Annotated in this window: 61 protein-coding genes and 1 pseudogene (2 of these 62 cut by a window edge); 39 read left to right on the top strand and 23 right to left on the bottom strand. The window is 38.1% G+C overall.

All coding sequences use genetic code 11. The annotated features are described in order from the left end of the window. Positions 1 to 88 carry the 5' end (the start) of a hypothetical protein gene (locus tag A8B79_RS00735; protein ID WP_066216695.1) on the bottom strand. 629 nt of this gene lie to the left of the window's left edge, so the window shows 88 of its 717 coding nt (coding positions 1-88); it begins with the start codon at positions 86 to 88; its stop codon lies off the left edge, out of view. Next, a complete protein-coding gene (locus tag A8B79_RS00730; RefSeq protein WP_066216692.1) occupies positions 72 to 722 on the bottom strand; it encodes a hypothetical protein in 651 nt (216 codons plus the stop codon). Before A8B79_RS00730 ends, A8B79_RS00735 begins: the two co-directional genes overlap by 17 nt. A 166-nt stretch (positions 723 to 888) precedes the next feature. Here A8B79_RS00730 and A8B79_RS00725 point away from each other — a divergent pair, with 166 nt between their 5' ends. From A8B79_RS00725 to A8B79_RS00700, 6 genes are all read left to right on the top strand, one after another. Further along, positions 889 to 1989 (top strand): fatty acid desaturase family protein, encoded by a 1101-nt coding sequence (locus tag A8B79_RS00725; RefSeq protein WP_066216688.1) that lies wholly within the window; start codon positions 889 to 891, stop codon positions 1987 to 1989. A gap of 134 nt (positions 1990 to 2123) precedes the next feature. Then, positions 2124 to 2507: a BlaI/MecI/CopY family transcriptional regulator gene (locus tag A8B79_RS00720; protein ID WP_066216686.1), complete on the top strand. Its 384-nt coding sequence runs from the start codon at positions 2124 to 2126 to the stop codon at positions 2505 to 2507. Next, positions 2504 to 4321, top strand: coding sequence for a M56 family metallopeptidase (locus A8B79_RS00715; protein ID WP_066216683.1), 1818 nt, complete (start codon positions 2504 to 2506; stop codon positions 4319 to 4321). Before A8B79_RS00720 ends, A8B79_RS00715 begins: the two co-directional genes overlap by 4 nt. Before the next feature lie 107 nt (positions 4322 to 4428). After that, the gene (locus A8B79_RS00710) at positions 4429 to 4608 is read left to right on the top strand and encodes a PspC domain-containing protein (RefSeq protein WP_066216677.1); all 180 of its coding nucleotides are present in this window, start codon (positions 4429 to 4431) and stop codon (positions 4606 to 4608) included. Positions 4609 to 4718: 110 nt separating this feature from the next. Then, positions 4719 to 5573: a hypothetical protein gene (locus A8B79_RS00705; protein WP_066216675.1), complete on the top strand. Its 855-nt coding sequence runs from the start codon at positions 4719 to 4721 to the stop codon at positions 5571 to 5573. A gap of 122 nt (positions 5574 to 5695) precedes the next feature. Next, positions 5696 to 6091, top strand: a complete 396-nt coding sequence (locus tag A8B79_RS00700; protein ID WP_066216673.1) for a hypothetical protein — start codon at positions 5696 to 5698, stop codon at positions 6089 to 6091. Positions 6092 to 6095: 4 nt separating this feature from the next. Here A8B79_RS00700 and A8B79_RS00695 read toward each other — a convergent pair whose 3' ends face one another. Genes A8B79_RS00695 through A8B79_RS00680 form a run of 4 tightly spaced genes read right to left on the bottom strand, consistent with a single transcriptional unit; the run spans position 6096 to position 12341 of the window. After that, positions 6096 to 6950 carry an SDR family oxidoreductase gene (locus A8B79_RS00695; RefSeq protein WP_066216670.1) on the bottom strand — a complete coding sequence of 285 codons (855 nt, stop codon included), beginning with the start codon at positions 6948 to 6950 and terminating at the stop codon, positions 6096 to 6098. A 24-nt stretch (positions 6951 to 6974) separates the two neighbouring features. Further along, positions 6975 to 8162: a thiolase family protein gene (locus tag A8B79_RS00690; protein WP_066216665.1), complete on the bottom strand. Its 1188-nt coding sequence runs from the start codon at positions 8160 to 8162 to the stop codon at positions 6975 to 6977. A 30-nt stretch (positions 8163 to 8192) separates the two neighbouring features. Beyond that, the gene (locus tag A8B79_RS00685) at positions 8193 to 10550 is read right to left on the bottom strand and encodes a 3-hydroxyacyl-CoA dehydrogenase/enoyl-CoA hydratase family protein (protein WP_066216663.1); all 2358 of its coding nucleotides are present in this window, start codon (positions 10548 to 10550) and stop codon (positions 8193 to 8195) included. Positions 10551 to 10553: 3 nt separating this feature from the next. Then, the gene (locus tag A8B79_RS00680; RefSeq protein WP_066216661.1) at positions 10554 to 12341 is read right to left on the bottom strand and encodes an AMP-dependent synthetase/ligase; all 1788 of its coding nucleotides are present in this window, start codon (positions 12339 to 12341) and stop codon (positions 10554 to 10556) included. A 113-nt stretch (positions 12342 to 12454) separates the two neighbouring features. Between A8B79_RS00680 and A8B79_RS00675 the strand changes: the two genes are divergently transcribed. Continuing rightward, on the top strand, positions 12455 to 12886 hold the full coding sequence (locus A8B79_RS00675) for a PaaI family thioesterase (protein WP_082894017.1): 432 nt from the start codon (positions 12455 to 12457) through the stop codon (positions 12884 to 12886). A 102-nt stretch (positions 12887 to 12988) separates the two neighbouring features. Here A8B79_RS00675 and A8B79_RS00670 read toward each other — a convergent pair whose 3' ends face one another. The 7 genes from A8B79_RS00670 to A8B79_RS00640 all read right to left on the bottom strand — a co-directional run bounded on the left by A8B79_RS00670 (position 12989) and on the right by A8B79_RS00640 (position 20656). After that, positions 12989 to 14641 carry a class I adenylate-forming enzyme family protein gene (locus tag A8B79_RS00670; RefSeq protein WP_066216660.1) on the bottom strand — a complete coding sequence of 551 codons (1653 nt, stop codon included), beginning with the start codon at positions 14639 to 14641 and terminating at the stop codon, positions 12989 to 12991. Positions 14642 to 14654: 13 nt separating this feature from the next. After that, complete coding sequence (locus A8B79_RS00665; RefSeq protein ID WP_066216657.1) at positions 14655 to 16007, bottom strand: M24 family metallopeptidase; 1353 nt, start codon at positions 16005 to 16007, stop codon at positions 14655 to 14657. 390 nt (positions 16008 to 16397) lie between these two features. Next, a complete protein-coding gene (gene lepB / locus A8B79_RS00660) occupies positions 16398 to 17531 on the bottom strand; it encodes a signal peptidase I (protein WP_066216654.1) in 1134 nt (377 codons plus the stop codon). Positions 17532 to 17540: 9 nt separating this feature from the next. Further along, positions 17541 to 18140, bottom strand: coding sequence for a hypothetical protein (locus A8B79_RS00655; RefSeq protein WP_066216651.1), 600 nt, complete (start codon positions 18138 to 18140; stop codon positions 17541 to 17543). After that, positions 18141 to 19943, bottom strand: coding sequence for a translation elongation factor 4 (gene lepA, locus A8B79_RS00650; RefSeq protein ID WP_066216647.1), 1803 nt, complete (start codon positions 19941 to 19943; stop codon positions 18141 to 18143). Between the two features lie 84 nt (positions 19944 to 20027). After that, on the bottom strand, positions 20028 to 20342 hold the full coding sequence (locus tag A8B79_RS00645) for a GIY-YIG nuclease family protein (RefSeq protein WP_076782503.1): 315 nt from the start codon (positions 20340 to 20342) through the stop codon (positions 20028 to 20030). A 68-nt stretch (positions 20343 to 20410) separates the two neighbouring features. After that, positions 20411 to 20656, bottom strand: coding sequence for a hypothetical protein (locus A8B79_RS00640; protein WP_066216642.1), 246 nt, complete (start codon positions 20654 to 20656; stop codon positions 20411 to 20413). 308 nt (positions 20657 to 20964) lie between these two features. On the opposite strand from A8B79_RS00640, the gene hisG reads away from it, so the two are divergent. The 3 genes from hisG (at position 20965) to hisC (ending at position 24376) form a co-directional block, all read left to right on the top strand. Continuing rightward, positions 20965 to 21846 carry an ATP phosphoribosyltransferase gene (gene hisG / locus A8B79_RS00635; RefSeq protein ID WP_066216639.1) on the top strand — a complete coding sequence of 294 codons (882 nt, stop codon included), beginning with the start codon at positions 20965 to 20967 and terminating at the stop codon, positions 21844 to 21846. A gap of 43 nt (positions 21847 to 21889) precedes the next feature. Beyond that, positions 21890 to 23188, top strand: a complete 1299-nt coding sequence (gene hisD, locus A8B79_RS00630) for a histidinol dehydrogenase (protein ID WP_066216636.1) — start codon at positions 21890 to 21892, stop codon at positions 23186 to 23188. 126 nt (positions 23189 to 23314) lie between these two features. Then, complete coding sequence (hisC, locus tag A8B79_RS00625; RefSeq protein WP_066216634.1) at positions 23315 to 24376, top strand: histidinol-phosphate transaminase; 1062 nt, start codon at positions 23315 to 23317, stop codon at positions 24374 to 24376. Here the strand turns inward: hisC and A8B79_RS00620 are convergent. Then, positions 24357 to 24764: a DoxX family protein gene (locus A8B79_RS00620; protein ID WP_066216631.1), complete on the bottom strand. Its 408-nt coding sequence runs from the start codon at positions 24762 to 24764 to the stop codon at positions 24357 to 24359. The genes hisC and A8B79_RS00620 overlap by 20 nt on opposite strands. 79 nt (positions 24765 to 24843) lie before the next feature. On the opposite strand from A8B79_RS00620, the gene hisB reads away from it, so the two are divergent. The 3 genes from hisB to hisA are packed head-to-tail and all read left to right on the top strand — an operon-like array spanning position 24844 to position 27071. Then, positions 24844 to 25731, top strand: a complete 888-nt coding sequence (gene hisB, locus A8B79_RS00615) for an imidazoleglycerol-phosphate dehydratase HisB (protein ID WP_066216626.1) — start codon at positions 24844 to 24846, stop codon at positions 25729 to 25731. A 3-nt stretch (positions 25732 to 25734) separates the two neighbouring features. Further along, complete coding sequence (gene hisH, locus A8B79_RS00610) at positions 25735 to 26337, top strand: imidazole glycerol phosphate synthase subunit HisH (RefSeq protein WP_066216625.1); 603 nt, start codon at positions 25735 to 25737, stop codon at positions 26335 to 26337. A 17-nt stretch (positions 26338 to 26354) separates the two neighbouring features. Beyond that, the gene (gene hisA, locus A8B79_RS00605) at positions 26355 to 27071 is read left to right on the top strand and encodes a 1-(5-phosphoribosyl)-5-[(5-phosphoribosylamino)methylideneamino]imidazole-4-carboxamide isomerase (RefSeq protein WP_066216622.1); all 717 of its coding nucleotides are present in this window, start codon (positions 26355 to 26357) and stop codon (positions 27069 to 27071) included. A 35-nt stretch (positions 27072 to 27106) separates the two neighbouring features. Here hisA and A8B79_RS00600 read toward each other — a convergent pair whose 3' ends face one another. The 4 genes from A8B79_RS00600 to A8B79_RS00585 all read right to left on the bottom strand — a co-directional run bounded on the left by A8B79_RS00600 (position 27107) and on the right by A8B79_RS00585 (position 29862). Continuing rightward, positions 27107 to 27682, bottom strand: a complete 576-nt coding sequence (locus tag A8B79_RS00600) for a hypothetical protein (RefSeq protein WP_153038308.1) — start codon at positions 27680 to 27682, stop codon at positions 27107 to 27109. Positions 27683 to 27831: 149 nt separating this feature from the next. Continuing rightward, positions 27832 to 29097 (bottom strand): UDP-N-acetylglucosamine 1-carboxyvinyltransferase, encoded by a 1266-nt coding sequence (gene murA, locus A8B79_RS00595; protein ID WP_066216615.1) that lies wholly within the window; start codon positions 29095 to 29097, stop codon positions 27832 to 27834. Beyond that, entirely contained in the window at positions 29090 to 29596 is a 507-nt protein-coding gene (locus A8B79_RS00590) for a biotin/lipoyl-containing protein (RefSeq protein WP_066216612.1), read from the bottom strand. Before A8B79_RS00590 ends, murA begins: the two co-directional genes overlap by 8 nt. Beyond that, complete coding sequence (locus A8B79_RS00585; RefSeq protein ID WP_066216610.1) at positions 29593 to 29862, bottom strand: hypothetical protein; 270 nt, start codon at positions 29860 to 29862, stop codon at positions 29593 to 29595. The genes A8B79_RS00590 and A8B79_RS00585 overlap by 4 nt, the downstream gene beginning before the upstream one ends. 138 nt (positions 29863 to 30000) lie before the next feature. On the opposite strand from A8B79_RS00585, the gene A8B79_RS00580 reads away from it, so the two are divergent. From A8B79_RS00580 to A8B79_RS16320, 4 genes are all read left to right on the top strand, one after another. Continuing rightward, complete coding sequence (locus A8B79_RS00580) at positions 30001 to 31062, top strand: pyridoxal-phosphate dependent enzyme (protein ID WP_066216606.1); 1062 nt, start codon at positions 30001 to 30003, stop codon at positions 31060 to 31062. Positions 31063 to 31154: 92 nt separating this feature from the next. Then, complete coding sequence (locus A8B79_RS00575; RefSeq protein ID WP_066216603.1) at positions 31155 to 32237, top strand: DUF1611 domain-containing protein; 1083 nt, start codon at positions 31155 to 31157, stop codon at positions 32235 to 32237. After that, positions 32237 to 33289 (top strand): mandelate racemase/muconate lactonizing enzyme family protein, encoded by a 1053-nt coding sequence (locus tag A8B79_RS00570; RefSeq protein WP_066216601.1) that lies wholly within the window; start codon positions 32237 to 32239, stop codon positions 33287 to 33289. The genes A8B79_RS00575 and A8B79_RS00570 overlap by 1 nt, the downstream gene beginning before the upstream one ends. 118 nt (positions 33290 to 33407) lie before the next feature. After that, on the top strand, positions 33408 to 33533 hold the full coding sequence (locus tag A8B79_RS16320) for a hypothetical protein (protein ID WP_153038307.1): 126 nt from the start codon (positions 33408 to 33410) through the stop codon (positions 33531 to 33533). A gap of 13 nt (positions 33534 to 33546) precedes the next feature. Here A8B79_RS16320 and A8B79_RS00565 read toward each other — a convergent pair whose 3' ends face one another. Beyond that, entirely contained in the window at positions 33547 to 34566 is a 1020-nt protein-coding gene (locus A8B79_RS00565; RefSeq protein ID WP_066216598.1) for a threonine aldolase family protein, read from the bottom strand. Between the two features lie 37 nt (positions 34567 to 34603). Between A8B79_RS00565 and A8B79_RS00560 the strand changes: the two genes are divergently transcribed. From A8B79_RS00560 to chrA, 3 genes are read left to right on the top strand one after another with little or no spacing between them, the layout of a single operon-like run. Further along, positions 34604 to 35617 (top strand): carbon-nitrogen hydrolase family protein, encoded by a 1014-nt coding sequence (locus A8B79_RS00560; protein ID WP_066216868.1) that lies wholly within the window; start codon positions 34604 to 34606, stop codon positions 35615 to 35617. Next, positions 35607 to 36764, top strand: a complete 1158-nt coding sequence (locus A8B79_RS00555) for a lycopene cyclase family protein (RefSeq protein ID WP_066216595.1) — start codon at positions 35607 to 35609, stop codon at positions 36762 to 36764. Before A8B79_RS00560 ends, A8B79_RS00555 begins: the two co-directional genes overlap by 11 nt. A 50-nt stretch (positions 36765 to 36814) precedes the next feature. Beyond that, positions 36815 to 37948 carry a chromate efflux transporter gene (chrA, locus tag A8B79_RS00550; RefSeq protein ID WP_066216592.1) on the top strand — a complete coding sequence of 378 codons (1134 nt, stop codon included), beginning with the start codon at positions 36815 to 36817 and terminating at the stop codon, positions 37946 to 37948. A 451-nt stretch (positions 37949 to 38399) separates the two neighbouring features. Here the strand turns inward: chrA and A8B79_RS00545 are convergent, their stop codons facing one another. Continuing rightward, a complete protein-coding gene (locus A8B79_RS00545; RefSeq protein ID WP_066216588.1) occupies positions 38400 to 39578 on the bottom strand; it encodes a porin in 1179 nt (392 codons plus the stop codon). Between the two features lie 165 nt (positions 39579 to 39743). Between A8B79_RS00545 and A8B79_RS00540 the strand changes: the two genes are divergently transcribed. The 3 genes from A8B79_RS00540 to A8B79_RS00530 all read left to right on the top strand — a co-directional run bounded on the left by A8B79_RS00540 (position 39744) and on the right by A8B79_RS00530 (position 42574). Next, positions 39744 to 41453, top strand: a complete 1710-nt coding sequence (locus tag A8B79_RS00540) for a Na/Pi cotransporter family protein (protein ID WP_066216586.1) — start codon at positions 39744 to 39746, stop codon at positions 41451 to 41453. Between the two features lie 282 nt (positions 41454 to 41735). Continuing rightward, complete coding sequence (locus tag A8B79_RS00535) at positions 41736 to 42143, top strand: hypothetical protein (protein ID WP_153038306.1); 408 nt, start codon at positions 41736 to 41738, stop codon at positions 42141 to 42143. Between the two features lie 41 nt (positions 42144 to 42184). Continuing rightward, complete coding sequence (locus A8B79_RS00530; protein ID WP_066216580.1) at positions 42185 to 42574, top strand: hypothetical protein; 390 nt, start codon at positions 42185 to 42187, stop codon at positions 42572 to 42574. Here A8B79_RS00530 and A8B79_RS00525 read toward each other — a convergent pair. From A8B79_RS00525 to A8B79_RS00515, 3 genes are all read right to left on the bottom strand, one after another. After that, positions 42567 to 43268 carry an RsmE family RNA methyltransferase gene (locus A8B79_RS00525; RefSeq protein WP_066216577.1) on the bottom strand — a complete coding sequence of 234 codons (702 nt, stop codon included), beginning with the start codon at positions 43266 to 43268 and terminating at the stop codon, positions 42567 to 42569. The genes A8B79_RS00530 and A8B79_RS00525 overlap by 8 nt on opposite strands. Positions 43269 to 44342: 1074 nt before the next feature. Then, entirely contained in the window at positions 44343 to 44561 is a 219-nt protein-coding gene (locus A8B79_RS00520; RefSeq protein WP_066216574.1) for a hypothetical protein, read from the bottom strand. Then, the gene (locus A8B79_RS00515; protein WP_066216571.1) at positions 44558 to 45763 is read right to left on the bottom strand and encodes a 2'-deoxycytidine 5'-triphosphate deaminase; all 1206 of its coding nucleotides are present in this window, start codon (positions 45761 to 45763) and stop codon (positions 44558 to 44560) included. The genes A8B79_RS00520 and A8B79_RS00515 overlap by 4 nt, the downstream gene beginning before the upstream one ends. A 273-nt stretch (positions 45764 to 46036) precedes the next feature. Between A8B79_RS00515 and A8B79_RS15985 the strand changes: the two genes are divergently transcribed. From A8B79_RS15985 to A8B79_RS00440, 16 genes and pseudogenes are all read left to right on the top strand, one after another. Further along, positions 46037 to 46492: a hypothetical protein gene (locus A8B79_RS15985; protein ID WP_153038305.1), complete on the top strand. Its 456-nt coding sequence runs from the start codon at positions 46037 to 46039 to the stop codon at positions 46490 to 46492. A gap of 172 nt (positions 46493 to 46664) precedes the next feature. Next, on the top strand, positions 46665 to 47060 hold the full coding sequence (locus tag A8B79_RS00505) for a toxin-antitoxin system YwqK family antitoxin (RefSeq protein WP_066216568.1): 396 nt from the start codon (positions 46665 to 46667) through the stop codon (positions 47058 to 47060). A 65-nt stretch (positions 47061 to 47125) separates the two neighbouring features. Further along, positions 47126 to 47560, top strand: a complete 435-nt coding sequence (locus A8B79_RS00500; protein ID WP_066216565.1) for a cupin domain-containing protein — start codon at positions 47126 to 47128, stop codon at positions 47558 to 47560. Between the two features lie 144 nt (positions 47561 to 47704). Next, the gene (locus A8B79_RS00495; protein ID WP_066216561.1) at positions 47705 to 48655 is read left to right on the top strand and encodes an SDR family NAD(P)-dependent oxidoreductase; all 951 of its coding nucleotides are present in this window, start codon (positions 47705 to 47707) and stop codon (positions 48653 to 48655) included. A gap of 9 nt (positions 48656 to 48664) precedes the next feature. Continuing rightward, entirely contained in the window at positions 48665 to 49576 is a 912-nt protein-coding gene (locus A8B79_RS00490; RefSeq protein WP_066216559.1) for a helix-turn-helix domain-containing protein, read from the top strand. A gap of 4 nt (positions 49577 to 49580) precedes the next feature. After that, positions 49581 to 50102: a hypothetical protein gene (locus A8B79_RS00485; RefSeq protein ID WP_066216556.1), complete on the top strand. Its 522-nt coding sequence runs from the start codon at positions 49581 to 49583 to the stop codon at positions 50100 to 50102. 37 nt (positions 50103 to 50139) lie between these two features. Continuing rightward, positions 50140 to 50388 carry a hypothetical protein gene (locus A8B79_RS00480; RefSeq protein WP_066216553.1) on the top strand — a complete coding sequence of 83 codons (249 nt, stop codon included), beginning with the start codon at positions 50140 to 50142 and terminating at the stop codon, positions 50386 to 50388. Between the two features lie 48 nt (positions 50389 to 50436). Beyond that, positions 50437 to 50564: pseudogene (locus tag A8B79_RS16365) on the top strand (IS200/IS605 family transposase); the annotation flags it as partial. 175 nt (positions 50565 to 50739) lie between these two features. Further along, on the top strand, positions 50740 to 51300 hold the full coding sequence (locus A8B79_RS00475; protein WP_066216550.1) for an HXXEE domain-containing protein: 561 nt from the start codon (positions 50740 to 50742) through the stop codon (positions 51298 to 51300). Then, positions 51290 to 51493 (top strand): hypothetical protein, encoded by a 204-nt coding sequence (locus A8B79_RS00470; RefSeq protein ID WP_066216547.1) that lies wholly within the window; start codon positions 51290 to 51292, stop codon positions 51491 to 51493. The genes A8B79_RS00475 and A8B79_RS00470 overlap by 11 nt, the downstream gene beginning before the upstream one ends. A 12-nt stretch (positions 51494 to 51505) precedes the next feature. Continuing rightward, positions 51506 to 51883, top strand: a complete 378-nt coding sequence (locus A8B79_RS00465; protein ID WP_066216540.1) for a DNA-binding protein — start codon at positions 51506 to 51508, stop codon at positions 51881 to 51883. A 201-nt stretch (positions 51884 to 52084) separates the two neighbouring features. After that, positions 52085 to 52951 (top strand): tetratricopeptide repeat protein, encoded by an 867-nt coding sequence (locus A8B79_RS00460; RefSeq protein ID WP_066216537.1) that lies wholly within the window; start codon positions 52085 to 52087, stop codon positions 52949 to 52951. 5 nt (positions 52952 to 52956) lie between these two features. Continuing rightward, positions 52957 to 53664 (top strand): ribonuclease H-like domain-containing protein, encoded by a 708-nt coding sequence (locus A8B79_RS00455; RefSeq protein ID WP_066216532.1) that lies wholly within the window; start codon positions 52957 to 52959, stop codon positions 53662 to 53664. Between the two features lie 9 nt (positions 53665 to 53673). Next, the gene (locus A8B79_RS00450; protein ID WP_066216529.1) at positions 53674 to 55224 is read left to right on the top strand and encodes a hypothetical protein; all 1551 of its coding nucleotides are present in this window, start codon (positions 53674 to 53676) and stop codon (positions 55222 to 55224) included. A 103-nt stretch (positions 55225 to 55327) separates the two neighbouring features. Then, on the top strand, positions 55328 to 56905 hold the full coding sequence (locus tag A8B79_RS00445) for a hypothetical protein (protein ID WP_066216526.1): 1578 nt from the start codon (positions 55328 to 55330) through the stop codon (positions 56903 to 56905). Positions 56906 to 57166: 261 nt separating this feature from the next. Further along, on the top strand, positions 57167 to 57671 hold the beginning of the coding sequence (locus A8B79_RS00440; RefSeq protein ID WP_066216523.1) for an ammonium transporter. Its footprint extends 830 nt past the window's final position; the window shows 505 of its 1335 coding nt (coding positions 1-505); its start codon is at positions 57167 to 57169; the stop codon falls past the right edge of the window.

The raw sequence follows: 57671 nt of genomic DNA, 5'->3' as shown, positions 1-57671 counted from the left end.
CAGTAATAGTAATTAATGCATAGGAAATTATAATGCCTATTAACACGGATGATAACCAGGGTAGCCATTTATTAGTTTTGTCTTTCATGGGTAACTCCCTCCTTTGTTAATGTCGTTTTTGTTTGAAGAAGCCCAACAGAACCATTCCAATTTTCAAAATCATCATCCCAACTTTGAGAAAGAGGTGCTGTTGAAAATATCGCAAAGCTATCAGATCCGGGATCTGTGTAATAAACAAAGTTCAATTCCTTTTCCAGTTCAGCTGTTTTTACCTGAAATCTCTGATCATCTTTAAGTCGCTCACCAAAAAAATCAGTAGCAACTTCAATAACCGATACATCATCTCCTTTTTCATTTGATAACAGATACGCCCTGTAAACCTCTAAAAGCTCTGCTCTGATCTCTGTTTCTATAATTGAGCTGTCAATGGTAATTCGAATTTCTCTAAGCAATTCTCTTTGAGTATCTGCTCTGTAATAATCAAAGGTGAAGATGGCTAAAGAATTAACAATTAATAGAGCTAAAAAAATAAGTGTTACCTTTCCTGAATCAGTGTTTATAAAGTTCTTCTTACCATATCTGTACAGAACTATCAGGTATATAACTGATCCAAAAAGTGACAGAAATAATCCCGCCCAAATATACCCCATCAAGGATGGAATCAGGAAAAGAAGTCCTGTAAAAAAAACTCCTCCAATTAATATTTTGTATTCTCTTTTCATATTTCAAAGTTAAGTTCCTCGTAAATATATAATTTTTATATAATTTTGAAGTGAAAATTCTTTCTGCTCTTCTTTTCATATTTATTCCTAAAAATGAATTAAATTACATGGCACTTGATGGGAATTAAAATGTTTTCAAAATTACTTCGTAAATAAAATCTACGTAATGGCTGATAAGGTAACTTTTAACAATAAAATTGATCGGGAATTCAGTAAAACAGTAAAGGCAAGGGTAAATAGATACTTTGAAGAGAAGAATCTCTCTAAGAACGCTAATACTTCTATGGTTATTAAAACCATAATAATTTTAGGTATTTACTTCGGATCTTACGCTCTTATTATTTCCGGCGGGTTTTCTCTTCCATTGATGTGGTTTTTCTGTATTACAATGGGTATTGGAATGGCCGGAATTGGGTTCTCAGTATCTCATGATGCTCTCCATGGTGCTTATTCTTCTAACAATACAATTAATTATCTGATTGGTCTCTCTTTCGATTTTGTTGGTGCAAACGGGTACATCTGGAAGATCACACATAATATTATTCATCACACCTATACCAATATACATGGACATGATGAAGATCTTGAAGTAGCAGAATTCATTCGATTATCACCACATTCTGAACATAAGCCCGTACATCGTTTTCAACAATATTTAGCATTTCCTGCCTACAGTTTTGCAACCATTTTTTGGGTATTCGTTAAAGATTACTGGTATTTCTTTAAACCGGAATTGGGACCTTATGAAAACAAAAATCATCCGGTAAAAGAATGGGTTACTTTAATTTTAACCAAACTGGTGTATTATGGTTATGCTATTGTGCTTCCATTATTGATCCTTGATATTACCTGGTGGCAATTGCTTATCGGATTTTTATCTGTCCATCTAACAGCCGGATTGATCCTTGGAATTATCTTTCAATTGGCTCACGTAGTTGAAGAAACAACGCATCCTATTCCTGATGAACAAAACATGATCGATAACCACTGGGCGATTCATGAAATGTTCACTACGAATAACTTTGCTCGTAAGAATAAAGTGTTGTCTTGGTATATAGGAGGACTGAATTATCAAATTGAACACCATCTTTTCCCAAAAGTATGCAGTATTCACTATCCAAAAATAAGTCCCATTGTTGAAGAAGTAGCTAATGAATTTGGCATTCCCTACAACTGTCATGATACATTCAGTGAAGCGGTTGCATCACACTACCGTACTTTAAAGAAGTTTGGAGATCCTAAATTTGAATGGGCTCCCGCCGTTTAAAACCACTTTTTCTTAATTTTCAAAGGTAGATTTAACCATCTGCCTTTTTCATTTCTCTGATTTATTTTGAAATACTATTGACTTAGTATTAAATACTATTATATTAGTAGGAGTATTTAACTAACAATAGAAATATGAAAAAATCTCTAACGCCACTTGGCGAAAGTGAAATGGAAATCCTTCATCATGTATGGGAACTGGGCGAAGCAACTGTAGCTGAAGTACAGGAACTTATCCTGAAAAAAAGAAAGATCGCCTACACTACTGTTATGACCATTATGAAAAACCTTAACGACAAAGGTTTTCTTAAATATCGAAAACAAGGCGTAACCTATGTATACAGCGCTGCTATTGAGCCTGAAAATGTCCAGTCCAGCCTTATCTCTAATTTGATCAACAAGGTTTTTAAAGGCTCCCCTTCTGCCCTTGTTCAAACATTAGTGAAGGGTGAAAATCTATCCGAAGATGAGCTTAAAGCTATCAGAAATATGATTGATAATATGGAGGATGAACAATGAAGAGTTTCTTTGATTTCATTCAACAACTGGGCGCCTCTTCTGCCGACATTATCTGGTTTCCACTACTGATCTGGACGTGTGTAGCTACTCTTGTTTTCTTTATTCTTAGAATGAAAAAATCCATCAATCCACTATACCAATATCATATACGGGTTGCTACATTATTAGCATTACCCATGGGTTTGATCTCTGCAATTATACTGCAAGCTTTTTCTAGCCTTTACTCTTCTTCAAATCTGTCTACTTCCGTTTTTGTTGTAGAAAACCCGTTACCTGTGATCTATACTGCCTCCGGAAACTCTAACGAAGCTGCGTTTTCAATTCCATGGACGGAAGCTAATTTTTTGGTTGGTATGATCTCTGCATTATTTCTGATCATAGCTGCTTTTATGCTCATAAGATTGATCTACAGTTATGTTCAGCTTAAGAAATTACATTCTGATCTGACAACAGAACCTTTAACGAATACTAAATTCAGTAATGGAATAAAGGATGGTTCCGTTTCCGTAGCTTTTCACGACCATCCTTTAGTTCCATTCACTTTTGGCTGGAAAAATCCCATCATTGTTCTTCCTGAAAGAATAAAGAATGACTCCACTAAGCTGGATATGGCCATTCAACATGAACTGGTACATATACGAAGAGGTGATTATCTATTACAACTGGCTTTGTCTGTAATTCAGTCTTTGTTCTGGTTTCATCCTCTGGTGAAAATCGGCACAAATGAAATTGAAATATATCGTGAGATCTCTTGCGATCAGGAAGTTCTGAACACTTCTGATATCCATCCAAAAAAATATGCCAACATGTTATTGGAGCTTATTCCTCTTAATAAAGGATATGGAAGCTTTGCTGTAAACATGGCTGTTAAGCAATCAACTTTAAAACAAAGAATCGAAACTATGAAACATCATAAAATGCATAAAACATCTTATAAACGAAGTCTCTTTCTGCTGTTATCTATAACCCTGATGGTAATAGCTCCTATTGCCTGCTCTGATCTTAGAGGACCGGAAACATTATCAGATGAAGAGATTATGTCTTCAGAGTTCGTATTTAGTAAAGCAACTGTAGAAATAAATGGGAATGAAGTATTCAAATCAGTTAGAACTCAAAAATTCCCCGGTCTTGATGGGCTAATGATAGCTCCTGCTAATTACGGAACCTTCATCATCTCAGCTACTCAGTTTGATGGAGCTTCTTTAACCGGAAAAATTGAAGGTAATAGGTTTTCAGCAAAAGTAAATCAACTCGATCTAGTTTTAACTTCCGAGAGTTCAATTTTTTCGGGTGATGATGTTAATATTTGGATTAGACATTTCCCGAATAAAAAATGGGACCATAATGTACTGGGAACTATGACTTACTCTAGAATCCAAGATGCTGAATTTCTTGAAAATCTTACTCCTGTAAATATTCCTTCACCTCCAGAGAAGAATAATCCGGTTGACCAAGAAGTATTTATAGTTGTTGAGAATATGCCGGAACTCGTTGGCGGTCAGGTAGGCTTACAAAGTAAAGTCGAATATCCAGCCGTAGCTAAAAGAGCCGGCATAGAGGGACGTGTAACCGTACAGTTCATAGTTGATAAAAATGGAAATGTAAAAAACCCTAAAGTAATTCGCGGTATCGGTGGCGGTTGCGATGAAGAGGCTTTACGAGTAGTTAGCCAGGCTAAATTTAAACCGGGCATTCAACGCGGTAGAAATGTTGAAGTCCAAATGAGTTTACCAATTTTGTTTAAGCTAAGTAACTCTGAGTTTAAAAAAGAAAAGGTTGATGTTTCATCTCATAGTATAGAAAATCAAAAATAATACTCCCATATATAAAAGGAATAATCTCTGAAATTAATTTCAACTTTTTGAAACTTCTTTAATTTGCTTGCGTAACTATACTTTGATTATAACCAAATTTGTATGTTATGCCAGCAAAATTAAGGAAATCCAGAAGTGATAAAATGCTGGCCGGCGTTTGTTCCGGTCTTGCAGAATATCTTGGATGGGATCCAACTATTGTACGAATCTTATTTGTAGTTTTAGCTTTCAGCTACGGATTCGCCATCTTCGCTTATTTTATCTTAGCCATCGTAATGCCGGATTGATCCTTAGTTTTTATTATTGTAAAAGGTTCTTGTGATAATCATAAGAGCCTTTTCTTGTTTAATTAGTTTTGCATTAGCATCTTATGCCAACTTAAACTATCTAAGGTAATATGAAAGTTGGAATTGTTGGCGATGCTACCAGAACCGTAGCCTGGGAAAAACATTTAAGACCACACGGAATTGTAAGCGAGGTAAATCTCGTCCCCACTGTGTCTGATCTTGGCTCGGTCGATGCCTGTCTTATTCTTGATAATTCTGAATCGAATCTGGATACTCTTCTCGAAACAGTTCAGAACGGATATAGCTGCTTTTTGATCTCAAAACAGCCAACCGATATTCCAAAACTTGAAAAAATACATCGGGCAGCTAAAGAATCCGGAGTTAAAATTCAGTTCTCTCACTGGCCTTCACTGGCTCCGGCAACCCAATGGATGATGGATGAAATTCACCGCCCTCATTTTTTGCATATTAACAGATATATAACTCGCTCCACTTTAGTAGATCCGGTAAATGAATTTAGGAATATTTGGATCGATGAACTAGGATTGTGTATAAAGTGGATAGACAGTGGCATTCATCATATTGAGGCACAGGCCAGCTGGTTAGATCCCAAAAATCCTATTTCAACTCACCTATTTATTCGTTTTGATAATGGAAGTACCGCTTCTATCATCGTATATGTTTCTTCGCAGGAAAACCAACATCAAAGATTGGCTATCAGTAAAACAGAAGTTTTGGATTGTAATGTTCCTACACAGGCAATCCGAACAGGGCGACTAAATGATGGCGGACATCTCTTCTTCGGAAAACAAACTTTTGATCCTGCGCAGGCTGCCGAAAAAGCAGCTCTTCTGTTTCTGAAATCTGTTCAAATGAATTCAGAAACGCCATATTCAAGTTACGACGCTATTCAATTAGCTAAACAAATTCAAAAAGTAGATCAACGGCTAGGTTTGTTTTCTTAATAACTTCAAATTTATTAACAAGTATTCTCAATTTTCCAATATTAACTTAATGTTAAGAAATCCTTTACTTTGTGTTAACAATTTGATAACATAGCTCTAGAAACAACTCAGAGGCTATTATCATGAAAAAATCAATTCTTCTATCGGCACTTGTATTTTTATTTACAATGGGAATAAACGGTCAAAGTGTGTCTTTAGATCAAGAACCTGAAAAGACCTTTACTAAAATAACAGAAAGTATTTATAGTGTTGAAGTAAAAGCTTCAAATGGAAATGTAATTCAAAGTGGCGAATACTTATTAGTAGACAAGCAACTTCTTAATCATGGAATTTGGACATTATTTGCTCATAATTCAGCAGATGTATTAACCAGAATTAAGTACGATAAAGGAGAAAGAATCTGGTTAGAAACTAAAATAGATGGCAATTTTAAAAGACTCAGTAATAATGAAATCATCATTAAGCAGCTTGAAACAAAGATTGCATCTCTGGAAGAAAAAATAGATTCAATTTATTAAACTTTTATTTAGGCTTCATAGCTTTAAACGCCTTTTTGAGTTTTTTCCTGGACATCAAATCATTAATAAAGTTGAACTGTCCGGCTTGCAATCTTTCTCCACCGTCAATTACTACGCTCTCTCCTGTCATATACAAAGCCATGTCTGACATCAAGAAAGTTGCAAGATTTGCTAGTTCTTTATGTTCACCGTATCGCTTCATAGGTATCTTGTTGATAAACTTTTTCTCGATCAGTTTATCAGGAACTAAACGTGACCAAGCTCCTTTAGTAGGAAACGGTCCGGGAGCAATCGCATTTACCCTGATTCCATATTCTGCCCATTCAAATGCTAATGATCTAGTCATTGCCAGAACTCCCGCTTTACTACAAGCTGACGGCAGCACAAAAGCACATCCGGTACTCTCCGCATAAGTAGTAACTATATTCAGAATCGAACCTTCTTTCTCATTGTCGATCAAGTAGTTTCCAAAAGCATGTGTGCAATTAAAACTTCCATGAAGTACGATATCGACAATAGCTTTAAATCCACCGGGAGTAAGATCTTCAGAAGCAGATAAAAAATTCCCGGCTGCATTGTTTACCAATCCTTCCATCGAACCGAAATCTTCGACAATTTTTGAGATCATTTCTGTAACAGCGGTGTGGTCCCTCACATCACAAATATAATATCCTGCTTTTGTAGACTCTCCGGCTTCTTCAATCTCTTTAGTAGCTTTTTGAAGCTTTTCCTCTGTTCTTCCACAGATCGCAATATTTGCTCCACTTTCAGCAAAACCTTTTGCCATAGCTAATCCAAGTCCGCTTCCCCCTCCTGTGATTAAAATTGTTTTTCCTGAAAGAGTGTCTTTAGTAAACATGTTTGTTCCTTTAATTTTTCTAGATTAGCTAAGATTTTCAAATATTCCTGCGGCACCCATTCCCCCACCAATACACATGGTTACCATTCCGTATTTTGATTTTCTGGATTGCATTTCGTGAAGGATCTGAGCGGTAAGTTTAGCCCCTGTACAACCTAACGGGTGGCCCATTGCAATTGCTCCCCCATTTACATTAGTGATATCCTGATCAATGCCGAGTTCGCGTATCACCGCCAATGATTGTGCCGCAAATGCTTCGTTCAATTCTATGAGATCGATATCACTTAATTTAAGTCCTGTTTGTTTTAGCACTTTCGGAATAGCTTCTACCGGACCAATTCCCATCAATTCCGGTGCAACACCCGCTACAGAAAATCCAACATATCGGGCTATTGGAGTAAGTCCCAGTTCTTTTACTTTTTCACCACTCATTACGATCACTCCTGCTGCTGCATCGTTCATTTGGGATGAATTTCCGGCGGTAACAGAACCATCTGCTTTAAATACTGCCCTTAATTTTGCCAGAACTTCTTTACTTGTATCTGCTCTGGGACCTTCATCTTTTCGGAAAGTGAATTTCTCTTCGATGATCTCGCCATCAGCACTGATTTTCTTCTCTACTACTTCGATCGGAGTTATCTGGGAATCAAACTTTCCATTTTCCCAGGCAGCAATTGCTCTTTGGTGACTTTGATAAGCAAAAGCGTCCTGATCTTCACGACTTACACCGTATTTATCAGCAACATTTTCTGCAGTCAATCCCATACTGATATATAGCTCAGGTTTATTATCCACCAATTCAGGATTTGGCTGAACAGACATTCCCCCCATTGGAACCAAAGACATGGATTCAACTCCTCCTGCTACAATTACATCAGCAGCGCCAACCATAATTCTTTCTGCTGCCATCGCAATAGTTTGTAATCCTGATGAACAAAATCTGTTTACCGTCACGCCCGGCACTTTATCAGGAAGTCCACCTAGCGCCGCGATTTGTTTCGCTACATTCAGACCTTGTGATGCTTCCGGAAATGCACATCCCATGATCACATCTTCTACCATTTCAGGACTGACTTCCGGAGTTCGTTTTAAAAGTTCTTTGATAACAGCGCCACCCATAGAATCCGGTCTCGTAAACCGAAGCGATCCTTTGTTAGCTTTACCACAAGCTGTTCGTGTTGCTGCAACTATGTATGCTTCTTTTATAGACATAATAATTCTTAATTCTAAAATTTTTAATTCTTAATTGCGAAGCGGTTTCCCCGTTTTTAACATATGCTCCATTCTGGCAAGTGTTCGGTCGTCTTTAAGGCAATCCAGAATTGCTTCTCTTTCTAACTTTAACAAGTAATCTTCAGGGACTTTCTGAGCTTCACTCAGATCTCCACCGGCAAGTACGAACGCCAATCTTTCAACTACCACTTTATCATAATCAGTGATGAATTTAGATTCATGCATTACGTAGAGCATCAACTTCATGGCAGATAGTGCGGTATCGCCAAGAACTTTGATATCTGTTTTAGCCGGAGGCTGATATCCCGCTTTTACCATTGACAGCGCTTCTTCTTTTGCAACTGATAACTGAAGGTCTCTATTCATTACAATAGCATCTGATTCCTTCAAAAATCCAAGTTCACGGGCTTTGTGTGCACTATCGGACACTTTGGCCATTCCCATAGTTTTGAAAGCTTCACGTATAAATGGAAGCGGATCTGCATCTTCTTCCAGTTTATTCATTCCTCTTTTCAGAAGTTCGGTGGTTCCTCCTCCTGCGGGGATCAGTCCAACACCTACTTCCACCAATCCCATATACAATTCGTGATGAGCTACGATCTTATCTGAATACAGACAAAACTCTGTTCCGCCACCTAATGTTCTTCCAAATGGAGCCACTACAACGGGAAATGGCGCATATCGTAAAGCAACCGCTGTTCTTTGAAAATTTGTTACCGCTTTAACTACTTTATCCCAATCTCCGGATTCATTAGCCTGCATTGCTTCCATAAGATTCGCACCGAACGCAAAGTTGTCGCCATCATGTCCGATTACCATAGCTTCAAAATCTTTGGCAACTATATCCAACGACTTCTCCAGAGATTGAACCAACTCAAATCCGAGTGTAGCATTTCTGGTCCTGAACTCAAATAGTGCAACACCATCACCCAAATCATAGAGAGCAGCTGAATCGTTCTCCATCACTGCTGAATCCATTTTCTTAAGCTCAGCAACTTTGATTTCACCGGATGCTGATGGATTTTCTTCCTTCATGGATTTAGAAACAGGATTATATACTTTTCCGTTTTTATAGAAAGATGTAAATCCGGCTTCTTTCATCTCTGTGATAATTGCAGGTACAGGAATTCCTTCCTCTTTAATTCTTTCAATCACTTTATCCATCCCCAGAGCATCCCATCGTTCGAACGGACCTAATTCCCAATTAAATCCCCATTTCATTGCTCTGTCTACATCCTGAGGATTATCTGATATTTCGGGTACTCGATTTGCAGCGTACAACAACACTTCTCGCTGAGTTTCCCAAATAAATTTTCCGATTTTACTATCATGAAAAGCCAAGAACTTTAATCGTTCTTTGGTGTCTTTGATCTTTTTTGCTTCATCCAGAACCGGATCTTCAAGTTCTTGCTGTGACTCATATTCCAGTGTTTCCGGATTGATCACTTTGTATTCAGTTTTTCCATTTTCCCGAACTTTAGAATAGAATCCCTTTCCTGCTTTATTCCCGATCTTTCCGGATTCCACCATTTTTTTGAATTGCTCAGGAAGATCGAATACTTCCTTTTTCTCATCGTCCGGAATTGATGGAATGATATTATTCGCCACGTGCAAAGTAACATCCAAACCCGCCATGTCTCCGGTTCGGAATGTTGCGGCCTTCGAATACCCGGTCAGTGTTCCGGATAACAGATCAATTTCCTCAGCTCTGAAATCGCCGTTAAAAAAATACGGCATCATACTTCCGATCGAAAAAATTCCAACTCTGTTTGCGATAAAGTTCGGGGTATCTTTACAAAGCACCACGCCTTTACCCAGAACCCGTTCACAAAATCCATGCATAAAACATGCAATTTCTTTAGAAGTATGCTTTGTTGGAATGATCTCCAGCAACTTCATATATCTTGGAGGATTGAAGAAGTGAGTTCCTAAAAAGTGTTCTTTGAAATCCTTCCCACAATCTTCTCCGATTTCTGTAATCGGCAAACCGGAAGTATTTGAACTAACAATGGTATCAGACTTACGAACTTTCTCAATCCTGGACATCATATCTTTTTTGATATCCATTCTTTCGATGATCACCTCACAGATCCAGTCAGCATCTTTAAGCAGGTCAAAGTCGTCTTCGAAATTTCCCAGTTTGATCCGATCAGCAAACTCCGGTAACCCAAAAGGAGCCGGTTTCATCTTCAGGATATTTTTGATGCTTTCCTCAGCAGTTTTATTGGGACGTTTGGGATCGTCACTTTTTAAATCCAATAAAACAACTTCAAGTCCTGCATTGATACAATGAGCAGCAATTTGACTTCCCATAACTCCGGAACCCAATACCGCTACTTTTCTGATTCTTCGTTGTCCTTTACTCATAATTTAGTCTTGATAAATACTTTCTATTAATTCTTTATGATTTTTCATTACCCCGGCTCTCTTGATACTCATTTTGGCTGTGAGCTCTCCTTTTTCGATGGTAAACGGTTCTTCCAGCAGAACGAATTTCTTGATTTTTTCCCAATGCGGAAGTTTCTTATTCACTTTATCCACTTCCTTTTGGATTCTATTTCGCACATGTTCGCTTTCAATTTTATTCTCGCCTGGAAGTATATATCCAAAACGCTCGAATCGCTTCTCCATATTCTTCCAGTCAGGAATAATAATAGCAGCGCAAAACTTCTCTTCTGCACCAACAACCATTGCCTGATCAATGAAACCATTGTTAACCAACGCATTCTCTATTGGTTGAGGCGCTACATATTTACCGGTAGAAAGTTTGAACATGGATTTCTTTCGGTCTGTGATAAACAACCAATTGTCTTCATCCAAATGCCCAATATCTCCCGTGCAGAACCAACCGTCCTCAGTAAAAACCTCTTTGGTTTGTTCCGGCATCTTGTAATAGCCTTGCATGATATTCGGACCTTTAATTAAAATCTCACCGTCTTCTGCGATCTTGATCTCAACATCTGTAATTGGTTTTCCTGCAGAACCAATTCTGATCCAGTCAGGCAAACTTCCTGTGGCAACAGGTGATGTTTCTGTTAACCCATAACCTTGTCCACATTTATATCCAATTCCATTAAAAAACCTCATCACAGGCGGAGCCAGTGCAGCGCCTCCAACCATCATGCCAACCAAATTCCCACCAAGGCCATCTCTGATCTTAGAATACACCGCTTTATCAGCGACTTTGAATTTCATTTTTTCCAGACCTGAAGGTGGGTCTTCCGGATCATAATTTTCTGCCAGATCTATTGCCCAGTAGTATAATCTCTTTTTAAGTCCGGATAACTCTTGTCCTCTTACTTTTAAACCCGCCATTATTTTTTCTAACAACCTCGGAACGGTTGAAAAATAGATCGGTTTAATTGTGATGAAATCAGTTTTGATCTCATTTACATCTTCAATGTAATAAACGGGAACACCGGTGTAGATATAAATATATGATGCTATCCGCTCTAACATATGTGCCAGCGGTAAATAGGAAAGTATCTTCGGATCTTTTGCATCATCTGCGCTGTAAGCCATGCGTTCATTAGATGCCAACACATTGGAAGCCAGATTGTTATGAGATAGCATTACCCCTTTTGGAACACCTGTGGTCCCTGAAGTGTAATTTATATTTGCAAGATCATCCGGTTCAATTTCAGATTTAAGTTTCTCCAAAAGCTCAGGCTCTTTCTCATGTAATGCTGCTCCCATTTCCATGACTTCTTCAAAGCCTTTTAGTTTTTTGTGCTTCGAAGGCTGAATCGAAATAATAGCCTCAACTGTTGTGATCTCCTTCATCAGAGGTTTTGTTTCAGCAAACAGATCGTCGTTTGAAACTATGTGTACCTTTGCTTCAGAGTTCTCCAATATATATTTGATCTGATCAGAAGGCTGAGTGGTATACACAGCAACATTTATAGCTCCTAAAGAAATCACAGCCTGATCGCATATTAACCATTCAGTACTGTTTTCTGAATGAATGGAAACCCGGTCTCCTTTACGAACACCGAGTTCATATAATCCAAGGGCTAAATTCCTTGTTTTTTCTTTAAACTCTTCAATGGTGGTTTCTAACCATTCACCATTACGCTTCACTGCTGAAAAAATTCCAGTAGTGTTTTTACTAATGCCCGTTTCAATGATATTCGGGACTATTTCCGGATCATATTTCATAAAATAAAAAGCTGGTTAATAACTCTTTGGTAAGTAACACTTTCCACTTACATTTAAAAGCGCTTTCTTTGCTCAATTTCACTAACTTAACACTGTTAATCAAACATTAATTTATGTTTATTGAAGATTCTTTAAAAGAAAAGGCAGATTTTTACTTCAAATCGAGTACTCCTCACATGGGACATGCACTTGGAATTGAGCTCGAATACATCAGTAAAGATAAAATTATAGCTACCATGCCGGTGAATAAGAATACCGTTCAACCATTTCGGTTATTACACGGAGGAGCATCAGTAGTACTTGCTGAAACCCTCGCTTCACTAGGTGCTTGGTTTTCTCTGGATGGAAATGATAAAACAGCTGTTGGTGTGGAAATAAATGCAAATCATATACGATCAGTGCAAGAAGGAGGAATGGTTCGGGGAACGGCAACTCCCATAAAAAAAGGATCACGCATTCACATTTGGGAAACCAAAATTGAAGATGAAAACGGAAAGTTAGTTTGTGTAAGCCGGTGTACGCTGGCGGTTGTTAATAGGAAGTAGAGTTTTTTTATAATCCAATAGGGCAAAGGCCCCTCCTAGTTTGGGAAAATTAGGAATAAGTAAATATGAGAATTAGGATTAAGAATTAAACCTATTCGTAATTTAAACTCCTTTCCTGAATTGAACTTCCTTCCATTCAGAAAAAAGATGCGCCACTTTCCTGCGTTGATATTTCCCTGTTGAGGTTACCGGTATCTCATTTCCAAAAACGATCACTTTTGGAGTTTTTGCATGTGGAAGATGCTTTTTACAATAAGCTAAAATCGCTTCTTCGTTTTCTTCAGCTCCTTCCTCCAGTTCGATATAAGCTCCGACTTCTTCTCCGTACCAATCATTTTCGAAACCCACGGCAATTCCTGCCTTTACGCCCGGAGCTTTATTAATGACTTCATCAATTTCTAAGGGAGCAAAATTAATTCCTCCTCTGATGATCAATTCTTTGATCCTTCCGGTTATGAAATAGTAAGCATTTCCTTCTTCATCATTCTGATAGAAGCCTTCATCCCCACTTCTGAACCAGCCATTTGTGAAAGCTTTCTCGTTTGCTTCCGGATTATTGAAATAACCTTTCATCACATTCACTCCCCGAATTACGATCTCGCCTCTCTCTCCTTCTTCTAAAGCATTTCCGTTTTCATCATGGATCGCCATTTCATTAGCAGGAATAGCAACGCCAATACTGGGATAACCGAAATCCTTCATCCATTTTTGATGTTCTTCATTGCTGATATCAAGGGGTAAATAACACGAGTAACACGTGGTTTCTGAAAGTCCGTATCCGTGAATAATTCTCTTACCAAATTTAGCTTCAAAGTTCTTAGCAACATTTACGGTAAGTGGTCCGGCTCCACAAATAATGTGACTGAAATTTTTGAGCTCAGGTGATTCTTTATCTTCATAAAAACTGGTCAAATATTGAAGCAAAGTTGGAACAACACTCACGATCTCCACATCTTCTTCTTCGATGACAGGGAAGAATTGATGGATCTGAAATTTTTCATTTAAAACTACCGAACCTCCAACCAGAAAAGGAGTTATTAAAGTTACCACAGTCCCGTTTACATGATGAATGGGAAGCACACACATCATTCTTGTATCAGAAGTAATATTGTGCCAATCACTGATTGAGCGGGCATCTTCCAGTAAATTACGTTGACTTAAAACCACTCCTTTGGGATTACCCGTAGTTCCGGATGTAAATACGATCAACGCATCCGTTTCAGAATCAAATTCCGGTTCTTTGAGGGTTCCGGTTTTGGATGAAAATGAGTCTGTGTTTTTCCCGCACTCAACCAATTTTATTCCAGATAATTCAGAAGAGGATTCTACAATTTCTTTTACCCGGGAAACATATTCATCCCGAACCAAAGCCATCTTTACTCCGGCATTCTTAAGAATGTATTCAATGCGCTGATCATCTTCACTGAGATTTACAGGTACAACAACCAATCCACAGAACCAAGCTGCAAAATACTGCACAACCGTGTGCCAGTGATTGTGAGAAATAGTGGCGATCTTATCCCCAACTTGTAAATCTTCTGATTGGAAAAATCTCGCGGTATCTAACACAGAATCATAAAACTCTCTGTAGCTAAGTTGAGTTTTATTTCCTTCTTTATCCCGGTAGATCAAAAAGATATCCGTATTTCCGATTCCTTTCTTTAGAAGCTGTACAATATCAATCCCAAGATCAGGCACAAGTTCGGAAAGTGATCGTGCATGTTGAATTTTAGCTTCAAGATTTTCGAAATTCATTCTTCTGAAATTTTTACTGCTTTGCCGGAATTCTCGGAATCATCATAATTTCTTTCTGTCTCCCATCAATATACCAAACACCGGTTTCGTCAAAGAAAGCATCTTCTTCCAACATGATCCGGATCTCCTTTCCCCATTCTTCAATAAACGTGGCGGCATTTAATTCTATGGAATAGGCTGTATTTAAATGCAAAGGATAATCTCCACTTCCCGGTACTCCGCCCTGAGAATCCCACATTCCTAAAGTTGTTCCTGCAGCATGACCATGATAACCAATCGGGTGTGTATAGATACTTGGCTTGATACCTTCAGCAATAGCCTGCTCTCTGGACATTTTTAAAACTTCATTTCCGGTTCTGCCTTCTTTGAAGTTATTGGTAAAGATATCCTGAAGTCGGTTTCCGTTATCAAAAGCTTTATTTAAATATTCAGGCACTTCCGTTTCTCCGGGTCGAAGGATATACGCATGTTGTTGAGTATCTGTATTTAAGCGCAGATACGTTATTCCAAAATCTACATGGAGCAAGTCTCCGGGCATGATCACATTGTTATCAGGTCGGCTGGAAAAAGATCTGAGGTGATCAAACGATTCCGGATCTGCTCTTTGGATAGAAACACTCGGGTGAAACCAGGTAATCAATTTCAGTTCTCTTATTTTTTCTCTAAACCACCAAACTATATCGTTGGTTGTTGTAACTCCTGGTTGAATGACTTCATCTGAAAACCCTTGTTCTATAATTTTATGTGCAATTCGTACGATTTGAGGATAGATCGTCATTTCCTTTGCTGATCGTGTTTCTAACCAACCAACCGCCAGTTTCTCTGCAGAAACAATTCGTTCTGAGTATTTTTTTCCGATTGCAGATTTCATTTCCTGAAGATCAGTTGCAACTATTCCATCCGCCAAACCCCAATCATCACTTTGATTAACTCCGATCTTTTTTGGGTTTCTTTCTTCTATGATCTCCTTCAGTCTTTTCCACTGGTCCGGTTCTTTTTCTTTATCCCAGGCTTTTTTGAAAGTAGTTCCAACATCATATCTAGCAACAGCCAGTGTTTCTACACCTTTGCCCTCTCCCTGATCGTACATCACCAAGATGGTTCTGCGTCTTGCAGCCAACCAGGTAGCCGGAAGTAGTGTTTCAATCACAGGATCTTCATTGTATTCTCTGGAAACCACCACCCACATGTCAATTCCTGTTCTTCTCATCAGATCGGGAAGCACGGTTTGTATCTTATCCTCAAGTAGACCATCAATTACTTCCGCTCTTTCTTTCATGGAAAGAATTTCCGGATATCCGTTTTGAGCAAATGAATTAGGAATTAGGAATAGGAGAATAAGGAATAGAAATCCGAGTTTTTTCATCGTTTAGATATAGTTAATTGATCGAAGAATATGATAAGGTTTGGTGAGGGAGGCAAATGGGAAAATTCAACTTTTTAGAGAAATGAGCTCACAAAAATTTTGAAACAGGTGGAGGGTTACAACAGATTGTGTTTAAAGGAATAAGTCAAAACTCTAAGATTCTTTGTCTGACGAACCATCAGGATAGATATCCATCAACGCTGATGATTGATTTTTGATGGGAGGAGTTTAGAATCTTATTGATCTTTTGTTACTTTTGCATCAAGGCAAAAGTAACAAGCATTGCACATCAAAGACTTTTCTCACCGAAAAAAGAACAAAGTAATTTATTACCTGTAGTTAACCAGTCGTGAAGATTCTTCGCAGGTATGCTCAGAATGACATCGCTACTTACTCTATCAATTTCAGAATGCGATTGAACCTTGGAACGCCTTTATCATGGGAATACCAAACGATGAAGCCTTTACCAATGATGTGATCTTTAGGAATAAAGCCCCAAAAACGACTGTCTTCACTGTTATCACGATTATCTCCCATCGCAAAGTAATAATTTTGTTGTACGGTATAAGTATTAGTCTCTTCCCCGTTTATAAAGATCTTTCCATCTCTGCGCTCAAGACGATTACTTTCATATCGTTCGATAAGATCTTTATAGATAAACCAGTTCTGATTGTTTAACTCAATTTGCTGACCTTCGAACGGAATTACAACGGGCGGAAAATTATCCTGACTTCTGAAAGCTTTGGCAAAATCGTAAGTTGATCTAGTGGAAGCATAGCCACGGTCTGTTTCACCTTCGGGTGTCATGCTCAGCCATAATGAATCCAGTTCCGGCCAGTTTTGGATTTCTTCAACAGCTTCTTTGGTCAAATTAACCCGATAAGTATCATCACCGATATAATCAATAAAAAGGTCATTTCCTGCTGGAACATTTTGAAGTGCGCCGGCTCCCACTGATTTCATTTTTGCTTCACTTAAACGAACTCTGTCGTTCATTTTCAAAAAATAATGGCGCTGTAAACCTTCATGGTCTTCTTCTTTTTGCCCGTTGATATAGACCACTTTGTCCCGAATCTCCAATGTATCCCCTGCCACAGCAACAGCTCGTTTTATATAATTGGTCTTCTGGGAAATCGGTTTGATCTCATGAGGTACATTAAATACGATGATATCATTTCTTTCCACATCACGGAATCCCGGAATACGAGTTGACGGAAGTTTAACTCCGGGTAAGCACCATTGAGTAAACGGAACACATACACCCATCGGAGTTCTTGGTCCATAAGTAAGATTTGAAACGATCAGAAAATCCCCAACCATCAGATTTTGCTCCATAGATGGAGTTGGAATTTTATAAGATCCGAATATCAAAGCCCTAAGAATAGCCGCTGCAAAAAAGGCAAATACCAATGCATCAACCCATTCCCTTAACCAGGACTTTGCCTTTTTATCTTCTTCTAATCTTTCCTTCCTTCTTTGCCAAAATGAGCTTTTTTCCTGCTCATCAGTTTTTTTGTCTTCCAATGTATTCGTTTAATTAAGTTTGATGTGAGAAGGTTGTTTAATTGGTTTAACCTCATGGTTTTTTCCATCGCTTTCTATCAGATACCATTTCATTCGTTGTTCTTCGAAGTAATAGTCTGAAAATTCAGCGGGCTCTGCTTCCAATAGTGCTTTCTCAAAAGTTCTCATTATTTGTGGCATCAAGTCCACATACTTACTCGCCGCTCCAAAAGTTACGCCGTTTCCAAAAGGACCTGTAAAATCAAGCACCAGTAAAGGCACAGGTTCATCTGCAATTGGATCGTCCACAAAAAACCAGTATTCAAATTGAATGGCTTTAGCCAATCTGAAATTCTTTTCTTTAGTCAGACTTTCCAGATTTTTAGTAGGATCACCAAATGCACCCTGCAGTAAAGCTCGTATTTCAAGTGAAGACATTCCATCGATAGTAGTTTGTCCGTACAAACCTTGCCCTGTTAAATTGAAGCTTCTGATCTTTGCCTCGTAATCAGCAACGTCTTCATTCTCTACTTTCATTATTTCCGGTTCTTCAAATTGAGCCATTGCTGAACTGCTTAGAAAAATTCCGATTACAAAAATTGAAAGTATTACTTTCTTAAAGTCTCTCATTTATCTGTCGTCCTCATCCATTGATAGAACTGCTAAAAATGCCTCTTGAGGAATTTCTACTGATCCTACCTGTTTCATTCTCTTTTTACCTTCTTTCTGTTTTTCAAGAAGTTTTCTTTTACGTGAAATATCTCCACCATAACATTTTGCCGTCACATCTTTACGCAATGCTCTCACAGAATCTCTTGCAATAATTCTACTACCAATTGCTGCCTGAACCGCTACTTCATATTGCTGTCTTGGAATTAGTTCCTTCAACTTTGCGCAAACACGTCGTCCTTGATAATATGCTTTGTCGCGGTGGGTAATACTCGAAAGTGCATCCACCTGTTCCCCATTCAACAGAATATCTAATCGAACCAGATCTCCTTTTCTGTATTCGATGAATTCGTAATCCAATGAGGCGTAACCACGGGTTCCTGATTTCAATTTATCGTAGAAATCAAAAACAACTTCAGCCATCGGAATCTCATACGTAATTTCGACCCGATTATTTTGCATGAATATCTGATTTACGTAAATACCTCTTCTTTCCTGGCATAATTTCATGATCGGACCGATGTAATCCGCAGGGGTTATTATGCTTGCCTTTATATACGGCTCAAAAATAGCATCAATGTCAGCAACTTCGGGCATTTGACTCGGGTTGTCCACCTGAATAGATTTGCCCTCTTCCAGCTTAACTTCATACTGAACGTTTGGAACCGTTGTGATAATATCAATATTGAACTCACGATCCAGTCGCTCCTGAACAATTTCCATATGGAGCAATCCAAGAAATCCCGCTCTGAAACCAAAACCTAACGCCTTGGATGTTTCAGGTTCGTAAGATAGAGACGCATCGTTCAACTGTAGTTTTTCCAGCGCTGAACGCAGATCTTCAAAATCTTCTGCTTGTGTAGGATAAATTCCAGAGAAAACCATTGGCTTTGATTCCTGATATCCCGGAATTGCTTCCGTAGCAGGATTATTAACAGTAGTGATCGTATCACCTACTCTTACATCCTGCAAAGATTTCACACTTCCGATCACATAGCCAACTTCACCTGCTTTAAGTTCTTTAGCAGGCTCATATTTCATTCTCAGATATCCAATGTCCTCTGCATTATATTCTTCCTTGTTCGCCATGAATTTGAAAGCCTGACCTTTTTTCAAAGTTCCTTCCATTACACGAACATAAGCCACAGAACCTCTGTAGGTATTAAAGACTGAATCGAAGATCAGTGCTCTTAACGGTTTGTCGTCGTCTCTTTTTGGACCCGGAACTCTTTCCACAATAGCCTCAAGTAAAGCGGGAACACCTTCGCCTGTTTTTCCGGAAACGTGCAAAATTTCTTCTCGGTCACAACCGATGAGATCGATAACCTGCTGTCCGATGCCCTCCGGATCAGCGCCCGGCAAGTCAATTTTATTGAGTACAGGAATAATTTCCAGATTCTGATCTATCGCCTGATATAAATTCGATATGGTTTGAGCTTCAATTCCCTGAGCGGCATCCACAACTAGAATAGCTCCTTCACAAGCTTTTAGTGCGCGGGAAACTTCATATGCAAAGTCAACGTGACCTGGTGTATCAATGAGGTTAAAACTGTATTGCTCACCGTTTGGACGCTTATAATCTATTTTAATGGCGTGGCTTTTGATCGTAATACCACGCTCTCGTTCCAGATCCATATCGTCCAGAACCTGCTCCTGCATTTCTCTTTCACTGATTGTACCTGTAGATTGCAAAAGGCGATCAGCGAGTGTAGATTTCCCGTGATCGATGTGAGCAATTATGCAAAAATTACGAATGTTGTTCATATAAGCTTTTAGTCCGTCTCTTTATAAGCCTGTAAAGATACAAAGAAGGAATGAGGTACTAAAGCGTATTATTAAACTTACTGATTATTTAGCGATCGCCCTTTCCATGTTCTCCATCCAGTAGCTTTGAACGCACTCCCAGGAAGGATTGGAGTAAGAAAGCAACTTGGATTTAAATGATCGTGGAGCTTTTTTCAATTCTTCTTCCCGTTTTATGGCCTGATCGATATCGTAATATTCTTCTACATGTACCAGTTTATTCAATCCAAAATTTCCTTTGGTACAGTTCATTCTGAGAGAGCGGTGCTTTTTAAGAATATTCTTCAGGTCGTTGGTTAACCCGATATAGATCATTTTTGAACGATTACTAACTATGTAAATATAATATTTTGGTCTCATACAATTTATCCGTTTTGCAAGTAAGACAGTTTCAAACTGATTCCTTACAAAATTTTTTAAATTATTTTTTAACCGGCTTCCGGACTTAGCAATTCAACATGAAATCTGAACTTAGAAGACTCTACAGCCATGATCTTGTACAGTTCCTGAATAGCTTCAAAAACGACATCTGGATGTCCGATTATAGTTGTTGCCAAATACCCCACTTCGATCTGAACATCAAATTGAGCAAGATGCTCTAGAAGATCCTGTACTTTCTCTCTTGGGTTATGTGTTTCCAGTGGAATGTATGTTAGTTGAGCAATCGTTTTCATGTAATCTATTATATTATTTTTAACAGAAGTTAAAGATATCGTTAAAGGGCTTCAAAATCATTTCCAATTTAAGGAAACTCTAATATTTGAAAACGGGTTTTATGATTTTATCGATTTTTTAAGAATCGCTATTTGTCCATAACCAACTTATCACTATCTTTGAGCCGTGAACAGAAAAAATCTACATACTACCCACCTCCATCATGGTGTCCATCATCTTCATCAAGGACATCATCACGCGTAAATAGCGTCTGTTTTTCACATATTTTTCTTAATTCTTACTACTACAATTACAATTTTACTGACTTATGACCCGATCGAAAGATTCTTCGACTTCTCTACGCATTGCTATTCAAAAAAGTGGCCGGCTAACTGATAAAACCGTGAGCTTGTTACAAGGCATCGGCGTGGAGTTTGACAACTATAAACGAAACCTGATGGTTAAAACCCGCAATTTCGATGTTGAGCTCCTGCTCCTTCGTGATGATGATATTCCCGAATATGTACAGGATGGGATTTGTGATCTTGGTTTTGTGGGTGCCAATGAACGTGCCGAGAAAAATTCGGATGTAACCGTTCTGAGAGGATTGAATTACGGACGTTGCAGATTATCTATTGCTGCTCCAAAAAATGGACCACTTAAATCAGCCTCCGATTTTGAAGGAAAAACCATAGCCACCAGCTATCCTTTTATCACTCAAAAATATTTTGAAGAGCAGAATATCAACGTAAAACTGGTTGAAATATCCGGTGCAGTAGAAATTACTCCTCAATTAGGTGTTGCCGATGCTATTGCTGACTTGGTATCAACAGGCGGAACACTTCGTGCAAACGGCCTGGAAGAATTGATTACCATTATGGAATCTGAAACAGAATTGATTCAAACAAATCAGGAACTTTCGGAAGGAAAGAAAGAACTGATCGAGAAGTTTTTAGTCAGAATCGATGGTTATCAGCAAGCAAAAAAGAGTCGTTACATTATGATGAACGCCCCTACCGCTTCCATCGAAAAAGTGAAAGCAATTATTCCTTCTATGAAAAGTCCGACCATTGTGCCTTTAGCTGAAAGTGATATGGTTGCCATTCACACCGTGATTCCGATCACAAAATTCTGGACGGTAATGGAAGAATTAAAAGAAGTTGGTGCTACTGATATTGTGATGTTGCCAATTGAAAGCATGATCCTATAAACGAATTCCAAAACTCAATATCTAATAACCATTGAGCATTAAAATGAAAACATATCAGTATAAAAATCTTGCAAATGACGAGATCAGTAAACTGACCGAACGTCCAAAGATCGATTTCAAATCTATATTTGGTATAGTTCAGCCGATTATTGATCGCATCGAAACAGATGGCGATTCTGCTTTAAAAACTTACACGAAAGAGTTTGATGGAGTTGATATCGATAACCCGGTATTTGATCCGAATAAGATCGAAGTTGATATGGATGAAGAAGTAAAAAAAGCTATTGATACTGCATTTGATAATATTTTCAGATTTCACCGTGCTCAACGAACAATGAAACTGGATGTGGAAACCATGCCGGGTGTAAAATGTTCGAGAGTAACCAAAGCGATCCAACGAGTTGGATTATATGTTCCGGGTGGAACTGCAGTTTTGCCTTCCTCTGCAATGATGTTGGCAATTCCTGCTATGATCGCCGGATGTGAACAGGTTGTATTGGCTACTCCTCCTCAAAAAGACGGAAATATTGCACCTGAGATCATTTATATCGCTCAAAAAGCTAAGGTCAATTATATCCTTAAAGCAGGTGGAGCTCAGGCGGTTGCAGCTTTGGCATTGGGAACGGAATCTGTACCAAAAGTGGATAAAATTCTCGGTCCCGGAAATCAATTTGTGACTGCTGCAAAAATGATCCTTCAAAACAGCGATGCCCAAATTAGCATTGATATGCCTGCGGGACCTTCAGAAGTGTTGGTGATTGCAGACAAGCAAGCTAACCCAGCATTTGTAGCTGCGGATCTTCTTTCTCAAGCCGAACATGGAAAAGACAGTCAAGTAGTGTTGGTTTCTACTCCTGACTTCGATATGAACTCTTTCAATTCAGAATTAGAATCTCAGCTGAATGAACTTCCAAGAAAAGAAATTGCTAAGCAAGCTCTTAACCAAAGTTTTGTAATAGAAGTTGATAACATTGAACAAGCCATTTCATTTTCCAATGAATACGCGCCGGAACACTTGATCCTGAATGTTGAAAATTCTGAAGACTACAAAGATGAGATCATCAACGCAGGATCGGTTTTCTTAGGAAATTTGACTCCCGAAAGCGTTGGAGATTATGCCTCAGGAACCAACCATACTTTACCGACTTATGGATATGCAAAAATGTATAGTGGAGTAAATCTGAGTTCTTATCAAAAATCCATAACCATGCAAACTTTAACGGAAGAAGGCTTGAGAAACATCGGTAAAACCGTTGAAACTCTTGCGGAAGTTGAAGAACTACATGCTCATAAAAATGCGGTGAGTATTCGGTTGAAAACTTTGGGGGATACTGATGAATGATGCTTTTTCTTTGTCATCTCGAATGAATGAGAGACCTCTGAAAAACTCCTTTTTTTATCAAAGCATAGGTCTTCCTGTCCGCCAGCTGGCGGACGGGATGACGATAACTTATTTGGAATCAGTTAAATGAATAAAAAATTCAACCTTGAAAAAATAGTCCGGGAAAATATCCGGGACTTAAAACCCTATCGTTCTGCAAGGGATGATTATGATTCAGGAATACTTCTGGATGCCAATGAAAACAGTTTTGGATCACCCATAGAAAATGATCTGGAACTGAATCGCTATCCTATGCCCTATCAGGAAAAATTACGGTCTGAAATAGCTGACTACAGAAAAGTAGATTCAAAGAATGTCTTTGTTGGTGTCGGAAGTGATGAAGCCATAGATCTGTTATTCAGAATTTTCTGCAGTCCGGGTAAAGATAAAGTCATTACCAATCCTCCGACGTATGGAATGTATAAAGTATCCGCGAATATCAACAATATTAAGGTTGATGAAGTGCTGTTGACTCCGGATTTCCAACTTCAGACTGAACGCATTCTGAACAGAGTTACGGATTTTACCAAGCTGATCTTTGTCTGCTCGCCTAATAATCCTACTGCCAACGATATGGACCGCAAGGATATAATCTATCTTTTGGAAAATTTTGATGGACTCGTAGTAGTAGATGAAGCTTATATCGATTTTTCTGAGCAAGCCGGTTTCGCTGAAGAAGTAAAAAACTACCCGAACCTTGTGGTTCTTCAAACACTTTCAAAAGCTTTTGGGTTGGCAGGGATACGTTTGGGTATTGCAATCGCTAACCCGGATATCATCAATTATATGATGAAGGTTAAAGCACCATACAATGTAAATAAACTTACATCTCAAGCTGCTTTGAATGGGTTTGAAAATTTGGGATCGGTTCAAAAAAACATCAAGTCCATTAATTCAGAAAAGAAACGGATTGTTGCTGATTTAGAAAATCTGGCTCAAGTAGAAAAAGTATTTCCATCTGACGCGAATTTTCTATTATTCAGAGTTGATGATGCACTGAATGTATACAAAAAGTTAGCTGATTCCGGGGTAATAGTTCGTTACAGAGGTAATGAGCCTCATTGTGAAAACTGCCTTAGGATGACTATTGGTACAGCCGAGGAAAATGATCAGTTTTTAGAAGCTTTAACTAAGATTCTGAACTCTTAAACTTTTCTCCAATGACGGGTATTTTTTCTTTTTCGAAGTATAAAAGAACTGCAGAGCAGATAAAAACCACAATTGCTAATGCAAAAAGCAATCCGCCGTCGCCTTTAACTTCGATTCCCAAAACTGTTAAATGGCTTACTATTGCACCGCTCATAACTCCAAGTGAAAGTAGAGCCCCTAGCCAGTTGAATCTTGGTATCAGAAGAAAAATTGCAGCGAATAATTCAGTGATTCCTGAAGCATACCTGCCAAATGGCTCCAAACCAACCGTTTCAAAAATGTATATGCTTTCGGGAGCACCGGTAAATTTAAAAAACAACGTTTGCAGTAAAATTCCTGCTGCTACGACCCTGAGTACCCAAAACAAAATGTTAAATTTTGAATTCATTGTTCCACATTTTAGTTAGTAGTTATATGATTTTAGCCAAACACCCACTTTTAAACTTCACATTTAAGTAACATTTAATATGAATGTATCCATAGAAAGTAATACGCTTTTGCCTGTTGACAATCAATTCCTTTTCCGTGAGCAAGCTATTTCTTCATTAAAGAGCTTGGTTGATGCAGGGTTCTCGATCTCAGTTTCTGGAGCAGCGATCACAGAAGATCAAAAAAATTTGTTAGATCAGGAAGGAATTGGTTTTTCTGAAATCGAAAAAACTGATTATTCTATTGGGGTTAAAGACTCCGAATTAGTTTTAAGAGATGAGGCAAACACAGAAGTAAAAAGCTCATCAGATTGGCAACAAATTGTATCAGCACTTTTATCTCCGAATAGAACGGCATCCATCAAAAGAGAAACAAAAGAGACTAAAATAAAGGTGGACCTGAATCTGGACGGCACCGGAAAGTCAAACATTGATACCGGGCTAAAATTTTTCGATCACATGCTGGAACAGATTGCACGTCATGGACTTGTAGATCTGGATATTTACTGTAAGGGCGACCTGGAAATTGATGAACATCACACTATAGAAGATGTCGCCATTGCTCTTGGTGATGCAATTACTCAGGCTCTAGGAGATAAAAAGGGAATAGAACGTTACGGTTTTGTATTGGCTATGGATGAAGCTCAAGCTACGGTAGCGATCGATCTTTCGGGCAGACCTTATTTGGTTTTTGATGTACCGGTGAAGCGTGAATATGTTGGAGATTTCCCAACCGAAATGTTAGAGCACTTTTTTTATAGCTTGGCAATGAACTTGAAAGCAACTCTTCATGTTAGTTGTACCGGTGACAATGATCACCACAAAATTGAAGCTTGTTTTAAAGGTTTTGCCCGAACTTTGAAGGCGGCTGTTGAACAAAACGGGCGAATTAAAAACCAAATACCGAGCTCTAAAGGTTCTCTTTAATTTATGATCGCTATCATCAAGTACAAAGCAGGCAACATCGCTTCCGTTTCTAATGCCTTAGACAGGCTGGGAGCTCATTATTATTTTGCTCAGTCAGCCCAGGAACTTGAAAGTGCTAAAGCTGTCATTTTTCCGGGTGTGGGGCATGCTAAAACTGCGATGGATTCTCTGAAAGAACTTGGAATTGATGAATGGCTCAAAACCACAAGAAAACCCGTTTTGGGAATCTGTGTGGGGATGCAATTAATGTATGAAGGCTCTACTGAGGGTGATACAAAAGGGCTTGGAATTATTCCCGGATATCTTAAAAAATTCGATTCAGAAATTGATAAAGTTCCTCATATGGGATGGAATACTATCAAAAAATTAAAAGAACACCATCTTATACACGGATTAGAAGACAAGAAGCATTTATATTTCGTGCACAGTTTTTATGCCCCCGTTTCTGAATACACCATCGCCGAAGGTAATTACATCACTCCGTTTTCAGCAGTTGTGGCAAAAGACAATTTTATGGGAGTACAGTTTCATCCCGAGAAATCAGGCTCCGTTGGATCTAAAGTTCTACAGAATTTTTTAGATCTGGTTTATTCACAGAAAAAGTAACTACACATTAGAATTGAATGAAAGTAATTCCGGCAATCGACTTGCTGAATGGACAAGTTGTCCGTCTTCACAAAGGCAAATACGAAGAAGCTACTATATATGACAAAGAACCTTTAAATATTGCTACTCAATTTAAAGAAGCCGGTTTTGATCATATACACATTGTGGATCTTAACGGAGCCAAAGAAGGTAAATTTGTAAACCTGCCTCACATAAAAAATATTATTTCTGATCTGGGCATCTCAGTTCAAACAGGTGGAGGAATACGAAAATTAGCCGATGTTGAATTCCTTCTGGATGCAGGACTATCAAAAGTAATTTGCAGTTCTATGGCAATCAAAAATGAGGCTGACTGGATTGCAGCACTTAAAAAATACCAGGACCAAATGATTCTGGGAATGGATCTTAAAGACGGAAAAATTGCTTATTCAGGTTGGCTGGAAACTGCTGAAGAAGATACTTTTCACTTTTTGGAAAGAATGATTGATGAGGGACTTCAGGAAGTACTTTGTACAGATATTTCTAAAGATGGAACCTTATCAGGGCCAAATACAGAATTGTATATATCTTTAAAGAAAGCATTCCCGGAAATTAAGTTAATTGCTTCCGGTGGAGTTTCTGATCAGGAAGATCTGATTTTACTCGATGAAGCTGATATTGATGCTGTGGTTGTTGGAAAGGCTTTTTATGAGCATCATATAACTTTAGAGCAAATGAAAAGCCTGCACAACTAAATGTACAGGCTTTAAATTCAGACTCTTTCTTTATTTCAGAAGTAAAATCTGGTTCCAAAAGTGATCGCTTCAAGATATCTGGCATCATCATTAGCAGGAATATTACCTTCCAACATGATGTCAAAACCTTCGTTTAAGTGAACGTCAAATCCAATCGGTACTAAAATAGCATGATTAGTATTGCTCTCAATAAACAGAGGTTGGTAGTTAATTCCTGAATAAATGCTTACTGCATCCAGATCCGTACTTAGATTCAGACCAAGTTTCAGTCCCAGATCGCCGTAAGAATGTACACCAACCAGTGCAGCTACGTCGATGTTGCTTTCTGCGCTGTTATTCAATGCTGTTTCAAAATGACCACCAAAAAAAGTTTCGTCTTCAAACAGTCCAAGTTTTAAATGACCTGTTACTGAGTTGGTAAGTCCATATCCACCTCTAATGATGAACATGAAATCATCCTGATTGGTTAGAAAAACCGGTTGTAAGGCTACAGATCCAACTCCTTTTTCAAGTGTTCTTGCGTTCGAAAAGAACCCATCCTGTGCTTTCACAGAATCAGTAGTTAAAAATGCAGTAAATATAAATGCTGTAAGTAGTATTAGTTTTTTCATTGATCTTTTAATTGTTTGTGATTCAACACCTTGAACCAACGATCAATGAAAATGTTTCGGGATTTAATTTTAGTGTCTCAAGTTTGGTTTAAGCGCTCTTTCTTCTCACTTCTCACCTTTCACTTTTAACTTCTCACTTCATAAAAAAACTACTCATCCACTCTCTTGATCTTCGCCCCTACCGCATTCAGTTTATGTTCCAGATTTTCATAGCCTCTGTCTAAGTGGTACACTCGCAGAACCTCAGTTTCATTTTCAGCAACCATCGCTGCAAGTACTAAGCTTACACTTGCCCGTAGATCTGTACTCATAACGGAAGCGCCTTCAAAGTCTGTTTTGCCGAAGATCGTGACTGTGTTCTTTTCCAATCTCATGTCAGCGCCTAATCGTGTAAGCTCGGGTACATAACTGAATCTATCGTAGTAAACCGTATCAGTTACCGTTGAAACTCCGTTCGCTTGTGTCATCATAGTTGCCCATTGTGCTTGCATATCAGTAGGAAAACCCGGATACACTTCGGTGGCAACAGAAACAGCTTCCAGTTCTTTAGGAGCTTTCACTTTTATAGTAGACCCATCCACTTCAACTTTAGCGCCGGTTTTAGAAAGCAATTCCGGGAGATTTCCTAAATGATCCACATTACACCCTTCAAGCGTAAGCTCAGAATCAGGATGAAGAACTCCGGCTATCATAAACGTTCCTACTTCAATTCTATCCGGATCGTTTGCGATCTCAACTCCACTTAAAGACTCAACTCCACGAACCGTAATTCTATCGGTACCGATTCCGGAAATGTCAGCGCCCATTTTCACTAGAACATTACATAGTTGAACTACATCCGGCTCCATCGCAGCATTTTCGATGGTGAATTCTTCCGTTCTTAAAACAGATGCAAGAAGCAAGTTCACTGTTGCGCCAACACTACTTGGTTCCAGCTTAAAACTGGATTTCTTTAAATTCTTATCAGCCTTTGCAATTACATATCCTTTGTCCAGGTCGATATCAATTCCCATGGCTTCCATCCCTTTAAGATGGAGATCAACCGGTCTGGGTCCCCACGCACATCCGCCGGGAAGAGAAACTTTTGCGTAGCCGTGTTTACCAACTAAAGCTCCAAGCATATAAAAAGAAGCTCGCATTTTTCTCACAAGGTCATATGGCGCTTCTAAGTGTGAAACGTTCGTAGGATCAATGATCAGTGTATTCTTTTTATCCTGAAAGTCGACTTTTGCACCAACAACTCGCAGTACATTGTTGAAAGTATAAATGTCCTGTAAACGAGGAATATTAGTGATCGTAGTTTCTGAATCTCCTAAAAGCGAAGCTGCAATAATAGGAAGTGCCGCATTTTTTGAACCACTTATGTTGATTGTTCCATTTAAGGGGGTTCCGCCTTCTATAATAAATTTATCCAATGTTTTCGATCTCCAAAATGGGTGAATTTTTTTCCAATGACTGACCAACTTCTACTGAAATTGATGCAATGGTTCCGTCGATAGCAGCTTTCAATTCGTTTTCCATTTTCATGGCTTCCAGAATCACCACAGGTTGTCCTTTCGTAACTTCGTCTCCTTCAGAAACCAGAATATCAAGGATCTTACCAGGCATCGGAGATTTCAGGGACCCTTCAGCAACAGCATTTCCGGTTTTAAATCCGAGTCTGTCAAGTAGCAATTCCTGTTCGTCTTTAACAGAAACTTTGAACCAGTCTCCGTTAACTGAAAACTCTATATCAGAACCATCATAACTTACATTATCAATTTTGTAGAGTTTTGTTCCGATTCTCAAGAGATATCTTCCGTTTTGGGAAATAAATTCGTACTCCCCTTCCAGATCGCCGGACTTAAAAGAGTTTTCTTTTTCAGAAATATCTACTTCAATGGGTTCTTCGGAAACGCGCGCTTCAAATTTCATATAGTTGCTTTATTTAAACTTTTAAGTCCTGTTTTTGTAGCTCGGAATGAGAAATCCTTGATATTATCGCTATCATAAAAAGCCATTTTACTGTCTTTATCATTATCAAAATTAACAACCTCCACAAAACGATGATTCACCAAATTCATCAGGTCATCACGCAGTTCACCAAACTGCATATTTGTCTCTTCCATGATCACATCAAATGACTCAGGAAAGATCAGACGCTCCATTACCGTTTTTTCGGACTTTGTAAGTTTTCTCATAGACTAAGAAGATAGAACTTTGAGAATTGAACATCCAACACCCATTCGTCATTAGACTCTCTTTCTTAATACTTTGCTATCAGCGTAAAAGTAAGTACTATTAAAATTCTGCTCATTTAATACTACTTAATTCAATTCATGAATCTTCGCGATCTATCAAATATTTCTGAGAACAAAGTCTCAAAAGAGGCACGGATTTTAAGTGAAATAGTTCGTGACAAACAAAACTCGCTTGCAGAACGTCTGATCGCTTTTGAAGACATTATAAATCTGGAAGTTGGTGATACAAGTTTAAGCAGATCCAGAAATATTGAACGCGATCATGACTTCAGGCAATTATTTTTAAAGTTTGAAGGTGACAATCCCACCGGAACTCAAAAAGACCGTATTGGATTTGCTCAGGTTTATGATGCGTTAAGACGAGGATTCGATACTATCACATTAGCGACTTGTGGGAATTACGGAGCCTCTGTGGCCTTGGCTGCTAATCTCGCCGGATTAAAATGCAATATCTACATACCGGATGGATATCACACCGATCGAATAGTAGAAATGGAATCCTTAGGTTCAAATATATTCAGATTGCCCGGCAGCTATGAAGACACTGTTATAAAGAGCAGTGAATTGGCTGTTGAGCAAGATAGTTATGATGCCAATCCCGGCGGGCAAAATAAAAGTCTGCAGATCATCGCCTATTCACAAATTGCATTTGAAATATATGATCAGCTTCGGGACGCTCCTAAGATCTGCGCCGTGCCCGTATCCAATGGAACTTTACTTGCCGGGATACACCGTGGGTTTGTGTCTCTTTATAAAAGAGGAAAAACATCCCGAATTCCCCGGTTTTTAGCGGCTTCATCTACTTTAAAAAATCCAATCGTTCATTCTTTTAAGAAAAATCTAACAGAGTGCGAAGATCTAGATCCTAAAAAGATCAGAGAAACATTTGTGAATGAACCTCTTATTAACTGGCATAGTTTTGACGGTGATGAAGCCCTTTCTGCTATCATTGAAACGGATGGATATGCATACAACATCAGCGATAAGAACATGAAAAAGATGAGCACCTATCTGAAACAGCATGAAGGAAAAAATATACTCCCGGCATCAACGGCAGGTTTAATCGGTTTGCTTAATTTGAATGAAACTGAGCCACTTGAATCAGACCGATATGTAGCTGTACTCACGGCAAAAAATTAATTTCAAATCCCTCTTTCATAATCATTTACATGATCTGAAAAAGAACTAACTTCAGTTTTGAAGAATTATCTTCACTTCATAATCCAACTACAATGCAACACAAAGAATCTATAGACGGAACCGCAATTGTTTACTGTCAGGGTATGTTCAATACTCCTGAAGGAAAAACTTCGCATGGACTAGTTCGGTTTACCGAGCGGTACAATGTTGTTGGAATTATTGATGAGAGGTATGCTGGAAAAGATGCCGGAGAAGTATTGGATAATAAGCCAAATGGGATCAAAATCTTCAAAGATTTTGATACTGCTTATTCCGAATTGAGCAAAGATGGTGTTGCTGTTAAGAATTTTGTGGTTGGTCTTGCTCCGGATGGGGGGCGACTTCCACAGTCAGCGAAACAGGAAATTGCTGCTGCTTTGGAAGCGGGACTAAATGTTGATTCAGGACTACACGATTTCCTAACCAATGATAAAGAATTAGTAAAACTGGCAGAGAAACATAATTGCAGGATCAGAGACGTACGAAAAACTCCCGATCGCGATAAATTGCATTTCTTTACCGGTGAAATTGAAAAAGTAGATTGCTTAAAACTAGCTGTTTTAGGTTCTGATTCTGCCATTGGAAAGCGCACAACAGCCTGGTTAGTAGTGCATGGTTTCCAAAAAGAAGGATATAAAGCAGAAATGATCGGTACAGGACAAACAGGCTGGATGCAAGGTGCCAAATATTCTATGATCATGGATAGCTGCATTAACGACTTTGTATCCGGTGAGATTGAGCATGCTGTTGTAAGTGCCTGGAAAGAAGCTGATCCGGATGTGGTAATTATTGAAGGTCAGGGAAGCTTAATGAATCCGGCTTATCCCGGTGGATTTGAGATCCTTGCGGCGGGTAGACCTGATTTTGTGATTTTGCAACATGCTCCTACTCGTTTGGAATATGACGGATTTCCGGGTTATAAACTTCATCCACTACATGAACAAATAAATGCTATTAAAGTAATTTCAGGAAAAGAAGTGATTGCAGTAACATTAAATCACGAAGGACTTAAACCGGAAGAGATTGAACCTGCTTGCAAAAAAATCACAGCAGAAACCGGTCTTCCTTGTTTTGATGTGCTTGCTCATGGTGCGAATGATTTGATCAAATTGCTAAAACAGAAAGTTCGCAAATAATGAAGATCACTCAGATTTCATTTGAACGGTTTGATCTGGAATTAACCGAACCCTATACCATTGCTTACGAAACAATTTCTGACGCAACCAATTATGTATTAAGACTTGAAACCGATTCCGGCTACACAGGATTTGGATGCGCTGCTCCTGATCCTGCAATAACTAAAGAATCTCCGGAGTATTTGGAGCAGAGTTTAAATGAAACAATTATTCCTGCTTTAAAAGGTGTGAATCCATTTCATTATGCCCGAATTTTAGATGATTTGAGAGCAACCGGAAAAGTGAGATCTTCTGCTTTAGCAATGGTGGACGCATCGCTTTTCGATCTGATGGCAAAAAAAGCTGATGTACCTTTGTATCAGCTTCTGGGTGGATACAGATCTTCCATTCCCACCAGTATAACAATTGGCATTTTACCTGTTGACGAAACTCTTAAGAAAGCTGATCAATTTGTTGAGGATGGCTTTTTTATTCTGAAGGTAAAAGGTGGTCTAGATGTAGAAGAGGATATCAAAAAAATGAAATTGATCAGGGATAAATATCCAAAAGTGATCCTCCGTTTTGATGGTAATCAGGGATATTCTGTAGAACAAAGTATTGAATTTTCAAAAGCCACTAAAGAGATCGGAATCCAAATTTTTGAACAACCACTCAGTGTTGATGATGAGCATTTACTGGAACCTCTTATCTCGAAAATTACTCATCCTGTAATGGCTGATGAAAGTCTTAAAACATTGGATGATATCCATCGATTAACTAAGAATAATTCTTCTGATATGATCAATATTAAATTGATGAAGATCGGAGGAATTCTGGAAGGAATGCATATCAACTCGGTAGCAAAAGCTGCAGGAAACGAAGTTATGGTTGGTTGTTTGGATGAATGCAGTTTAGGAATATCAATGGGATTACATTTCGCTCTCAGCCGACCTAATGTTGAATTTGCCGACCTTGACAGTCATCTCGATTTTGAAAAAGATCCTTTCAAAGGATTATTCAGATTAGAAAAAGGCTATCTCTACCCCAATGACAAAGTTGGTTTGGGACTTTAGTTCTTACCATCATAAAGTAAATAGTAGGTTATGAGCTTTTATGTGCTACATTGATATGAAGCATCATAGCTAAAAGAAATTCTTTTAGAAATACGCTTCTAAACTATTGGAGTCAGATATGTCAAAAGGAAAATCGATAAAGAAAAATTCAGGTAAAACCGCCCCGGCAAAAACCCTAAAAGAGAAAAGAGCTGCAAAAGCAGAAAAGAAAAAAGGGACTAGTGGTTTCCTGCCTCCTAAATAATTTAGAAAGGCAATTAGTCAAATAATTCTTTCACTGAATCAACTACTTTCTGTAACTCAACATCCCCGATCTGATAATGGAAAGTAGCTCTGATCGTATTTGGACCAAAAGGAACCATCCGAACTCCTTTTTCTTCCATTTTAGCTAAAGCTTCCACCGCTGATTCATTCCTGACATCAAAGATCACGATGTTAGTTTCAACACTGTTCAGATCAATAGATAGTTTCGAACAACCATCAACAGCTTCAGCTAATTGTTTAGCGCGTTCATGATCTTTTTTCAACTTTGAAAAATTATTATCTAAAGCAAAATCAGCAGCGGCGGCCAGCAACCCAACTTGTCTCATACCTCCTCCCCACATTTTGCGAAAACGTCGGGCTTTAGTAATATTTTCTTTGGAAGATAAAAGCATGGATCCCACCGGAGCACCTAATCCCTTACTAAAACAAACGGAAATGGTATCGGCGATCTCTCCAAAGAAAGTTGGTTCTATACTTGTATGAACCATTGCATTCCAGATTCTGGCTCCATCCAAATGAACCTTCAAATTGTTCTGATCTGCAAATGATTTTAAGGAGCTTAATTCATCTTCTGAATAGCAAACTCCTCCACCCTTGTTGGTTGTGTTCTCCAGACATAACACTGAAGTTCTTGGTTCCCAATCAAAGCCACCACGCACAGAATTTTTAATATCCTCCGGGCTCAACTTTCCTTTTTTGCCCTGAATAGTACTGATCTGGACTCCGGACAAAAAACCGGCTCCTCCCGTTTCATAATTGAAAATATGTCCGTTTTGATCGATCAGAATTTCATCACCCGGATTAGTTAAAACTTTTACCCCCAGTTGATTACTCATCGTTCCACTGGGTACAAATAAACCGGCCTCCATCCCAAACATTGCAGATACTTTTTGTTGAAATGCAGTTACTGTTGGGTCTTCCGCAAATACGTCATCCCCCACTTCAGCCTTCGTCATAAAATCCAACATCTCAGGAGTTGGCTTGGTAACTGTATCACTTCGTAAATCGATCATTTTCTCTTTTACTTTTTGGTTTGCTTGGGATACTTTGATGTCCTTCTATAATGTTTATTTATTCACCGTGGATAATCCGTATAAAATTGCCGTTGTTCAACACCCTCCTGTATATTTAAATCTCAGTAAAAGTGTTGAGCTGGCTACTCAGTATATTTTTGAAGCTGCTTCTAAAGACGTTCATATGATCGTATTTCCTGAAACATGGCTTCCTGGTTATCCTGTTTGGTTAGATTATGCACCCGAAGCGGGAATCTGGGATCATCCTTCAGCCAAAGCCCTGTTCCGATTGTTGTTCGAAAATTCCATCGAAATTAAGGATGAATATTTTAAAGTTCTTTCTGATTCTGCTGTAAAAAATAATTGTTTGTTGGTGATGGGAGCAAATGAGCGGGTTGGAAGAACGTTATACAATACCATTTTTTATTTTAAACCAGATGGAACCTTTGATCTTCATCGAAAATTAATGCCAACGTACACAGAGCGCTTAGTTTGGGGAATGGGTGATGGAAGCACACTTCCCACTATTGATCATCATGAAGCAAAGATCACCGGGCTTATTTGCTGGGAACACTGGATGCCGCTAGCCAGAGCTGCTGTTCATCAAAGCGGAGAAGATATTCATATTGCACAATGGCCGATGGTAAAAGATCTGCATCAAATCGCAAGCAGACAGTATGCATTTGAAGGCCAATGTTATGTGATCGCTGCCGGATGTACACTCACCAAGCAGCAAATGTTAGATGGAATAATTTCGGTTTCTGATAAAGAAAATGCAGCTTTGGAGATGATACGATCTATTCCTGAAGATGATGATACTTTATTATTACGTGGAGGAAGTTCTGTTATCAAACCCAATTCAGAATATTTAGTCGAACCTGTTCAAAATGAAAACACGATCATTTATGCTGATCTGGATCTTTCTATTCTAAGTGAGGGAAATCTGTTTATCGATACCAATGGACACTACTCCAGACCGGATGTCTTCCAACTTCATGTAAATACCAAAGACCAACAAAATGTAAAGTTCGGGGACGATTTTGAAAGTTGACGCTAAATATGATCTTATAATCGCCGGTGGGGGGATGTCAGGTTTGAGTCTCGCTTGGTATTTAGCAAAAGGTGGCTATAAAGGAAAAGTTTTGGTCGTTGATTCCACCTTCGCTCCAATCAATGAAAAGACCTGGTGTTTCTGGACAAAAGATATTCCTCCTTTTAAAGAAATCATCTACAGAACATGGAATAAAGCTTTCTTTTCTGCTCTGGATATGAATGCCTTCCTGTACCTGAAAGATTACTCCTATCATGCAATAAGAAGTAATGATTTTAAAGAGTTGGTGCTTACCGAACTTAGAAATCGATCTAATTTTACTTTGCTCGAAGAAAATATTTTAAGTGTTTCTTCAAATTCAAGTAAAGCGGTATTGCTTACAAAAAACGGTGATACTTATATTGCCGATCATATTTTTCAAAGCGTGTTCAGGCCTAACTGGCAGAAGCCCAAATATCCATTGATTCAACACTTTTTGGGCTTTGAAATTGATACAGAACATTCAGTTTTTGACCCTGCTACTTTCACTCTCATGGATTTTGATCCTGCTTTTAAAGAAGGCGTTGCTTTCATGTATGTGCTACCATTCAGCCATAACAAGGCTCTTTTGGAATTTACCGTTTTTTCGAATTCCACTTTGGACAAAGAAGTGTATGAAGAAAAAATTCAGAATTACATGGACAAAAAATATGGTCTCCATGTATCAGAATACGAAGTAAAAAGAACGGAATATGGTGAAATTCCAATGCAGGATCTGGACTACCAACCTACATATGAGAACAACATCATCAATCTGGGGACCATGGGAGGTCTAACTAAACCAAGTACCGGCTATACATTTCTGAGAACTCAGGAATACACCAAACAACTCGCTGATTCTATAATTACAGGTGGAAATCCTCTGCTTCCTCCTCAATCTAAGTTTCGATATCGATACTACGATCTTCTTTTACTTCACATTTTAACCAATTCCACGGAAGACAGCATGGCTATTTTCCGTGATCTTTTCAAAAAAAACAGATTTGATGCCGTGCTCAGCTTTCTCTCTGAAGACTCTAACTTTGTTCAGGATCTGAAAATCATGAGCAGCGTTCCGTATATGCCCTTCTTTAAAGCCATCGGTAATAATTTGTTTAAACTCAATTGAACGAAATAAGTTTTATTTTCGATTACAAGCAGTAAAAATTAAACTAACTTATGACGCAGGAAAAAGGAACTCTCTCTGAAATAGCAAAACTCTTCTTCAAACTAGGCTGCATTGCATTTGGTGGTCCCGCAGCACATATCGCGATGATGGAAAAAGAAGTCATCGAAAAGAGAAAGTGGATGTCACAACAGCATTTTCTTGATCTTATCGGTGCCACCAATCTCATTCCAGGGCCTAATTCTACTGAAATGACAATGCACTGCGGTCATGAACGTGGTGGCGTTCCCGGTTTATTTGTTGCAGGAATAAGTTTCATATTCCCTGCTGTAGTAATTACAGGAATACTTGGATTTCTGTATGTGGAATATGGTCAGCTTCCTGAAGTTGAGCCGTTCATTTTTGGAATTAAACCTGCCGTACTAGCCATCATCGCAGCAGCTGTTGTAAAGCTTGGAAAAAAAGCTCTTAAGGGATGGGAGCTGGGAGTTTTAGGAGCAATTGTTTTAATTGCCAGTTTATTAGGTGTGAATGAGATCATTGCCTTGTTGACCGCCGGAGTAGTTGGAACTTTATATTTCACTACAAAATCGAAATTTGATGCTTCTCCAAAATCCATACTTCCCTTTCTTTTTCTTCAGGCAGGATCTGCAACAGTATCAAAGATCACAGCTGTAAATGTGTTCTGGAGTTTCTTAAAAGTCGGATCCATTCTTTATGGAAGTGGTTATGTTCTGTTTGCTTATTTGGATGCTGAACTGGTTATGAGCGGATGGTTGACCCGTCCTGAATTAATTGACGCGATAGCTGTTGGACAATTTACTCCCGGACCGGTTCTTTCCACAGCTACCTTTATCGGATATCAACTGGCCGGTTGGCAGGGAGCGATAGCAGCTTCCGTTGGGATTTTTCTACCTTCCTTTCTTTTTGTCTGGATATTAAATCCACTCATCCCAAAAATGAGAAATTCCAAAACTCTTGGTTTCTTTCTCGATTCAGTAAATGTGGCAGCTGTTGCCGTAATGGTTGCAGTATTGTTTGTAATGGGACAAGATACACTTACCGACTGGCGAGCAATAGTGATTGGTTTACTCGGAGCTTTCTTTACTTTTGGTCCTAAAAAGCTAAATGCTATGTGGATCGTAGCCGGCGGGGCTTTGCTTGGTTACTTGTTGAAGCTTGTTTAGTACTATCTAATGCATTTAATAATACTTTGACGTCATCTCGCGGCGTATGCCCGAGATCTGGGTTTATTTAAAGATTCAACCTTTAATCCCGATTCAGATTCTTGTCTTAGCCCTTGGTATTAAGTCAAGCCTGATTACAGGATTCAATTCCTTGGCTCTGTGTACTTTTGTACCGACAAAAGTACACATATCAAGTAAATTTATTCGCAATACTTAAGTAAAGACCTCCTCTGTCTCCTCCTGCAACAGGAGGAGGACTCGTTGATAAAAATTAGAATCAACTCGGGAATTCCCCTCCTTATCCAAGGAGGGGCGAACTACTCTGAACCAAAGAATTTGTTTATGAATTGGGGAGGTCCGTTTCTAATACAGAGCAAAGGGACAGGCAACATATCAAATCATCAAACCGAAGTGTTTAAAAAGGAGTATCAGCCCTGAAACATCCAATATTTTAAAAAGCGATCTCCATATGAACCTGGAACCTCATTAGGTCATCTCTGGAAACATAATCCAGTAAACCTGCACTTGCCTGAAGTTTAAGATTATGTCCTGATAAATATTTAGAAACCGCGAAGGTATATTCTGAATGTTCCGTCAATGAAGAAAAATTTCCGCTTTTAGAAAGTGTTGCGTATCGACCCGAAATACCGAAATCTTTACCAAAAACATAACCTAATGAGCCCATATACGCTGTTCCGGTTCCAAACCCATTGTCGTTATCAGCTTCACGATTTGCAAATTCTCCGTGTACAGATATCCCCTGATATTTCAACATAGCATCTGCTAGAAATGTGTGCAGATCATTTTTCACTAAGTCTCCACCACTGGTGTAAACAAACCCTCCGGTATGCCCTCTGCTTCTTACTGCCCCGTCATTAAAGTCGTAAGCTAAACCAACCGACAATTTTAATTCCTTTTCTTTTGCAAGGTCGGGACCGGTGTAATCTCCTTTATCTGAAAAATTTCCAAATGGCAAAAACTCAACTCGTCCGGTATAACTGTATCCACCTGGGTTTTTTGTAGTGATGTCTCTGCCCTCTCCGATTGAAATGGCTCCCATCTTTCTAACCACCATCTCACCCAGCATTGAAGTATTCCTGATTTGAACTCCAACATCTCTGTCTAGATTAAAGCTCGAATTCAATAAACTTCTGTCCACAAACTGAACTTTTTGTGAAGAGATCAAACGCTCTCTGTTTCCCGGAAGAACGGTTTGCCCAAACCATATCTCAAAATCTGAAACAGGATTATATTTGATAACACCATCCAACACAATATTTGAAGTACCGCTGTTCTGAATTATCCCACCTGAGCTTGAATTTCTTGTGTCTCTGTTGCTAAACCCCAGCTGCACCTTGTATGTAAATTTTTCGGAGTAAATATGTCCATCCAGTTTTAGCCGGGCTCGGCGTACTAACGCCTCATCAAAATATACATCATCTTCCAGATTCCAATCTCCCAAATATAAACTTTGGAATCTCATCCCTAATTTCACGCTGTAAGAATTATCTTCAGGTTCAAAAACTATCCCCTTCCCAAGAGTTTTAACCTCTACATTTTGTGCTTTACTATTTTGAGGAATTGCTATTGCAGCAAGCAATAAGAACAGGAACTTAGAAAAAAAATTCATCTGAGTATTAAAGTGATTGTAAAAATATTCCACCGAAGGTAGCCATTAAACATGTACAGTTAAAATAACGTTACTATAAATTAATACACAGTTAACATTGAGGTAACATAAAACCTCGGTTATAATGATTAACTTGATGCTCAATTTTAACCATATTAAATAACTATGGAATTTGGTTTTCTAGGGTTTCTGAATCTGATGGGTTCTCTTGGCTTTTTCATTTATGGAATGAAAGTGATGAGCGAAGGAATTCAAAAAGTTGCCGGTACAAAAATGCGGCAAATTCTTCGTTCAATGACATCCAACAGATTTAAAGGTGTTCTAACCGGTTTTGCATTAACCGCCTTAGTTCAATCCTCTTCTGCAACAACAGTATTGGTAGTTAGTTTTGTTAATGCCGGATTGCTTGCGTTGGTAGAATCTATTGGTGTGATAATGGGAGCTAACATTGGGACAACTATTACGGCATGGTTGATCTCCATCATTGGTTTTAAAGTTAAGATTTCTGCCTATGCATTACCGATCATTGCAATTGGATTCCCTCTTCTCTTTATGAGCAAAAGTAAAACCAAATCCTGGGCAGAAGTATTAATTGGTTTTGCTCTTTTATTTATCGGGCTTTCTTACCTGAAAGAATCCGTACCTGATCTTAAAGCAAATCCTGAGATCCTCGAATTTCTTGCCCAGTATACCGATCTCGGATTTTTATCAACTTTATTATTTGTAGGAATAGGAACCATTCTAACTGTTACTGTACAATCTTCAAGTGCGGCAATGGCTTTAACATTGGTAATGGCTAATAACGGCTGGATTCCATTTGATCTTGCAGCAGCTATGGTACTTGGTGAAAACATCGGTACAACGATTACTGCTAACCTTGCAGCCTTAGTGGCAAACATACATGCAAAAAGAGCAGCGGCAGCACACTTCATATTCAACATTTTCGGAGTAATTTGGGTCATCTTACTGATGCCATTCATGTTAGATTTTATTGATGCTTATATGACATCGAACTATGATGCATCGCCTTTTAATGATCCTGAATCAATACCGATTGCTCTTTCTATTTTCCATACTGTATTTAATATTTTGAACACCTTGTTTCTAATTGGCTTTGTAGGCTTCATTGCTAAAACTGTTATTAAAATGATTCCATCCAAAGGTGAGGATGATGAGGAATTCCATTTGGAATATATCGGTACCGGCATGATGCAAACGGCAGAGCTTTCTTTAGAAGAAGCTACAAAAGAGACTGCGAAGTTTGGTGAGATCACAGCGAGAATGTCAGAGTTTTTACGTGAGCTTGTTGAAACAGACAAACCGAAGCGTCAAAAGAAGTTGCTTAAAAAGATCAAAAAGTATGAAGAGATTACCGATCGAATAGATGATGAATTGGCAACCTATCTAATGAAAGTTTCTGAAGGTTCACTTAGTGATGAATCTACCAGAAAAGTATCTCACCTATTGAATATCTCCAATAACTTGGAAACCATTGGCGATATCTTTTTCCAGATGTCCAGAGATCTTGAGAAGTTCTTTGAAGGTGATATTATCTTTAACAGTGAACAAAAAGGCGGAGTGCTTAGTATTCTGGATGAGATCGATAAGGCTTTTGAGATAATGGTAGCCAACCTCAATAAAGAATATGATAAAGTTGTTATAGAACCTGCTTATGAACAAGAGAACAGGATCAACAAGCAAAAGAAAGCTCTTCAGAAGAAGCATACTAAGAGAATCGAAACTAAGATGTATAACATCAACAGCGATTCAGTATATAAAGATCTGTTCTTTGCCTGCGAAAAAATTGGTGACCACATCATCAACGTAAGTGAAGCGGTTACTGGACAAAAAGACAAAGATCCTGAAGATAAGTAAGAAGTTTAGAAGTAATTCCAAGCCCTGTTTCTATTGAGACAGGGCTTTTTTTATTTCCAATTTCAATATTAGTACAAAATAAATTTTATCAGAACTAGTTCTGATATTTTAAACAAATAAAGCTTAAGTTTTAAGGATGCAAAATAAGTCGTCTTTTGGCTTATATCTTCTAATGTAACAGCTATAAAAACCCAGATGATGTTTCAAAGACTTGTAAGATTTCTACCTTTAATTTTATTGTTATTTATTTTCCCTTCCTGTTTTCCGGAGACAGATGAGTGTTTGGTTTTCGAAAATAACGTTGAAGTTTCATTTCTCGAGCTGCTCGATGATGATGAAAATAATTTAATCCAGAATCAAACTTACAATGCTCAGCAAATAAACCTATTGCTTGATGGTCGGTCTGTTGGATCTGTTTTTTCAGAAGATCCGGTTTATAAATATTTAGTAGCTCTTTTTGAAGAAGGAGTAGATACTGTGGATAGCCCCAGATACGAACTTGTTTTGAATGACTCCCAAAGTGTTTTTCTGGATATGAGATTTTCAACAGTAGTCACTGACTGTGACACCAAATTACATGCTATTGAATCTGCCAGGGTAAAGGGAGAAGATCAATTTTTAGATGTGATAAACGGATATCAGATTGTAGGTGTGACAGTAAATGATAGTACTATTACGAAAACGAAATAACCCGAAAATCCTATTTCATTCGAAGTACTTGTCTTGAACCAATGACCGATCCAACTTTTCTAACCCAATTTAGGAATCTCTCATTACATCCTGAGCTTTTTACTCATAAAGCACATATCAGATTAGCATGGCTTCAAATTAATTTAAATGGATTAGAAGCTGCTATTAAGAATTGTTGTATGCAAATATCAGCATTTGCTTCTTTTCATGGAGATGATCAAAAATTCAACGAGACTATTACCACTGCTTCTGTTTATGCTGTAAACCATTTTATGAAAGATGAGAGTAGCTTCGAGGAATTCATCGAAAAAAATCCACAACTACTTTCTGATCTGAAAACTTTGATCAATTCTCATTACAGTTATGACATTTTCGCTGCTGAAAATACCCGGGAATTATTCATCGAGCCGGATGTTCAGCCTTTCATTTAGAAAAAAGGAATTGAGAAAGAAAAGCCACTACCGCTGTTTCTGCTCTTAAGCGATTTTTTCCCAGATTAACGAACTGAGCTCCTTTACTTTTAGCAAGATCAGCTTCTCTTTTTGAAAATCCACCTTCGGGACCAACCAATAGTAAATTCCCGGAATCAGTTAGCTGATTTGGACGATCAGATTCTTCCTCTCCTAAATAAGCCATCAGGATAGAGTGTTCTTTGTATTGTTCTACCACTTCGTCCAACGATCTTTTGATCACTAATTTAGGAAGATAGAATCTGCCGCTTTGTTTGAATGCGCTTACGATCTGTGTATGTAGTCTCTCTTCGTTCAATCTGGATCTTTCCGAATGATCCGCATCGAACACACAAATTTCCCAAGCATCCAGTTCAACTGCTTTTTCAATGGCGAATTCCAATCGATCTCTCTTTTTGATCGCCCCGAATGCCATGACTTTTTTCGTAGTTGGCTCCTCTTGAGAAATAGTTTCCAGAACTTTGAGCCGAACAGACTTTTTCGATATCTCTATAATCTCACATTTTGATCGATTACCAATCCCATCTACCACAAAAACCTGATCTCCAATCCTATTTCGCAACACTTTCGAAATATGAATGGCTTCCTGATCTGTTATCTCAACTTCGCTTCGATCGTCATTCCAGTTTTCCGGTGGAGCGTAAAAGAAATTCATGCGTTTCTACCTGTGCTACTACATTTGATTTTACTATTCACATTTGCGAGCAAAAAAGGATACTGAATATATAAACAACATAATAGTAGCGAAGTAATCTGCGGGAATAAATGAGATTGCTTTATGGGTCATCCTTGTAGATGTTAGATAATTCACTTAAAAAAATTGTCTTGTTTATAATTTTGACGATTTCAAAAAAAGCCACCAACTACACCGACCTTTAGAATTATTAGCGAGCCTAGAACGTAATGGAATCGACGGCTCCGCAGGAGCAATCATTACATTCTGGCTGATTTGTGAATGTGTTCAGTTAGAACGAAGACCTTTTGTAATGATTAGTCGATGTAATGAAGTTCGCGCCAATAATTCTTGTCGGGAGCTTTTGGTACTGGAGCCTGTGCTGAGGAAGCTCAGTATCGGTACAAAAGTACACATAGCAAGTAAATGTACTCACAATACTTAAGTAAAGACCTCCTCTGTCTCCTCCTACAACAGGAGGAGGACTCGTTGATAAGAATTAGAATCAACTCGGGAATTCCCCTCCTTATCCAAGGAGGGGCGAACTACTCAGAACCAAAGAATCTGTTTCGTAGCCGGGGAGGTCCGTTTCCAACGCATAGCATCGAGACCAGATAAAAAGGCTTAACTTAGCTCAAGGCTACCTACTTTTGTCTTGATACAAAAGTAGCAAAAGATCAAGCCGAAGTATTTAAGACGGGTTCACTGATCCTGCGCTGAATAATCCTAAAGGTCTTCATTCATTCTGAGACAATTTGTGCACTCTTCACCTGAAAGGATTATTCCTACTTCGCAGACGCATCCGGATCATGCTCTCTTATCCGTCTTAAATACTAAGGGCGAATTTTTCTTGATTTATCACGCTAAACTGTTAATGAATTGGCATAGCTCATGGAAATGGAATCTTGTAAGGCAATACAATCCGAAATTAGAAGATTGGTACGAGACGTTAAGACATTAATCGGTGAATCGAAAAATCAAGCCGTTCCATAAGATCCTGAAACAAGTTCAGGATGACCCTGTCTGTAGAGGCAAATATATCCAAGCACTTAAAATCTATTTCTTCCTCTTATAATAAGCGCCGGGTTCAAAAGCGGTCTCTCCCGTTTCCAGAACCATCTCCACATAGGGAGCACAAATTCGGCAACCATTGCTACAATAATTATCGATCTGAAGATCTTCTATATCTGTATAACCTTTCTCTTTGGCGTATTCTTTGATCTCTTCAAAAGTATGCTCATGACAAATACATCGATTTACTAAGAAATCACTCATAATTGTTTAAAATGCTTACCAAGTTTTAAGCCTTGTCCTTGGTAATTACTGTCAATTTCTTCGCCATAAATGAACTCAGGTAGTTCAGTATTCGGTTCAAACTGCATACTGAATAAGGTCTGACCGTCTTCGATCATGAATGGTACATCATGAGAGCGAACTTCCAAAACGGCTCTGGCTCCTTTGTCGTCCACAGAACCGCCAAATCCGGAATCAAAAAATCCTGCGTAATGTGTTCTGAGTTCTCCTGAACCTGTATCATAAGCCATCATTTCACAAGCCAACTTAGCAGGAACTCGAATACGTTCTTTGGATGCAAAAATATAGAAAGCTTCCGGCTCCAGAATAAAAGTCGATTCAGAAGTAGCATAGATCGGCTCCCAGAATTCATCTACATCATAATGACCGATATTTTCCAGATCGATATAATTGTTATGCTTCTTGGCTTTATAACCAATGATCTCGCCTTTTTTGCCTTTCAGTTGCACACTCATGAACAATCCTTTGTTCACTTTGATCTGCTGCATACTTACCGGCTTGATGTTTTCATCAAACAACAATGGATCTGAAGCATGAATTCTCAATAGATCCTGATCGGGTACCACTTCGAAACCATGACGAACTCTTAACTGATTTAAACGCTGACCTGTTCTCACTTTTATGGAAAACGATTTCGGTACTACTTCCAGATATAATTGTCCCTGATAGCCGGGAGTAATTTCTTCGAAACGGTGCGAGTAGTCAGTGATAACACGAGTAAATACATCCAGTCTTCCGGTAGAACTTTTCGGATTCGCTTTCGCCGATAAATTTTCCGGTGAGAACAGTTTTACTTCTTCGGAATTATCAGAAACTCCATTTTGAGTGGAGTAATGAGATTTCGGGAGATTCAATCGTTCCAGCAACGGTATGATGTACACGCAATTCTCTTCCAGCACCGCTCCGTCTTTGATAGAAAATGAATATTGCTCCAGTTTCTCGATCTTTTGTTCTACCGTTTCATTTTCAGGCAGGAAGCTGCATCTAACCCGGTATGCTACTTCGCCCAGACGAAGATCTAAAGAGTTAGGCTGAAACTGATTATCGTTGATCGGGTAATCCGGATGTGAATCAAGAATTTCGAGATCACGAAGGATCTTTAACTTTTGAACCGGTAGAATTCCTTTGGTATGTAAGTGTACTTCTTTGGAGCTGTTTGACATTGCCTGTGCTGTTACAATTTCCTGTAAGATAATAAGGCTGATACTTTAGGCAAACTGGAATTATATGTTTAAGTCTTCGATATCGGATTTTCACTAATTAACTAAAATTGTTTAAACTGATCAGAATAAAACTTAAACATGAAATAGGGATAAAGTGAATAGAGTTCACTTTACTCTGTTGTTGCACGTCATAATACAAACGACTGTAACAAAGACAAATGGGAATGCTGAAAACCGATTAGAGTAAGCACTTAAAACTAAAACTGACCAAATATGAAATCAACTTCAAAATTTATAATTACTGTGATTTGCTTTACAGTATTTTCAACTATTTCAGTTCTCGGACAAATAAATGAAGAACAAAAACTTTTATACAAAACAGGAAATCCAGCGGATTGGCCTAAAGAACAAGATGCTGTAGTTTCTGCACCGAAAAATCATAAAATTTTGTTGGAAAATGACAAAGTAAGAGTTCTGGAAGTAACAATTGCGCCAAATGAATTAGAAGCTGTTCATCATCATCAATGGCCGAGTGTACTTTATATTATGGAAGCTGGAGATTTTATTGACCGTGATGGAGAAGGAAATGTAATTATGGATTCTCGCAAAATACCAGAACCACTTACTTTCCCTTTGACAATGTATAAAAAACCAGAAGCACCTCATTCTGTAGAAAATTTGAGTGACACTATAACAATTCGACTGATTAGAGTGGAAATGAAACAATAAAAACGAACGCATAACATTGGCTATAAGTAATTGCTTGTTCTCGCCTACTTCTGAAAATCCTCGCGAATTTTCAGTTTGGTGTGTACTTGCAAAGTTGAGTGCTAAACCACGTAACTACCCATAGCCGAGACCGTTAGGCAGGCTCAACTAACCAAACCAGGAACAAAATTCAATGAAAGACATCCCTGGAATAGATGAAAACGGAAATCCTAAGAATGGCCCTTTTCAGACTTACTTTAAGAACGGGAGTATTTCTTGTAAGGGTGAATTCAACAACGGCAAGAAATCCGGACAGTGGACATACTTTCTAAATAATGGACAAATGCAGTCAACCGGCAGCTATAAAGACGGAAAGATTGCTGGTCAATGGAAATGGTTCTTCAAAAATGGCGAACCGCGAGCTACGGGCGGCTTCGACGATGAAGAACAGAAACACGGTGAATGGAAACGATACCATGCTAATGGACAACTCTGGGATGAAGGTCGCTTTGAGCACGGTAAAAAGAAGGGGACTTGGAAAGTATACAATGAAGCGGGCGAGCTCCTAAAAACGCAAACTTTCAAGTAGTGGTAATTTATAAACGAATCAACGCCAAATACGCTAAAAATTTTACTCAATTAAAGTAGACTAACATGGAGTCAAAGCACTATATACCAAGCGGTCAAGGAGAAAATTACGATTATTCTCAGGATCACTGTTTTATCAAAGTTTCTTCTAAAGACACTAATGGAGAATTGTGCCTTATTGAAGACACTCTTAAACCCGGATTCCACTTAAAAAGACACCATCACAAGGTCATGACAGAAGTGTTTTACATGCTTGAAGGTGAAATGGAATTGATTTTCGATGATGAAACAATTCTGCTGAAACCCGGCGATACCATCACCGTTGATCCTAATGTATGGCACGAGGCTAAATGCAACGAGGGCGGTAAAATGCTTACCATATTCAAAAATGGTCAGTTTGATGTTTTCCTCGAACAGCTTTCTACAATGACCCAGGATGATTTTTCTAACGAGGAATTAATGAAATCGTTTTCAGCCAAATTCGATATTTACGAAGAGTAAAATTGGATCAAATATAATTGATACCTAATCAGTAATTTTATTAAACCAAACGAAAAAGTATACACAATACGAAAATGTGTATAAGGCTTTAAAGTAGTTGTATGTCGATCTTAGTCTTGTTCATTTGAAACAAACAAAACTAAGATGAAGACAAATCAATTTGGCAAACAAGGCTGGACTCCCGATAGAATCGGATCTCTTACAGGTAAAACATTCGTTATAACGGGTACTACAAGCGGGACGGGATTTGAAGCTGCAAGGATACTTCTGTCCAAGGGAGCAAAAGTGGTGATGTTGAACCGCAATCCCAAAAAATCAGAAAGTGTTATTGCCACTTTTAAAAAAGAGTTGGGCGGCCAAATAGATGTCTCATTTATCCAAATGGATCTGGCAGAACAAGCTTCTGTAAAAGCAGCTGCAGCGAAGGTACTTGAGAAAGTTATACGTATCGACGCATTGATATGCAACGCTGCTATTGCTCAGGTTCCCAATCAGAAACTTACCGTTGATGGATTTGAAAGTCAGCTCGGTGTAAACCACTACGGTCATTTCACTCTACAAGGTCTGCTCTTTCCACTGGTTGAAGAATCCAAAGGACGTATCGTAACTGTAGGCAGTATGGGCTATAATATGGGACTGAAAACCATCAAATTTGACGATATGAACTGGAATAAAGATTATACTCCAAATGATGCTTACAGCCAGAGCAAATTAGCACAGATCATGTCAGTTTATGAATTACAGGATAAATTGGAAAAAACAGGCAACACTGATGTTAAAGTATATGCTTGTCACCCTGGTTCATCCAGAACCTCCCTGATCGATACCAGTGGTAGTTTTATGATGCGCATGATCTTTAACCTGATGAAATTTTCACCATTGACACAATCAGCTGAAAAAGGTGCTTACCCAATGTTAATGTGTGCTACTGAAAAAGACTTGGATCAAAAAGAATTCTACGGTCCTACAAGATTTAAAAACTTTAAAGGACCTGTTGGAGCACATAAACTGGAAGCACATGCCAAAGACAAAGTTGTTGCAGAAAAGTTGTGGGAAGTATCAGAAAAAGCAACGAACTTAAAATGGAACTTTTAAATTAGCGATATGCAGCACTTTAAAACTTTATCGGCTTACTTAGATTACCTGGAACTTCCGGGACCCGAGCATCCGATGTTGAGCGTATTTTCTGCTATTGGAGATGGTTTCTTACCGTGCCCTAAAGAGAGCTCACCTCCTATTACTAATGATTGCTATTCCATTAGCCTAAAGAAAATCATAAAGGGTGACTTAAATTATGGTCGCACAAAATACGATTTCACCAATGGCGCATTAATATTCATCGCTCCAAGGCAAATACTGCAATGGGATGAAAGTGTAGTTTATGACCAAAAAGGCTTTTCAATCAATTTCCATGAAGATTTTTTGAAAGGCACAGAGTTGGCGCATCAGATCAAGAAATTTGGCTTCTTTTCGTATTCAGCCAATGAGGCTCTGCATCTTTCTCCTAAAGAAGAAAAACAGATCGAATCAATTGTAGAAAATATTGATATAGAATATCAGAACAATCAGGATGAATTCAGCAAAGACATCATCATTTCGCAACTAAGCACGCTGTTGAAATACGCCAATCGCTTTTACGAACGGCAGTTTTTAAACCGAAAAGAATTGTCAAATGATCTTTTGGAGCAGTTTAACAAGTATTTATCAGCATATTTTGAATCTGGGCAGTTGGAAGAAAAAGGAATTCCCGGTATTGAACAGATCGCTGATCAGCTGTCAGTTTCACAGCGGTACTTAAGCGATACACTCAAAAAAGAAACAGGAAAAACTTCAACCGAACATCTGCAATTGTATTTGATCGATGAGGCTAAGAATATTCTGTTGAACCCAAATAAAACGATCTCTGAAGTGGCTTATGAATTAGGATTTGAATATCCGCCCTATTTTTCGCGGTTATTTAAAAAGAAAGAAGGCATCAGCCCATCAGCATACAGAGAAAAATACACTTTAAATTAAGATCATGGATATACTAAAAACAGCAATAGACTGGGCAAAAGCCGAAGTTTTTTCAACGTCATTCTTCATTGTTTTCGGAGTAGTATTTGTATTGGCAAGCATAGGATTTTGGCAACTCGCTAAAACTGATGTGGCAAAAGCATACATCATTCCCACCTTGGTTGCCGGATCATTACTATTGATCATTGGTCTTGGTTTATTTTTCACCAATAAATCAAGAATCACGCAATTTGAAACGGCTTATAATAAGGACGCTGCCGCTTTTGTAGAATCTGAGGTCGCACGTGTTGAAAGTACGTTAAAGGAATATCAAACTATCGTTTTCAAAGCGATTCCATTCATTATTGTGGTTGCTGCGTTGCTGATCGTTTTTATAGACAAACCGGTTTGGCGTGCAAGCGCCATCACAACCATTGCCATGTTGGTGGTTATTCTTTTGATTGACGGCACAGCCAAAGCCAGGATAGATGCTTATAGTGAACAATTAGAATTAGCAGGTAAGAAAACAATTAATGATTTAAATTGAGAATCAGAAAAGAAAATCATTAAGAATTGAACAACAAATGAATATTGAAGAACTATCACAATTAACCGACACAGAATTGCTGGAAGCAGCAAAAAGTAATAAGCCATCACCCATTATAGATGCTTTTTTTATTGGGTTTTTAGCTGGGATAATCATTTACAGTGTTGCTGCAAACGCCTGGGGATTTATCACCTTACTTCCACTATTTCTAATCTATGTGTTCCTGAAGAAGCCTAAGAAATATGAAGCACTGAAAGCAGAATTGGAAAAAAGGAAATTACAATAGCTTCTATGTAAACAGGACTCCTACCCCTTCAATATCTCAACTCCCTAGGTTATCAAATACATTCAAAACCAGGAACAACATCACAAAAACAAAACTTTTCAGGAAGAATATCTTGAGTTTCTGGATAAATTTGATGTGGATTACGATAAAAATATATCTTTAAACCCATTGAATAACTATATATGGTACCTAAAGGCACCTGATGTCCGGGGGCTGTTTCTATTTCTACCAGTGTTTAGTCCCTACGGGACATTTAAATTCTAACCGGAACAACTGATATATTTATTCAGAACTGTTTTCTTTGCCTAATAACTGGTTTTTACTATGTTGTAGTAACAAACTGGAGTTGTTATGAAACACATGGATATAATTGGTCCTGGACTCTTTGTCATTTGTTTGTCTCTGTTCACCTATTTCTTTGTAGGGAAAATAGGTCCCATTGTGATTGGTGGTGCAAGCGCCGGTGGTTTTCTGTTGTACCTGAAAACCGGATATAAATATCGCTTTGATACTTCAAAAGTGATTGTTGCTTACTTACTCACGGTCATCTTTTTTATCATACATGTTTATGAGGAATATATTTTCGGATTTGAAGAAATTGCCTCACAACTAAGCGGACAGGAAGTCACGCAGCAAAGCTTACTCACCTTCGCTGCTTTCTTTGCGCCAATAATGTGGATATCAGGAGCGATATTTATTATTAAAGAATGGGCTTTAGGCTATTATTTTCTAGCTTTTTTCTTTGTTGCAATGACTATCGCTGAACTTACTCATTTTATATTCCCGTTCATTTTGTATGGAGAATGGAGATATACAGCAGGTGTAGTTACCGCTGCATTACCGTTAATCCCTGCCTGGTATGGACTCATGATAACTCTCAAAGAAACGAAAAGGTTAAGGGATGAGGAATAGCAAAGAAATTATTTGTTTACTGATGGCAATGTTTCTGATAAGATCAACATCAGCATTTGCTCATACCGGATTTGATTCAGATGCAGGTATACTATCCAACATTATTGCAGTTGGTGTAGTTCTTCTTTCTATATTTATTTATTTCCTGATGAGTAATAGAAAAAGGAAGAAAGGGATTAATACACCAAAATAGGAACCCAATTAAATGACAAAGATCACTGTTAAGCCTGATTGTGGAAATGCACCAAAAAAGGAGTTGCTGAAACAACTGAATATTGCTTTTGCAAGAGCAAATAGTAACTTCCTCGCAGATATTGTTTCAGATGATATTGAGTGGGATATCATGGGTGACCAAAAGGTTTCAGGAAAAGAACAATTCACCCGAAAATTAGAAACTTTAAAATCAGAAAAAGTATCAGAATTAATGCTTGATCGGATCTTAACTCATGGTAAGGAAGGAGCAGCAAACGGGATTATTAAAATGGAGAATGGAAACGAATATGCCTTTTCGGATTTCTATGAATTTACTGGTGCAAAAGGAACTAAAGTAAGATCTATCACATCTTATATAGTCAGAATTTAACCTCCCGGCGAAGCCCATTCTCGGCATGAAAGTATATTGATTGCTTTTGAATTCAATAAGAAACGCTGTTGATCAAAATCCCTTAAGCAATTTTCCCTTCCATTAGCTATACTCGTTTAAAAGAATATTTACGATACATTTGTATTTAGATATAGAAAAGCTTTCGAGAATGATTTTATTGATCTTAATTATAAATTAAATATGATAAAGAACGCTATTTATATATTGTATGCAGTCTTTTTTATGCCTGATTTTAGTTTCGCACAATCTAGCCTAAGTGAATTGAAATTTGGCTCAAAGTATTATGAAGCGGTTGATAGTTGGGTTGCTTTTCCAAAAACACAAGCTGATACATCTTATACACTAGGTTATATTTATATTGATCAGCAAGCTGGGTTTACTTTTGATTACTTATCACACTTTATTGTAACTGAGAATGGGTTTAAAAAACTGCCAAGAGAGTTTGAAGAAAGTTTAAAATCACGCCTTTCACCTAATACTATTGATGTAGCAATCTTATCAGAAGAACAAATTTCAGAACTAGAGTTACCTACTGAACCTAGTTGGTTGAAGTTCTATAAGAAAGACACAACTACAGTAAGTTATCTCAAAAATATTGGATATCATTATAATCATGTAGGTGCAAGTGAATTAGCAATTGAACCATTACTTAAAGCTTATAATAAAGATCCTCACTTTGAAGGCCTCGAGTTTGAACTCGCATTCGCTTACAATGCAACCCAAAAATATGCCAAAGCCATTAAAGTTTTAGAAAGAGCAATTGAAAATAATTCAGAAGATCATTTCTTCTATAGAGAATTAGGCTTCGCTTATAAGTATACAAACCGATTTGAAGAAGCAGAAACAACCTACAAAAAAGGTATCGAAATATCGGATGATGATCCGGTAAAAGCTGAAATGGCTGTAAACATGGCTCAAGCATATTTTCAGTTACGTGATAAGAGTAAGTTCGAAGAATGGGCCAATCTGACCCGTAAATACTCTGCAAAAGGTTCGAGATTTAGTCAAATCGTAGAGTATTTTGAACAAAACTGGAACCAAGATTAGAGTTTATGTATTTCATATTCGACATAGAAACCATTCCCGATTTCAACTTTATACGAACAGTACTGAATGATCAGGATTCAGATCAGGAAACACTTCTGGAAATAGCTTCCGAAGAACTGGCCAGAAATAAATCGGGTTTCCTCCCTCCCATGTATCATCGAATGGTTTCCTGGGTAGGTTTATGGATCGAAAATACAGGTCAGCCCAAACAAAAAGTTTCCTGGAATGGTGAAGATGAAAAAGAAGGTCTGCAACAGATCTTTGATGCCATCGGCACGTTTAAAGATTTCGGGCTTATTCATCACAATGGAAAAGGCTTCGATATTCCGGTTCTGATTTACAGAGCAATGAAACACGGCTTACAGATGCCTGTTCGTCTCAATGACTATGACATCCGCTATCGGTACAGCAAGCATAACATAGATCTGGTGGATGAGTTCAGTAATTATGGAGCCAGTTCATGGCCAAAGCTAAAGCATCTTGGACAGTTGATCGGCATCCCCTTTAAACAAACCGGAGAAGGAAATCAGGTGCTGGCAATGTTTGAACGGAAGGAGTTAGAACTGATTGAACATTATTGTTATGAAGATGTGATGGCGACTTATATCGTTTGGTTATATCACCAATATTCAACCGGACACATTCCACAGGATCAATTCAATAACCTGAAGGAAAGAGCGTTAAGCAAGTTGGATGAAATTCAAAGTAAATAAATCGCTTTTATGAAGAACTTGGGTCTTCTTTTATTGGTATTACTCTTCTTTTCTACCACTGATGTTTCAGCCCAAGGTCAAATAAATTTTATTTCTGACTCAGAAAGGTCTTTCGTTACGGATTATGAAAACTCAAGTCTGAGAGGACTCCCTTCTTTCAAACAGTTTTTAGCCACATCTGAAACTAATTCAGGAGAAAGCTTTTACTCTACCCATTTAGTAGCTCTCAGATCAAAGATCAGAGACAGGGATTCTGACAAAAAGAAAGCCGAAACTATTTTTAAATATTTACATGATGAAGTTTTTCTGCAATATGAGCTAAACGCCGTGGTATCTGACCTTTCAGAGCGTTGGACTTATAATTGCGTTACTGCTACTTCGTTTTTTGTAAGTATGACAGAAGAATTTGGGATTCCATTTCAAATTTATGAAACCCCGGCTCACGTCTACGCATCCATTCGTCATCGGAATGAAGAAATAATTGTAGAGTTAACCGCTCCAAAAGATGGATTCGATTTTGGATCTAATATGGAGTCCCTTCTTCAAACATTGGTAGACAGTAAGTTAATATCCAGAGATGAATTAGCCGAAAAAGGAGCTGAACAACTCTATCAGGAATATGTAGCTAAGACCATTCCGATTTCAAAGAAGCAATTACTGTCTATTCAATATCATAATGACGCATTGATCAAAGCATCCGGAGAGAATTATGCAGAAGCCTACGATCAAATGAATAAAGCTATCAAACTGTATCCCAATGATACATTCTCTGAGGCTTTCAAATATATCGTTACCATTTCACAGTTAAACTTTACCCTTGAAGCGGATAAGAAATACCTTTTGATCTCAAAACTTCTGGAATCCACTAAAAATGATTCTACGCTTACGTACTCCCTTGTAAATCATTTGGGAGAGCTTATTGAAGATCTTTTAAAGTTTGAGGAAAATTTCGATCTAGTAAACGAGCTCTTGCAGAACGTAGAGAATAATGTGTTAACAGATGCTTTCATAAGCTCTAAACTAAATGAGTATTACGTATACATGTATACCGTATTTGCTCAAAATTCTTCCCTGAAAGGAGAAACGCTGGAAGCAAAAAGAAATATTGAAAAAGCATTGGCTCTTTCTCCGGAGAACAGTAGGCTGACAACCTATTATATATCGGTTACCAGTAATCATGCAACAAAGCTTTCTCAAATTGGACTTTTTGAGACAGCCCGATCTACTATAGATGAGCTCGCAGCAAATTATCCTGCCGGTTATCCTATTATAAAAGAGGCACGTGTTCAAATTATTTTAGATGCCTTGGTATCGATTCCTATGGTAATTGAAAACGAGAGTAAGCTTGTTCCCGAGCTGGAACTGGCATACTCTATCCAACCGGATAACATATACCTTAAGTCATTTTCTGCTACCGTATTTCATGAACTAGCGATGCAACAAGTACGAAGATCCAATTATCAAAAAGCTAAGAATCTTATTTTAGATGGATTGAAATACAATTCTTCAGACCCTACCCTTCTTTCAGATCTTAAATTGATCAACGAGATCCTGGAATAACATCATTTGATCCTTGATTTCCCTAATGCTTAAGTAATGAGTAGTTTAAACCGATAAGTTTTATTAGAAAATTATAATATTAATTTTCACTAATGAAATTGTCATGAGAAATCTGCTCCCGTGTTTACTGATAGGTACTATTTTGGGTTGCCAAGCTCTAACAGGTTCCAATGATAATCCTGATGTTACAACAGCTATCCAATTTTCGGTAATACTGTCAAAAGACATTTCTGCAGATGCCTTGCAATCAATATCAGGCTTTTCTTCCATCTCTCATTTTACTCCTTATAGCGAACAAAAAGTAACTCTCTCCCAAAACCCCTATACAGATCTTGTCTTTGCAGTAAACAATAAAAACCAACCATTATTTGCTTCATTCCTCACTGATAATGGCTCCTATATTTTCGGACATGAAGAAACCGCAACTGCTCTTCTAACTGCTGTTGTACTCCCTTTTATTAGTGCTGATGGATTATTGGCAATATCAGAGGCCAAAAACCTTGAAGAATTTTCTTCTTTAACAGAACGATTGGAATACTTGTCCGACAATAATCTTTCTTTTAGTGAAGACGCTAGCTTTTTTGAGTTACTGAATAAAATCTCTGTTGATCTTGCAGATACTTTCTCAGCGAAAAAGGACTATAACTTTCCAGAATTCAATTATGCTATTTCCGGGTCAGAATTAATTTCATTTTCCGGAGAAACAAAACTTCCGTTTAATGTTGAATTCAAAGATTTGGTTAAAGGTGAAAATACTAACAAAAAATTACTAGTCGGGAATTCTTTGGATTCAGACTACCAAAAAACAATTGCAAACAGCATCTCATTTCCAATCTCTAATGGAGCATTCGGCCTAGATGTTCAATCAGACCAATTAGCTTCAAAAACCAGAGTATTAAAAACTTCCAGAGATGTATTGTTAAAAACATTCACTTTATTAGGTCTCCATTCAAAAAATTACGAAGCTAATAATACTCTCGAGCAGTCTTTATTAGAGTTGAATTTTCCAACAAATATCAGCAGACCTGAAGCAGTTCAAATTGTACAAGATCATTTATATAAAAATGGAAACCTGCTGACTGACTATGTTTATGAGCAACTCGGTTTTTCAACCCACAAAAAATCTGATTTTGAAATATTCTTTAAGTCTTTTCAATCACTCATATATAATCAGAATAAAAATGCTCCATTATTCAATGATGATTCCTTTTATGGTGAGTTCAATGCTTTTGAAGATTTCGAAACCTCTGACACTATCTGTTTTGAAAATTCTAAAGAGGTAGCTTGCAAAGTAGATGTTCGTAAAATCACTTACAGCATTGGACAATCAGGCTGTAGAAAAGGTGAGTATATGATCAAATTTGGTTCGGGATTCTATGCTCCATTTGGCCTTGACAGAGGCTCGAAAATAAAAATTGATTGGGAATTCGGCCCTTCAGGTAAAACAGGTTTTTGGTTAATGCCAATCAAAGATGGAAAAACAAGAGTAAACGGAAGAACCAAAACAGTTGGGTGCTTCAGTTTTGGATCAAAAAAGGAACTTACTTTATCCATTACTTTAAGCGATCATGAATATCGCATAAGTAACACATCTCATGTTATTATCGAAAAACCAAAATCACCTAGCACACCCCTAAAGCCAAATACTACCGACCTTGAAGGTGTACGTATCTTGGAATAAACCCATCAGATTACCAGCCCTCCACTCTCAAATTTGCATGAGAGCGATCCTATTTTTTTGAAAAAACTTATCCCTTTTTTACCAGCTCATTGGTTTTATTCGAAAATTAACGACTTAAATACTTTGAGAATAAATTAGAAAAGCGCTTTCACATTAAAGCCTAACTTTATTTAGAAAAATGTGAATTATTCATAATGATTTTAGGTTTATGATTAATTATAATTCAGTAATTAAAATATATAACTGAATTAATTCTCAGATATGAAGCGCCTTTACGCAACTACGATTCTTATTTTTATTTCTTCCAATTCATTATTTGCTCAGGGTGAGTTACCAACCATCAATGCCGGTGATACAGCCTGGGTACTGATGGCTACGGCTTTAGTCATGCTCATGACCCCTGCCGGGTTGGCTTTATTTTACGGAGGACTTACACAGAACAAGCATGTTCTCAACACAATAGGCATGAGCTATATGGCTTTTTGTACCGGCACACTTGTTTGGGTAATTATTGGTTATTCCTTGGCTTTTTCTGAGGGAAATGCATTTATAGGAGGTTTTGATAATTTCCTCCTTCAGGGAATCACCGTTAGTGATATAAGTGGATCTATTCCAACCATACTTTTTGTGGTGTTCCAAGGAACTTTTGCAGCCATCGCTGTTGCAATCGTAAGTGGATCTATTATTGAAAGGGTTCGATTTTCGACTTGGGGGATATTTTCAATTCTTTGGGTTATCATTGTTTATGCCCCTATTGCACACTGGG

The sequence above is a fragment of the Balneola sp. EhC07 genome (assembly GCF_001650905.1).
GTDB lineage: Bacteria > Bacteroidota > Rhodothermia > Balneolales > Balneolaceae > Balneola.
The sequence above is the reverse complement of the archived record's forward strand: the minus strand, read 5'-3'. Positions and strand labels throughout refer to the sequence as shown.

Coding starts and splice junctions, on each gene's coding strand:
- A8B79_RS00705 (WP_066216675.1), top strand. CDS start 4,719: ATGAAAGTTGGAATTGTTGGCGATGCTACCAGAACCGTAGCCTGGGAA.
- A8B79_RS16320 (WP_153038307.1), top strand. CDS start 33,408: ATGTCAAAAGGAAAATCGATAAAGAAAAATTCAGGTAAAACCGCCCCG.
- A8B79_RS00730 (WP_066216692.1), bottom strand. CDS start 722: ATGAAAAGAGAATACAAAATATTAATTGGAGGAGTTTTTTTTACAGGA.
- A8B79_RS00675 (WP_082894017.1), top strand. CDS start 12,455: ATGTTTATTGAAGATTCTTTAAAAGAAAAGGCAGATTTTTACTTCAAA.
- A8B79_RS00710 (WP_066216677.1), top strand. CDS start 4,429: ATGCCAGCAAAATTAAGGAAATCCAGAAGTGATAAAATGCTGGCCGGC.
- A8B79_RS00495 (WP_066216561.1), top strand. CDS start 47,705: ATGAAGACAAATCAATTTGGCAAACAAGGCTGGACTCCCGATAGAATC.
- A8B79_RS00565 (WP_066216598.1), bottom strand. CDS start 34,566: ATGATCGATTTACGAAGTGATACAGTTACCAAGCCAACTCCTGAGATG.
- hisA (WP_066216622.1), top strand. CDS start 26,355: ATGAAAGTAATTCCGGCAATCGACTTGCTGAATGGACAAGTTGTCCGT.
- A8B79_RS00695 (WP_066216670.1), bottom strand. CDS start 6,950: ATGTTTACTAAAGACACTCTTTCAGGAAAAACAATTTTAATCACAGGA.
- A8B79_RS00450 (WP_066216529.1), top strand. CDS start 53,674: ATGAAGAACTTGGGTCTTCTTTTATTGGTATTACTCTTCTTTTCTACC.
- A8B79_RS00515 (WP_066216571.1), bottom strand. CDS start 45,763: ATGTCAAACAGCTCCAAAGAAGTACACTTACATACCAAAGGAATTCTA.
- A8B79_RS00620 (WP_066216631.1), bottom strand. CDS start 24,764: ATGAATTCAAAATTTAACATTTTGTTTTGGGTACTCAGGGTCGTAGCA.
- A8B79_RS00475 (WP_066216550.1), top strand. CDS start 50,740: ATGAAACACATGGATATAATTGGTCCTGGACTCTTTGTCATTTGTTTG.
- A8B79_RS00640 (WP_066216642.1), bottom strand. CDS start 20,656: ATGAAAACGATTGCTCAACTAACATACATTCCACTGGAAACACATAAC.
- A8B79_RS00455 (WP_066216532.1), top strand. CDS start 52,957: ATGTATTTCATATTCGACATAGAAACCATTCCCGATTTCAACTTTATA.
- hisD (WP_066216636.1), top strand. CDS start 21,890: ATGAAAACATATCAGTATAAAAATCTTGCAAATGACGAGATCAGTAAA.
- chrA (WP_066216592.1), top strand. CDS start 36,815: ATGACGCAGGAAAAAGGAACTCTCTCTGAAATAGCAAAACTCTTCTTC.
- A8B79_RS00590 (WP_066216612.1), bottom strand. CDS start 29,596: ATGAAATTTGAAGCGCGCGTTTCCGAAGAACCCATTGAAGTAGATATT.
- A8B79_RS00580 (WP_066216606.1), top strand. CDS start 30,001: ATGAATCTTCGCGATCTATCAAATATTTCTGAGAACAAAGTCTCAAAA.
- A8B79_RS00670 (WP_066216660.1), bottom strand. CDS start 14,641: ATGAATTTCGAAAATCTTGAAGCTAAAATTCAACATGCACGATCACTT.
- A8B79_RS00700 (WP_066216673.1), top strand. CDS start 5,696: ATGAAAAAATCAATTCTTCTATCGGCACTTGTATTTTTATTTACAATG.
- hisC (WP_066216634.1), top strand. CDS start 23,315: ATGAATAAAAAATTCAACCTTGAAAAAATAGTCCGGGAAAATATCCGG.
- A8B79_RS00485 (WP_066216556.1), top strand. CDS start 49,581: ATGGATATACTAAAAACAGCAATAGACTGGGCAAAAGCCGAAGTTTTT.
- A8B79_RS00645 (WP_076782503.1), bottom strand. CDS start 20,342: ATGAGACCAAAATATTATATTTACATAGTTAGTAATCGTTCAAAAATG.
- hisB (WP_066216626.1), top strand. CDS start 24,844: ATGAATGTATCCATAGAAAGTAATACGCTTTTGCCTGTTGACAATCAA.
- A8B79_RS00470 (WP_066216547.1), top strand. CDS start 51,290: ATGAGGAATAGCAAAGAAATTATTTGTTTACTGATGGCAATGTTTCTG.
- A8B79_RS00680 (WP_066216661.1), bottom strand. CDS start 12,341: ATGAAATATGATCCGGAAATAGTCCCGAATATCATTGAAACGGGCATT.
- A8B79_RS00490 (WP_066216559.1), top strand. CDS start 48,665: ATGCAGCACTTTAAAACTTTATCGGCTTACTTAGATTACCTGGAACTT.
- hisH (WP_066216625.1), top strand. CDS start 25,735: ATGATCGCTATCATCAAGTACAAAGCAGGCAACATCGCTTCCGTTTCT.
- A8B79_RS00655 (WP_066216651.1), bottom strand. CDS start 18,140: ATGAGAGACTTTAAGAAAGTAATACTTTCAATTTTTGTAATCGGAATT.
- A8B79_RS00480 (WP_066216553.1), top strand. CDS start 50,140: ATGAATATTGAAGAACTATCACAATTAACCGACACAGAATTGCTGGAA.
- A8B79_RS00690 (WP_066216665.1), bottom strand. CDS start 8,162: ATGTCTATAAAAGAAGCATACATAGTTGCAGCAACACGAACAGCTTGT.
- A8B79_RS00545 (WP_066216588.1), bottom strand. CDS start 39,578: ATGAATTTTTTTTCTAAGTTCCTGTTCTTATTGCTTGCTGCAATAGCA.
- A8B79_RS00575 (WP_066216603.1), top strand. CDS start 31,155: ATGCAACACAAAGAATCTATAGACGGAACCGCAATTGTTTACTGTCAG.
- A8B79_RS00525 (WP_066216577.1), bottom strand. CDS start 43,268: ATGAATTTCTTTTACGCTCCACCGGAAAACTGGAATGACGATCGAAGC.
- A8B79_RS00715 (WP_066216683.1), top strand. CDS start 2,504: ATGAAGAGTTTCTTTGATTTCATTCAACAACTGGGCGCCTCTTCTGCC.
- A8B79_RS00520 (WP_066216574.1), bottom strand. CDS start 44,561: ATGAGTGATTTCTTAGTAAATCGATGTATTTGTCATGAGCATACTTTT.
- A8B79_RS15985 (WP_153038305.1), top strand. CDS start 46,037: ATGAAATCAACTTCAAAATTTATAATTACTGTGATTTGCTTTACAGTA.
- A8B79_RS00540 (WP_066216586.1), top strand. CDS start 39,744: ATGGAATTTGGTTTTCTAGGGTTTCTGAATCTGATGGGTTCTCTTGGC.
- A8B79_RS00720 (WP_066216686.1), top strand. CDS start 2,124: ATGAAAAAATCTCTAACGCCACTTGGCGAAAGTGAAATGGAAATCCTT.
- A8B79_RS00570 (WP_066216601.1), top strand. CDS start 32,237: ATGAAGATCACTCAGATTTCATTTGAACGGTTTGATCTGGAATTAACC.
- A8B79_RS00560 (WP_066216868.1), top strand. CDS start 34,604: ATGTCCTTCTATAATGTTTATTTATTCACCGTGGATAATCCGTATAAA.
- hisG (WP_066216639.1), top strand. CDS start 20,965: ATGACCCGATCGAAAGATTCTTCGACTTCTCTACGCATTGCTATTCAA.
- A8B79_RS00505 (WP_066216568.1), top strand. CDS start 46,665: ATGAAAGACATCCCTGGAATAGATGAAAACGGAAATCCTAAGAATGGC.
- A8B79_RS00530 (WP_066216580.1), top strand. CDS start 42,185: ATGACCGATCCAACTTTTCTAACCCAATTTAGGAATCTCTCATTACAT.
- A8B79_RS00665 (WP_066216657.1), bottom strand. CDS start 16,007: ATGAAAAAACTCGGATTTCTATTCCTTATTCTCCTATTCCTAATTCCT.
- A8B79_RS00465 (WP_066216540.1), top strand. CDS start 51,506: ATGACAAAGATCACTGTTAAGCCTGATTGTGGAAATGCACCAAAAAAG.
- A8B79_RS00585 (WP_066216610.1), bottom strand. CDS start 29,862: ATGAGAAAACTTACAAAGTCCGAAAAAACGGTAATGGAGCGTCTGATC.
- A8B79_RS00500 (WP_066216565.1), top strand. CDS start 47,126: ATGGAGTCAAAGCACTATATACCAAGCGGTCAAGGAGAAAATTACGAT.
- A8B79_RS00460 (WP_066216537.1), top strand. CDS start 52,085: ATGATAAAGAACGCTATTTATATATTGTATGCAGTCTTTTTTATGCCT.
- A8B79_RS00725 (WP_066216688.1), top strand. CDS start 889: ATGGCTGATAAGGTAACTTTTAACAATAAAATTGATCGGGAATTCAGT.
- lepA (WP_066216647.1), bottom strand. CDS start 19,943: ATGAACAACATTCGTAATTTTTGCATAATTGCTCACATCGATCACGGG.
- A8B79_RS00445 (WP_066216526.1), top strand. CDS start 55,328: ATGAGAAATCTGCTCCCGTGTTTACTGATAGGTACTATTTTGGGTTGC.
- A8B79_RS00600 (WP_153038308.1), bottom strand. CDS start 27,682: ATGAAAAAACTAATACTACTTACAGCATTTATATTTACTGCATTTTTA.
- A8B79_RS00685 (WP_066216663.1), bottom strand. CDS start 10,550: ATGAGTAAAGGACAACGAAGAATCAGAAAAGTAGCGGTATTGGGTTCC.